Origin of the sequence: Parafrankia colletiae, from assembly GCF_001854655.1 — a bacterium.
GTDB lineage: Bacteria > Actinomycetota > Actinomycetes > Frankiales > Frankiaceae > Parafrankia > Parafrankia colletiae.
Map to the genome: position 1 here is coordinate 1 of NZ_MBLM01000156.1, position 52,359 is coordinate 52,359.

The window sequence follows — 52,359 nt, forward strand, 5'->3', positions numbered from 1 at the left end:
TCGGCGTTGGCGCGCTGACCGCTCCGGTGGCGAAGTCATTGGTGGCCGACGGCCCGTCGCACCGGTAAAGGCGGCTGTTGTCGATCATGTTGTCGATGGGGGTTGACAACCCTATTTCAAAGACAGTTGACTTCTTCAAAATGGTGCAATCTTCGCGTATCACGGAACGAAACGGCCAAATCGGAAAAGTCGTGCACGAAGGGGAACCGCCTGGAGACGTCGCGAAGTGGTCAGGCTGTTACACAGAGGGTGTGGTGCGCGTCTTCGGGTAGCGCCGTCGGGTACTCCAGCCGGTGGGCCCACCGCCTCGCGGAGCGACCGAGGGTTCTTGCTGGTGAGCAGCCGGTGATGGCTGACCTGCGCAGATGCGCGCGGACGTGGCGCCGAGCTCTCGTGCCGGGCGGCTGTCGCATGTCCCGTCGGATCGACGTCCGTGTGCCTGGTCCAGGTGCCCGGACTGCCGGATCAGCCGAGCTGTGCGCCGGGTGCACCTGCTGGGGGGAGGGATGTCACCTCACCAGCGGAACGGAGCCAGGCGACAACGGCCAGCACCCGCCGGTTGTTGTCGCCCGAAATCGGCATCGCGAGTTTCGAGAACACGCTCGCCACATGGTTCTCGACCATTTTCGGCGCCAGATGGAGTTTCGCCGCGATTTCCGCGTTCGAACGACCCTCGGCCATTTCGCGCAGGACGGCACGTTCCCGTCCGGTGAGCCGGTCGAGGGCCTCGGCGCGGCGGCGGTGCGCCAGCAGACCGGCGATGATGTCCTCATCCACGACGAGGCGGCCGGCGGCGATGCGGTGCAGCCCGTCGAGCAGGCCGTTGAGGTCCGTGACCCGGTCCTTGAGCAGGTAGCCCATGCCGCCTCGGCCGTCGCCGAGCAGTCGGACGGCGTAGTGGACGTCCGCGTAGGTGGAGAGGACCAGGACCCCCACCGCCGGGTACTGCACACGGATCCGCTCGGCGGAGACGAGGCCCTCGTCGGTGAACGTCGGCGGCATCCGCATGTCCAGGATGACGACATCCGGCGGATCGTCGGCGAGCCGCGCGAGGATGGGCGTCGGCTCGGCGGCCTGCGCCGTCACCTGCACCCCGGCCGCGGTCAGCAGCACGCCCCACCCAGACAGACCCAGAAATGGGTGTACGCGAACGAGGAGACCGCGGCGCTCGGGCCGTGCTCCCAGGTCGCGGTCCAGGTCACCGCCCACATCAGTCCACCCGGCACGAACGCCCAGCTCACGCTGCCGAGGGCGTCCTCGTCGAGGAGCAGCAGGCCGGTGAGGACGAAGGTGACGGCGACCAGCACGTTCAGCGAGGCGGGAAACGGGGTGACCAACCCCAGGCCGGCTCACCGCACAAGAGTGACACACCGGTCGGTCGCGTCTGAGGGTTACCCCCCGGGTGGGCAGGGTGGTAAGTACCCCGAAACGGTGGAGGTGTCCCGGAAGCGGCGAACCGTCGCCGCGGGAAATTATGAAACCGGCCCTCCCGCCGGCTCCGCCGCGCACGGGCAGGTGCCCAGGAACGTCGGGAGCCGGACGCTACCGGGGGGCGGYCGGCCCCCGGCACCCGTTGTGTCGCCGTCAGATCGGCCTTGAGTACGGATGAGGCCAACCAGTAGCTTCTACGAGTGACTACTCCGACGGCTGAAGCCGCCGGCTTCTCAGGCCGCTTGCGCGGCCTGACGGGCCAGTCCGGCCCGGAGGATGTTGACGGCCGCGTTCACGTCAGCGTGCGCTGTGTACCCACACGCCACACAGGCGAACACGGCCTGGGTTCTGCGGTTGTCGGCGTGGCAGTGCCCGCACACCGCGCAGGTGCGGGACGTGTTGGCGGGTGGTACCTCGACAACCGTCCGTCCGGCACTTTCAGCCTTGGCGTGCAGTACAGCGAGGAACACCCCCCATCCCGCATCCAGAATCGACCTGTTCAGTCCCGTCTTGGCGGCCTGCCCGTTGGGCAGGAACGCCCCCGGCCGGTCGGGGGCGGGTCTCGGGGCGGCCCTGCGGGTCATGTTCCCGACCCGCAGGGCTTCCACGGCGATCAGGTCGTGCTCGCGGACCAGCCCGAGGGCGGTCTTGTGGGCGAGGTCGAGCCGCTGCCGGCGCACCGTGCCGTGCAGCGCGGCGACCCGCGCCACCGCCTTCCGTCTCCGCGCCGACCCCCGCTTCTTCCGCGCCAGCTTCCGCTGCGCGCGGGCAAGCCGGCCGGCCACCACGGCGAGGTAGCGGGGGTTACCGATGTGCCGGCCGTCGGAGGTAGTCGCCAGCGACACCACCCCCAGATCCACCCCGACCACCGCGCCGGCGACCGGCAGCGGCGCGGCGGGCACGTCGTCACAGGACAGGAGTACATACCAGCGGCAGCCCTCCCGCTTGACGCTGATCGTCTTGACGGTGCCGAGTACCGGCCGGTGCTGGTTGACCTTGACGTGGCCGACGCCCTGGAGCCGTACCCGGGTCTGGGTGGGGTGGTCGGGCTGGGAGTCCCAGCGGCAGCCGTCCCCGTCCTTCGGCCAGGTCACCGTGTCGAACCAGCCCACACCCCTGAACCGCGGATAGCCCGGCTTCTCCCCGGCTTTCACGCGGCGGAAGAAGGCGGCCATCGCTGTGTCCAGCCGGCGCAAGGTGGCCTGCTGGGAGGAGAACGACCAGCGCGCCTGATCCGGGTCGTCCGCGCGGATCTCTTTGAGCTGAGCGGACTGGTCGCCATAGCGAACCGTTGTCCGGGACGGGTGCCGGTAGGCGTCACGGCGYTCCTGAAGCGCCGCGTTGTACAGCGCCCGGTGGCTACTGAGCATCGCCGTGAACGCGGCTGCCTGCTTGACGGTCGGGCGGAGCTGGAACTTGAACGTCCGTCTCACGGCCGCTCCTTGTGTCATGGACGCTCGTACCGGGTGTCGATGTACCGGCGCACCACTGTCGGCGGAGACCGCGCCGACAGTGGCGACGAAGTACGACCACGACCACAGGGTCGACAGCCGGGACCGCAGGTGCGGGAACTCGGCGCGCAGGACCCGGCTGGTGAATCCCTTGAGCTGGTTGGCGACGTACGACGGGGAGTGCTTCGGATGAGCATTGACGAACAGATGCACGTGATCCGGCATGACCTCCAGCGCGCCGACGCCCCAGCCGTGTTCGGTGCATTTCTGTCGGATCAGCTCGTCGCGCCGGTCGCGGACCGGGCCGGTGAGCACGGGCCGGCGGTACTTCGGGCACCACACGACGTGATATCCGAGGTCGTGGACGCCGCCCGCGCCCACCGTCACCTGCCGAACCATGATCCGATCATGCCGGTGCCGCACATCCATCAGGGTTGCGGTCCGTACCCGATTCCCCTCACGCCTGAAGGCGTCAGTCCCCTCGGGACTCTCTGATGGAGAGTGTGGGTGTCGCGGAGCTTGCGTCGACCCTGCGTCTGTCCGTGATGCGGTTGTCCCGGCGGATGCGCCAGGAGCGTTCCAGCACGTTGACGCCCACCCAGGTTGCGACCCTTGCCACGCTCGCCCGGCATGGGCCGATGACCCTCGGTGAGATCGCCGCCCACGAGCGCGTGCAGCCGCCGTCGATGACGCGGGTGATCACCACGCTGGCCGAGGCCGGCCTGGTCCGCCGCGGCCAGCATCCCTCCGACGGGCGTCAGGTGATCGCCGAGGTCACGGAGGAGGGCCGCGACCTGCTCACCGCCGACCGCCGCCGCCGGGACGAGTGGCTGGCCGAGCGCCTCGCCGACCTGCCCCCGCAGGACGCCGACGCGCTGCGCGCGGCGGCACCCATCCTCGACCGACTCGCCGGCCTCTGACCCGCAGGCCCGGCGGCCCAGCGCTAGAGCTCGACCCAGCCGCCGCGCTGCCGGGATGCCGTGGCCGCCACCTGCAGGCGGGTGGCGGTGAGCAGGTCGTGGAAGGTGGCGCCACGGACCAGCGCGGGATCGTTCAGCTCCGCGGCGCGCACGACGTCATAGGTCGCCTCGACCAGGCCGGGCCGTTCGGCGGGGACCGTCGGCATCCACAGGTCGCGGACGCCCGTCCGGTCCTGGCGTCGCACCCGCCGGCCCTGGACGACCATGCGCCCCGCGTCGCCGCAGACGGTGACGACCGCGGTGGCRAGCTCGCCGCTCATCCGCTCGTTGATGAGGATCGTCGTGCCGTTCGCGGCGAGCAGGGCCAGGGTCACCGGCGCCTCCGGGGTGAGCGCGGCAGCCGGCATGCTGCCCGGATCCGCGCACACGGCAAGGATCTCGCCGCACCAGCGCAGCGCCAGGTCGATGGTTTCCGCCCGGCCCAGCGGGCCGGCCGGCGCACCGACGACAGTGATCTGGCTGAGCCGTCCCAGCGAGTGGACGGACGCCTGCACATGCCACGCCGCCGGCCAGGCCCGCCCGTCGAGGGCGACGACGTGGGCCAGATCCGCGTCCTCGGCGATGTCGGCGACGGCGCGCAGCGACTCCGCCTCGGCCGTGGCCGGCCTGGCCAGCAGCACGTGCAGGCCCGCCTCGGCCGCCCGGCGAGCCACGAAGTCGGACGCCGGTGGGGCCATCTCGACGCAGATCGCCTCGATGTCGTCCGAGAGCAGCGCGATCAGGTCGCTGTAGGCCCGCGGAGCATGCGCCTCGGCCGCCCAGGCCAGCGACTCCAGTGGCTCCGGGGCGAGCAGGCCCACGACGTCGACACCGGCGTCGCGCAGGACGTCCGCCGTGGTGAGCTCCGAACCGTCGGTGGCCAGGGCCATCGCGACCGGAAGATCGGGCTCGTCGCGCCGCGCGGCGCGACGGTCGGAGCGCCACGCCCGGGAAAGGCCGGGATCGCGGGGCGCCACCAGTTCGGGGACCGTCGTCACAGCTCCGATAGTGCTCCTGAAGGCCACCCGCGGGTGGGCGGTCGGGCCGATACCGTCGTCAGACCACCCACTCGAACCAGCCCGCTGTGACCAGACCTCCTCACGCCGAACGGGGGTGCCGTTCCGGGTGGGCCGGGCCAGGTGTGCCCACGCCGCCACGGCGCGGTATGAGTGTTCGTGATGAGGTTCTTCGTCGCGCTGCTGCCGCCCGCGGACGTCGTCCGCGACCTGGCCGCCGCGATCGCCGCACTCCCGGGAGACAGCCGTCCGGAAGAGGCCGTCGCGGCGCTGCGCTGGACGAGCCCGGACCGCTGGCATGTGACCCTGGCGTTCCTGGGGACCGTCGATCCCGGGGTGCGGGCGGGGCTTGCCGAGCGGCTGGGCCGCGTCGCGCACCGGCACCCGCCGGTCGAGCTGCGGGTCGACGGCGCCGGGCAGTTCGGCCAGCGGGTGCTGTGGGCGCGGGTCGCCGGTGATCTCAGGCCGCTGGCCACGGGCGTGCGGCGGGCCGCCATCCGGGCGGGTGCGGCCGACGGAGACGACCGCCCGCTGCGGGCCCACCTGACGTTGGCCCGGGTGCGGCCCGGCGCGGACGTCGGGCTGCGTGAGCTGGCCGGTGCGGTCGACCAGACCCTCGGCCGGGCGGCCGTGCCGCTGTCATGGACCGCCCGGGCGATGACGCTGATGAGCAGTTCCGGTGGTTCGGCGCCGGTCTACAGCATCGAGGGCGAATGGGATCTGCGGGGCTCGTCCGCCGGCCGGTAGCGGTAACCGACCCGACGGACCGTCTCGATGCTGTCCCGGTGCCGCCGGCCGAGCTTGCGCCGAAGCCGGGTGATCATGACATCGACCGTGCGGGGCGCGGACGCGCCCATGGAGCCGGGGTTCTGCCCCCACACCTCCCTGAGCAGCTGCTCGCGACTGTGGACCCGTCCCGGGTTGCGCACGAGGTAGTCGAGGACCTCGAACTCCAGGTAGGTCAGGTCGATCGGCTGGCCGTCGACGAGGACCTGCCAGGCCAGCCGGTCGACGTCCACGGCGCTGTCTACGGGTGTTCTCTCGACGAAGCCGGCGTGGGCTGCCACGGTCGCCTCCAGGCGGATCAGGGCGGGCACTGCGGATGTCGGGGCACTGCGGATGTCGGGGGCGATGTCGAGGGCGCGGTGGATGTCGGGGGCGCGGCGGCGGCCTACGAGCAGCCGGTGACGTCGTCGCTGGTCGTCCGGACGGATCCGGTCCAGCGCAGGTCCGGCAGGTTGACGACGATCGCGTCCTGGGTGCTCCGGGCGATCACCACGAGCGCCTCGTTGTCGGGGTCCGGGTTCTCCTCGCGGTGCGGCACCCACGGCGGGACGAAGATGTAGTCACCCGGGGTGGTCCGGATGCGGATCTCCCGCGGCGGGCCGCCGTCCTCACCGTCGGTGATGTCCTCCGGGAAGACGAACTCGGGATTGCCGCTCACCACGTAGATCGCGGTCTCGGACCCGCCGTGGTGGTGGTTGGCCGAGGCGGTCGCCGGCGCCACGTGTGTCTGCCCCATCCAGAGCTTCGACGACCCGACCGTCCGTGCGCTGACCGCCGCCAGCCGGCGCATGCCCGAGCTCTGGGCGGTCTCGGCGTCGAGGGCCCAGGGCGCCACGTGGTGCAGGCGCCGGTGGAAGGCGTCGATGTCGGCCGGGGAGGGGGCGAGGTCCTCCGCGGTGCTGACGTGCAGTTCGCTCACGGGTCGGCTCCGGGCTCGGGTCGGTCGGGGACGTTCCGCGGCGGTGGCGCCGCAGCCGGAGTGTGGCGTGGATCCGGGCCGGGCCCGCCCTCGCAGCCCTGGCCCGCTGCCGCCGAAGGGCGGGGACCCGCGGTGGCGGGAGCCGGTGCCTCAGGCGCCGGGATGCGGTGGCCGGGAGGCGGTGGTGGTGCGGTGGCGCGGAGCCGGGCCGGTGACCGGGCGGGCCAGCACGCCGCCGGCGTGGTCAGAAGGCCGGACAGGCCGCGGAGGCAACCCTCAGCAGGTCGATATGCCCCCGCGTGACGAGGTATGCCGGCTTCAACACGGGACCAACGGAAACACGCCTGACGATCCCGCGCCAACCAAACTCTTATGTGATCTGACTCACTTTATCACTTCTTGACTGAACAAAGGCCTGCTCCGCACAGTTTTGGACGTGGCCGCTTCCCTACTTCCCAGCAGTCGGGAGCTGCCGTCTCCTCGCTCGTTGTTCGCCTCCCGCCCGCTGCTCACGCGTCGGCGGTGCGTCGACTACGGCCGTGCCACCCGCAGCCGCTGTAGTCGCTGTAGCCGCTGACCGAGCTTTCTGAAGCGGGCCGGGTCGAGAGTCCGGGCCGCGGGTCTCGTCACGCGTTCCTGTCCGTTCCGCGTTTCCCCGCCTGTTCCGTCCGCCCGTGCCTCCGCCGCCCACTGCCCGCACCTCCCGCGCACCCACCTCCCGCGCCTCCGCTGACTCGCGCCTCCGTCTGTTCCGTTCGTCCCGCCGTTCCTGACAGTGGCCTGCCGGCCTGCCGCCGGGCCATGTCCCGTCATGCCTGCATGCCGGGACATCGGATGCGGCGTCCCGCCCGCCATCGGCGGCGGCGCGGGGGATGTCCGGCTCCGCCGGGGCCAGGGGGTGGGTTCGCGGCCCCGGCGCGGTCGGTCGGTGGCACGCCGCGGCCCGGAACGGGACACCCGCCATGGCTCGTGGCCGCATCCGCGGCCAGACCAGGTCGGACGCCGCTACGCGACGTCCGACCAGACTGGAAGGCCATCCATGACCCAGTCATCACCGCTCGCGCTGATATCGTCACCATCCACATCTGCATCCCACGTGCCTTCGCCCGTCGTTCTGTCAGCGCCGGGTGAGCTGCCGCGCCTGGTGGTGATCAGCGGCAACCCGAGGACGGGGTCGCGGACCCTCGGCGTCGCGCGTGACCTCGCCGAGCGCATCGCGGACGATCTTCCCGTAGCCGGCATCGAGATCATCGACCTGGCGCCGCTGGCCCGGCGGCTGTTCGACAACGACAGCCAGGTCGCCGCCGCGGCCCGCACCACGGCCGCCGCGGACCTGCTGATCGTCGCCTCCCCGGTCTACAAGGGCAGCTACACCGGCCTGCTCAAGGTCTTCCTCGATCTGCTGCCGGGCGGGGCGCTGCGCGGCGTCACCGCTGTCCCGCTGGTGGTGTCGGCGGCGCCGGACCACTCCTTCGCCGGCGATCTCTACCTGCGCCCGGTGCTCGTCGAGCTCGGCGCCACTGTCCCCGCGCGATCCTTCGCGGTGGTCGAGGACCAGCTCCTCGACCTGGACATCGTCGTCGACTCCTGGGTGGTCTCCCACGGCGACGTCCTGCGGGCCGGCGTCCTCGGGAACGCGGGTGCCCGCCAGCGTGCAGGCGCCGCTCCCCGCGGCCTCGGCGCGGTGGGCCCGACGGACCACTTCCCGCGCGTCGCGGCTGATCACATCACTCACGCGGTGGCGGACGCCGTCGTGCCAGCCGGGCAGCGGTCCGCCGCGCCCGGCGGGCCGCGGGCCGTCCTGCGTACGGACCTGGCGGAGGCAGCACTGTGACTCTCGACACCCTTGGGGTGGAAGCCTTCGACGCGCGCGGCGCGACAGTGGCCGACCACCGCGGCGCGGCAGTGATCGTTGACCGGCGAGAAACGGCGGCGGCGGACATCCGGAGCGCGGCGGTGGTCGAGCCGGCCGCCCTGCGGAGAGCGTTCCGCCGGCACGCCGCGGGGGTCACCGTCGTGACGATGGCCGGACCGCGGGGGCCCGTCGGATTCACCGCGACGTCCGTCGCCTCGCTGTCGGCAGATCCGCCGCTGCTGTCGCTGTCCCTGTCTGCGACCTCGTCATGCGCGCCGGCCCTGCTGGCGGCGCCGAGCCTGGTGGTCCACCTGTTGTCCGATGGTCAGGAGGGGCTGGCTGCCCGCTTCGCCACCTCGGGTATCGACCGGTTCGCCGAGCCGACCCGCTGGCGACCGCTGCCCACCGGCGAGCCGCTGCTTGTCGACGCGTCGGTGTGGCTTCGGACGCGGATCCTCTCCCGGCTGAGTGCCGGAGACCACCACCTGGTGATCGCCGAGGTCGTCGAGACGCAGGTCGAGTCGGACGCGGAGGCCTCCACAGCGCCTCTCGTCTACCACAACGGCAGTTACGGGACGGTGACGCCTCGCGCTTCCGGCTGACGGCTGTCGCCGCCGGACCCCGGCTTCGAACCGCCCAGGTCCGGTTGAACACCGCTGTGGTCCGCGTTATTTTCTACTTAACCCGTCGAGAAATGCGGGTATATTCTTGGCTTCTGCATGACCGTGGGTCGGGAGGAGGGGCCGGCAGTGGCGCTGCCCGACTTCGTCGTGGTCGGAGCTCCCGATGCCGGCACGCGGGTACTCCACGCGGCGCTCGCCCGTCATCCCGGGCTGGCGATGTCGGAGCCGGCCGAACCCGGCTTCTTCCTCGCCCCCGGCGAACGGCCGCCGCACCCGGGCGGCGCCGAACCCGATGTGCCGGTCTGGTGCCGGGCGGACTACGAGGCGCTCTTCCCCAACAGCGGCCTGCGGCCCCGGGGCGAGAGCACCCCGTACTACCTGGCGGACTTCCCGGCCCAGCGGCGCATGCACGAGCTGCTGCCCTACCTGCGCATGGTCGTCGTCCTCCGCGACCCGGTCGAGCGCGCCTACGCGAACTGGCTGGCACAGCGCAGCGCCGGCCTCGAACAGCTGCCGACCCTGGCGGCGGCGCTGGAGGCCGAGGAGGCACGCCGCGCCGCGGGGTGGAAGCGCCGGTGGCGGTACGCGGAGCACGGCCGGTACGGCAGCCAGCTGCGGCGCCTCCACACCCTGTTCCCACCCGGCCAGGTGCTGCTTGTGCGCTACCGGGACCTTGTCGCCAGGCCCGCAGCCGCGCTGCGTGACATCTGCGCCTTCGTCCGCGCGGTCGACCCGGCGTCCACCGGCGCGGGTCTGGCCGCACCAGGCTGCACGTTCGTCCCGGCGGTGCTCGGGCCCGACGGCGTCCGGGCGCGCGAGGTGAGCTCGGAGGACGCCGATCCCCTGGCCCCGGCGCTGGCCGTGCTGCACCGGCGCCTGGACCCGGGGCCACCGCTCCCGCCCGGTCTGCGCGAGCAGGTCCTCGACCGCTTTGCCGACGACATCATGCTGCTCGCCGAGGTCACGAGGCAGTCGTACGACGAGTGGCTCGACCGCGGGGACCTTCCGCTCGGCACCAGCAGCTGACCGCCCGTCGAACCCGCCCGCCGAACCCACTCGTTGATCCCGCCCGTCGGGACCGTGGGCGGGGTAGCGTCGCCAGTGATGAGCACACCCCTGCCGGACGCGGCCAGCCCGCGCCCCGAGGAGCTGCGCCCACTGCCGTATGACGGCGTCCGCTCGGTCGCCGTCGGCACCGTGGTGTGGCTGGTCGCCCTGCTGGTGATGCTGCCCTTCACCGACGACCTGCGCGCGGACGGCCGGCTCTGGTGGATCGCGACGGCAGCGGTCGGCTTCGGGCTCGGGCTGCCGGGTCTGTGGGTGGTGGTGCGCCGCCGACGGCGCCTGCGCGAAGCCGGCGAACCGCCCGGCGCCGCCTGATCCCGCCTGCCGTCGTTGCCGACGGCCGATGCCTCGTCACCGGTCGTCGAGGTCGTCCTCGGCCTGGCGCAGCTGGGCGCCATCGGGGTCACGCAGGGCCGCGGCGAGGCCGTGCCGCCGTTCCCACTGGCCCGCCTGCCAGGCCAGTGCCCGGGCGAGCGCGTCCGTGCCGGACTGGGCATCGACATGGATCTCGCCACCGATGCCGCCGACCACCCGCCAGGACACCCGGGTTCGCTGCCCGCCAGGGCTGCTGATCCACAGCTGCGAGTGCACGCGGTAGGTCGCCGTCAGCGGCCTGGCGGCTCCGGGCACGGCTGCCAGATCCGTGTCGGCGCCAGTGTCGGACGCGCCGCCGGATCCGTCCGCGGCGGTCTGATCGAGCACGACCCGCTGATCGAGCACGACCCGGCTCCCGGTGACCATCACCGTCCGGGTCACCGGGTCGCCGTCGAGCACGCGGAACTCGTCCAGGTCGGACGCCAGCCGCAGCCCGAGTACATGTGCGGCCTCGGCGGCCCGGTCCAGCGGGATCCGCAGGATCGGGTGGTCCGCGTCGAACGCGGCCAGCAGGTCGGGGGCATCGATCACCGCGACCTCGCCGGAACGGAACACCCCGGTGGGGGTGCGCACGGTCAGCGGCGGGTCCAGCAGCGGGCCCGCACCCCCCGGTTCGGACCCCAGCAGCCCGGCGGCACTGACCGCCGCCATGTAGAGGGTCCGCGCCGCGGGCCAGCCGATCTCGCGGTCGGCATCGCCCAGACGGTCGAGGAGGTCGACCACGGCCTCCGGGTCGGTGAGGACGTCATCCAGGGTGAGACGGCAGCCGAGCCGGCGCAGGAACTCCTCGTCCACTCCGGGCAACGGCGCAGCCGGCGCGAACAGCCCGGTGAGGAGAGGGTCCGCGCCAGGCAGGACCAGTTCCCGCGGCGGGAGCCAGGTGTCCGAACCGTCGCCTGTCGGCAGCAGGGCGTGCCGTGCCAGCCACCAGCGGGTGTAGGACGGTTCGGGGCCGAGCACGACCCCCCGCAGCGGTGGGCGCGCCAGTTCGGCGAGTGCGTCGGGCCAGGCGTCGGGGTCGACGAGCTCGAGGTCACGGACGGCCGCGAACCGCCCGAGCAGCAGCGGTGCGCCCGGAACGGCTGGCGCGCCCTGGATCGGCGGAGCCCCTGGGCGGCCCGTGGCCCGTTCGGAGGACTCGTAGACCTCCTCCACCCAGGTGTCGCTGTCATCCAGCTCGAGCAGGACCGGCTCGTCGGGGTCGAGGGTGACATCCCTCGCGCGGAGCACGCCGAACGTACGCAGGACGCCGACGGCTTCCAGGACCTCGCCCGGCCAGGCCTCGCCGTAGCGGGGGGCGAGGGTCCCGAACGGGGCATCGTCGGCCAACAGCAGGTCGAGCTGCCCGTCCGCGACGACCAGTTCGGCGGCCGGAGCGAAACCACCACCTAGTTCGGGGAGCAGCAGCCCTGACAGCCACGACGGGACACGCACCTGCCCGGGCCCGGAGCCTTCCGGCTCCACGCCGGGGCCGTCCGGCTCCGCGTCGTCGTCAGCGCCGTCAGCGGTGTCATGGACGCCCGCCGTGAGCGCGCCGCGGACCAGCGCCAGCACGCCGTCGGCCAGTGCGTGGAGCTCGTCCGGATCGTCGTCGGGGTCCGATCGGGTGACGGCCTCCCGCACCGCGGGGTCCCGCAGGACCCCGGCCGGGGTGCCGTCCGCCGCACCCAGGGTGCGTAGCGCGTCGCGCGCGGCATCCGTGCAGGCATCGGGATGGACGACGCGCAGCGGCAGGCCCGAGTGGGCGAGGGCGACGACGTCCAGCTCGGGGGTGGGAAGCAGTGCGCCGCGTGGCCCGGTCACCATCCGGCTGGGGGGTGTCGTCGTCGCGTCCGGCGAGGCCTCCCCGCTCCCTGATCCTGGGGTGATCCGGCCGGGGCCGGTGCCGGCCGGGCCGGGCTCCCCGAAGGCCGAGGCACGCTTGAGATCGTCGAGGTCGGGCACGTCCACCACCGGGATGGGCAGTGCGCCGAGTGCGTCCCGATCCGGTGCGGTGAGCAGCAGCGGGTACAGGCCCGCCCACCATGACGGCGCCCGGTGCACGCCGCGGAGCACCTCCACGACCCCGCTGGTGTCCAGACGCCGGACTCCGAGCAGGTCGAGCGCCGGTCGCCGCCGGCGGACCGCGAACTCGGCCGGCAGCAGGCCGTCGACGACGACCTCCTCGTCATCGCCGGCTCCGTCGTCCCGGGTGGCTCCGTCGTCCCGGGCGGCGTCGGCGTCCGGGACGACGGCACCGGCGCGCAGCAGGGCGGTGACGGTGTCGGTGGCGGGTCCCAGGTCCAGGACGACGCAGTCCCGGCCCACCCGCCCGCCGGGCAGGAACGGGGCCTCCGGCAGGAGCGCGAGCAGGCAGTCACGGAGCCGGCCGTCCACCTCGCCACGCGGCAGGCCGGTGGGGACGAGATCCAGAGCCGCGAGCGGATCCGGGCCGGGGTCCGAACCGGCGGTGCCGAGATGAACCGCGAGCGCGGCCACGGCCGCGGCGAGGCGGTCCGTGAGCCAGTCCCGCAGCGGGCCGGGGACGGTGTGCCGGCGGGAGGGGTCCAGCGGCAGATCGACGCTGATCAGCGCGGGGATGCCGACCGCCTCGTCGGTGGGCTGGGGGGCGCGGACGACCTGTGGGGCACCGGCGGGCCAGCCGCCGTCCGGAACCATCGCCCGGGCCGTGTACCCCGTGCGCCCCCGCTCCTCGACAGGGCGGTCCGCGAGCAGCTCGGCGGGGATGCCACCGCGGAGCACGCACCCGCGCCACCGCGTGCCGTCCACGATGGCTACCTCGAGGTCGGATCCGTCCGGGCCCGGACGGGTGGGTTCCCAGGTGCAGCGGTGGACGCGGGTGGTGCCGTCCATCTCGATGACGATCTCCTCGAGGCCACGCAGGACCAGCGGGAGAGTGGGATCGAAGGCGGCGATCAGGGCGCGGGCTGTCGCCTGCGCGGCCTCGTCCCGCAGCGGCAGCCGGACCACGGTGTCGTACCCGGCGGGCCCGTCCGGGACGTCGATGAGATCGGCGACCTCGGCGACCTCGGTGAGATCGAAGGGCAGACGCAGCACGGGCACCGCCCCCGCCCGCCGGTCGAGCTCCCCGTGCAGCGCGGTCGCGTCCGTTCCACGGACCAGCTCGGCGGTGCGGTTTCGTGACCAGCCGACGCCCCGCCAGGCGTCCGGGCCACCGTCGATCCGGGTGGATCTGGACAGGATCGACGGCGTGTCCGTCACCGCGAGCACGGCGGCGAAGCCGGCACCGAACCGCCCGACGGCCTCGACGTCGCGCTTGGCCGAGGCTCGCAGAGTCGACAGCGCCTCGACCCCGGCCGCGGTCAGCGGCGCGCCGGTGTTCGCCACCTCCAGCAGCCCGGAGGTCAGGCTGACGCGGACCCTGGCGGGCATCCCGGCGGCGGTGGCCGCGTCGACCGCGTTCTGGATGAGCTCGACCAGCAGGCGGTCCCGGTAGGCGCCGAGGGCAGCGTCCTCCTCGGCGTTCGCATCCTCCCGGAAGCGGCTGGGGGACGCGGTCCACGCCTCGAGGACGCGTGCGCGCAGCGTCGCGGTACCGAACGGGGTCACAACCACGGGCCCATCCTGGTCTGTGGCCGGCGGGCCGCGCCGGGAGGGGTGCCTACCATCGGCGCCGGGCAGGCGAGCGCCGGCAGGCGGCATGAATGCGGGAGGGGTGGTCCGATGGCCGGCGGTGGTCGGGGAACGGGACGAGGGGACGGGGACCGGCGCGGCCCGGCCGGGCGGAGCCGCTCCACGGGGCGGGGCGGGGCAGGCGGACGACGACTGACAGGCGGCCGGGTGYGGTCGGTGGGCGCCGATCCGGACCTCGCCCGCACGCTCGCCGAGCAGTGGACGGCCGTCGCCGACCATGTGGACCTGCTGTCCGACGACCAGGTCGCCGGGCCGGCGGCAACCCCCGGGCTGACCATGACCGACCTGATCATCCAGGCCACCAGCCGCGTGCTCGCGCTCGACCGGGCGGTACGCGGACTACCGGCGGCTCCTCCCCAGGATGGCGATCCCGAAGCCGGGCGGCAGCCCGCGGATCCTGCCGGCGGGCGGCCCGCCGGGATCCGGGCCGAGTTCCGGAACGCGGTCGCAGCCGCGACCGCCGGCCTGACTGGCACTGCCGGCCCGGCCAGCTCCGCCGGTCCGACCGACTCGGACCCCGGGCCGGAGCCGGAGCCGGGGTCGGGGTCGGGGGACGTCAGGGCCGGCGCGGTCGCGGAGGCGGTGGTGCTCGGCCTGGGGCTGGGAGCGACGCCGGTCCGCGCCGCGTTGCGCACGACAGTCCGCCTGATCACGGCGCTGCTCGCGCAGCGCGCCCCGGGGCGCGCGGTGGAGCTGCGGGTGCCGCCCTTCGCGGCGGTGCAGATCGTCGAGGGCCCGCGGCACACGCGGGGCACCCCGCCGAACGTGGTCGAGGTCGAGCCGTCGGCTTTCGTCCTGGTCGCGACGGGCCGCCTCGGCTGGGAGGAGGCGGTGGCCGACGGCCGCATCCGGGCCAGCGGGGAACGGGCCGATCTTCGCTCGCTGCTGCCACTGAGCCCACCGCTGCCGCAGCTGCCCGAGTAACCAGCGGAGCCACCGCCGGAGCCGCGCCCGAGGCGGCGGCCAGGCCCGTGGGCGCGCGCCGGAACGGCCCGCGCCTCGTCATCCGGGCGTCGGTGGGTTTCTTCGACCGGCGGGACCACGTTGGCTTTTGTCGTGCTTTCGCTGTGATTTCCTCGTGGGTCGGGGTCGGGGATCGTGCTCGACCGGCTGATCGGCGTCACCGCTGCTAGCGTTGGTTATGTGGGGAGTCGAGGGCGGGCGTGAACGTCGGGTGGTCCGAGACGCTTCTCGTGGCTGTCTGTTGATGTGAGCGTTGTCATGTGCGCCCGGGGTAGTACGACATCCGCCGTGAACCCGACCCGTTCCTCCCGACATCTCGGTCACCCTGACCTCATCTAGGAGACCTGGTGCCACACGTCGCAGACAGCGACGACTCCGCAGCCTGTCCGGAGTCGACCTCGGCCCACCCGCCCGAGTTGCGCGGCGGCTCCCGCCGCGGCGGTCCGGGGCGTGTCGGCCCGCTGCCGCCCGAGCTTCTCGACGACGATCCGGGCCCGCGCGACGCCTGTGGCGTGTTCGGTGTGTGGGCTCCGGGCGAGGACGTGGCAAACCTCACCTACTACGGCCTTTACGCACTTCAGCACCGCGGCCAGGAAGCCGCCGGCATCGCCGTCGGCGACGGGCGCACGGTTGTCGTCTTCAAGGAGCTGGGCCTGGTGGCCCAGGTCTTCGACGAGATCACGTTGTCGAGTCTTTCGGGGCATGTCGCCGTCGGCCACACCCGGTATTCGACGACCGGCTCGTCCACCTGGGAGAACGCACAGCCGTCATACCGGACGGCCGGGTTCGGCGGGCCGATCGCCCTCGGCCACAACGGGAACCTGACGAACATCGTCGAGCTTGCCAGCTCGCTCCACGAGCGCGCGGGCGGTCTCGGGGCGACCACCGACTCGGATCTGATCACGGCGATGCTGGCGGAGCATCCGGGACCCACTCTCGTCGATGCCGCGCTCGCGGTCCTGCCCCGGCTGCAGGGGGCGTTCTCGCTGGCTTTCGCCGACGCGTCGACGCTGTACGCGGCGCGCGACCCGCACGGCATCCACCCGCTGGTCCTGGGGCAGCTCGAGGATCGGCCGGAGGGTGCCTGGATCGTCGCCAGCGAGACGGCCGCGCTGGACATCGTGGGCGCCCGGTTCGTCCGCGAGATCGAGCCCGGCGAACTGGTGATCATCGACGCCGCGGGCCCGCGCTCACTGCGGTTCGCCGAGGCGGATCGGCATGTCTGCCTGTTCGAGTACGTCTACCTCGCCCGGCCCGACACGACGATCGGCGGCCGGTCGGTGCACGCGACCAGGGTCGAGGTGGGGCGGCGGCTGGCGCGGGAGGCACCCGCCGAGGCCGACCTGGTGATCCCGGTGCCGCAGTCCGGGGTGCCGGCGGCGGTCGGGTTCGCCGAGGCGTCCGGCATCCCCTTCGGGGAGGGACTGGTCAAGAACTCCTATGTGGGACGGACGTTCATCCAGCCGTCGCAGACCATCCGCCAGCGGGGGATCCGGCTCAAGCTCAACCCGCTGCGGGACGTCATCGAAGGCCGGCGTCTTGTCGTCGTGGACGACTCGATCGTGCGCGGCAACACCCAGCGGGCGCTGATCCGGATGCTGCGCGAGGCAGGGGCGACCGAGGTACACGTGCGCATCTCCTCGCCGCCGGTGCGGTGGCCCTGTTTCTACGGCATCGACTTCGCCACCCGGTCCGAGCTGATCGCCAGCGGCAGCGGTGTGGAGGAGATCCGCGAGTCGCTCGGCGCGGACTCGCTGGCCTATGTCTCGCTCGAGGAGCTGATCGAGGCCTCCGAGCAGCCCGCCGACGCGCTGTGCCGGGCCTGCTTCGACGGCATCTACCCTGTTCCGCTGGCCGATGCGGACAAGCTGGGCAAGCACCGGCTTGAGTCGTTCGGCCCGGCGACCACGGAAGAGGTCATCGCCCAGGCGGTGCGGGCACGGGTGACACTCGGCATGAACGGGGCCGACCCGTCACCGGACAGCCACGACGCCGACATCGAGCCGGTGCCGCTCGTGCCGACCCGGACAACCGGAGGTTCCCTGTGACCGGCGCCGTCACCGATGGCGCCGGCGGTTCGGCGCGCTCGGTCTCCTACCGGGACGCCGGGGTCGACGTCGAGGCCGGTGACCGGGCCGTGCAGCTGATGCGCCAGCACGTCGCTCGGGCGACCCGCCCTGAGGTGGTCGGCTCGCTCGGCGGGTTCGCGGGCCTGTTCGCGCTGGACGTCGCCCGGTACCGTCGCCCGCTGCTGGCATCGTCCACGGACGGCGTCGGCACGAAGATCGCCGTTGCCAGGGCGATGGACACCCACGACACGGTGGGCATCGACCTGGTCGCCATGGTGGTCGACGACCTGGTGGTGTGCGGTGCGGAGCCGCTGTTCCTGCTCGACTACATCGCCTGCGGCTCCCTCGAACCCGGCCGGATCGCCTCGATCGTCTCCGGAATCGCCTCCGGCTGCGAACAGGCAGGCTGTGCGCTGGTGGGGGGTGAGACCGCCGAGCACCCCGGCCTTATGGGAAGCGACGACTACGACCTGGCCGCGACGGGGGTCGGGGTCGTCGAGGCCGACGCCGTGCTCGGGCCGGAGCTGGTCCGGCAGGGGGACGTGGTGGTCGCGATGGCGTCATCCGGTCTCCACTCCAACGGCTTCTCGCTGGTACGGCACATCCTGTTCGGTCCGGTTGAGCCTGGCCAGCCCGGAGGCGTCTCCGTTGCGGGCCGGGCGCTTCTGGCCGGGTACGAGGAAGCCCTGGGCGGCACTGTCGGGCAGGCGCTGCTCGCGCCRACCCGGATCTACGCCCGGGACTGTCTTGCCGTGAACGCGGCCGCGGAGGTGCATGCCTTCGCCCACATCACCGGTGGCGGGCTCGCGGCGAACCTGGCCCGGGTGATCCCACCCGGCGCCGTCGCCACGGTGGAACGCTCCACCTGGCGCCCGCCCGCCGTGTTCGGCTTCCTCGCCGAGCGTGGCGGCGTCAGCGAAGCCGACATGGAGGCCACGTTCAACCAGGGCGTTGGAATGGTCGCAGTGGTCGCCGCCGACGACGCGGCGGCTGTGGTGCGTCTGTTGACGGATCGGGGGGTGGCCGCCTGGATCGCGGGCGGCATCGAGGCCCAGCCCGATGGTGGGAAGCCGCAGAGCGGTTCGGCGCGTCTCGTCGGCGCCTACCGCTGACAGGGAACACCGCACGCGGCCCGGGAGGCCGGCCTGTCGGGATCGGCGGGACACGGTCTCTCGCGTCACGTGCCGCCCCGCCGCTGTGCGGGCGCCGCGCGCGCGCGGATCCGGACCGCCCCCCGCAACCCATGGTGAATGGTCGCAGGTCATTGCCGTGGGAGCCTCCTCGGCCGGAAGGATCCTGACCTTCGGAACTCTAGACCGCGACACCGACAGTTCCGCCCAGATCAGTTTCGAGGCCCGGCGTGCCCGTACAAGACGGGCGTACCGGACTCGACCTCCGACACCCATGGCCACCTGAAGCCAGGCGGCCATGGCCTGCCCACCCGGTGTCACCCGGAAGGGCGGCATCGGCCGGGGCGGCCCCGGACTCAGCGGGATGAGCGGTGCTCGTCCTCATCGTCCAGGTATGAGTCGTAACCGTATTCGTCATCCGAGTACGGTTCGTCGCTCTCGATCTCCCGCGATGGTGTACCCGCGCCCAGATCCGCCTTCAACCGGTCGAGATCCATACTGGGCGAGTTGTACTTGAGCTCGCGGGCGACTTTCGTCTGCTTGGCCTTCGCTCGGCCGCGCCCCATGGCTCGACCCCCTCGAACATGACGACGGGGACCCGCCCCGGTGCTCTCACTGTCTCGTGCTTCCCGAGACTACAGGGATCGCAGCCCACTCGGCACGCCAACCCGACAGTTACCTGTCGTCGGACAACAGAAAGAAGATCGTCGGAGGCTCCAGGGCGCCCCCGGGACCCCCTGACAGCGGGCACGCCGGCCTTCGGCGAGGCCATGGATGTGCTCATCGTCACGCTCTCCTGATCGCGGCGGGGCGCCCGGCGCGGCGCCGGTGGCCGTCGGGCGCCCCGCCCGGTCACGGGAGCTGCCGGTCGGGGACGAGGATGCCCCGCAGACGGCCGATATCGGCCATCCGGCGCCGCGCGAACCGGCCCGCGGCGACCTCCGGTGTGACGTCCTCCGCCTCCGCCAGCCGGAGGACGTCCCCGGTCGTGTCGAAGATCCGGCCGGCGCGTGCCCTGGCCCGTTCCGGGGAGTACCCCTCGATCTCGTCGGCGACCTGGATGAGGCCGCCCGCGTTGACCACGAAGTCCGGCGCGTACAGCACGCCCGCGTCGGCGAGCACCTTGGCGACCCCGGGGTCGGCGAGCTGGTTGTTGGCGCCGCCGCAGACGATCCCCGCCCGCATCTGCGGCACGACGTCGTGGGCCAGCACGCCGCCCAGCGCGCAGGGGGCGTAGATGTCGACGTCCGCCCGGATCAGCTCCCCGGGGTCGGCGACCGCCCGGACCTCGGGATGCCGCGCCAGGACGCGCCGTACGGCGGYCGGATCGGTGTCGCCGACCAGGACTGCCGCCCCGGCGTCCACCAGGTGCTCCACGAGGCGCTGACCGACCTTGCCGACCCCGCTGACGGCGACCCGGCGGCCGGTCAGCTCCGGCGTCCCCCATCGGTGCCGGGCGCAGGCGCGCATGCCCTGGAAGACGCCGTAGGCGGTGAGCACGCCCGAGTCTCCCGAGCCGCCGTGGGCGGGCGACCGGCCTGTTGCCCAGCGGGTCTCACGGGCCACCACGTCCATGTCCTCGACGTAGGTGCCCACGTCGCAGGCGGTGATGTACCGGCCGCCGAGGGAGGCGACGAACCGCCCGTAGGCCCGTAGCAGCGCCTCGCTCTTGTCGCGCGACGGGTCGCCGAGGATGACCGCCTTCCCGCCGCCGAGATCCAGGCCGGCGCAGGCGGCCTTGTAGGCCATCGCACGGGAGAGCGCGAGGGCGTCGGCGAGTGCGGACGCCTCGTCCGGATAGGCGTGGAACCGGGTGCCGCCGAGCGCCGGCCCGAGCGCGGTCGAGTAGACCGCGATGATGGCGCGCAGGCCACTGGCCTGATCGGAGCAGAACATCACCTGCTCGTGCTCCGCGCCGGCGCCGAACACCGATGAGGCCACCGTGGGCGTGTCGACCTCCGATGACATGGCTGCCTCTCCTCTCCGGGGGCGGGGCGGGGCGGTGCGGGCCGCGGAGGGGCGCGGGCAGGGCGCGGACCGCGGGCTCCGTCAGCCGTTCCCGGCCGAACATACGGGCCTCCCGCTTCGCCTCCCGCCGCACGGGCGCGCAGTGCGCGCCCGCGGGGCCACCCCCGTTCGCGCCAGGGCAGTGGCCTTTCGGTGGGTGGGCGGCACCCGGCCGGAAACGGTCCACCGGGGCCGGCTCGGCGAGATGCCGGACCTCTCACCGCCGTCCGGCCCGCCCCGCCCCTGGTCCGTGCCAGGATCGGAGTCATGCCAGCATCCAGGGGCATGTCAGCACCCGTACCGGTGCCCTGCCGGCGGGCACCCGGTCCGGTGGCCGCCGTGCCGGCAGCCACTCCCGCCCATGCCGGGTTCTAGGGTGCCCGTCGTCTCGCCCGCGGCGTACCTGCGGATCTACGAGCCACTGGCGGCGTTCCCGCCCTCCGACCGGGTGCGGTGGCAGCGCTACGCCGCGTCCGGCCMGCCCTCGAGCCGTGCGGGTGYCCGGCGCGAACGGGTGGTGGCGCTGGTGGCCACCGTCCGGCCGTCGCTTGATGTCGCCGACGAGTCCGCGTTCATCCAGTGGGTGGACGGACTGATGTTCGTCTGCCCGTGGTCGACGCAGCTGCGTGTGTGGCAGGCGGCCAGGGAGTTCCGTGGGCAGATGCCGGAGCGGGTCGCCGAGGCGTTCCTGCCGCGCCGGCTGGTGGACCCGGCCGAGGTCGAGCTCGATCGGTGGAAGGCGCGCCGGCCCGAGATCAAGCTGCATGTCCAGACCTGTACCTGGATGGTGCCGCCGACCTGGTTCGTGCTGTTCGACCCGGCCGAGCGTGCACTGATCACCGGCGACAACGCCGACCGTTCCATGATCTACCGGACGACGATGAGCCTCGCCCGCCGCCGGGTCGGCCGCGCGGTGGAGGCGATGGAGACCCTCCGGTCGGGGACCGCGAACGTCCCCGCGATCGAGGGCGTCGCCGAGCTGGCCCGTTGGCTGGGGTCCTTCCATCCGCAGAGCAGGGTTGAACTGGACTACGACGGACTAGTTGACCTGCTCGACGACGACATGCTTCGGCGGGACACCTCGGTCGAGGACATCGTCGAAGCGGTCAGCGCGTTACGCCGAGGGCGAACAGACCTTGCGGTCGAGGCGTACGAACGCGTGCTGATCAGGTGGAGACCCCTGCAGTCACGGGAATCCGCCAGCTGATCGGCGCCTCCTGTTAGCGCAGCGTTGCACTCCGCTTCGGACGAGCTGTGACTAGTCAGCAGATGGTCCTGACGTGCCATGTCCGAAATGCCCCCGAAGGATGCACGATCTGTATGGGACGGAGCGACGCTCTGTGACGGGAGGCCAACGCAAATGACGACGAGAACGCCGGATGCCGAGCCGCTGCTGACGCCCGCCGAAGTTGCCACGATGTTTCGGGTGGACCCGAAGACCGTGACCAGGTGGGCGAAGGCCGGGAAGCTGACCTCGATCCGGACTCTGGGCGGGCACCGCCGGTACCGCGAGGCCGAGGTGCGGGCCCTGCTGAAGGGGGTTCCGAGCATCGGTAGCGACATCTGAGACCGGCGCCGACTCGGCGCTGATGGAGGCGTCCTGGTAGGTCCAGGCGTTCGGTGGCGGCCCGGYCGGGCTTCGAGCCCCACGGCCGGAACTGCCACCTGAGCGGACGTCCCATAGCGATATTTTCCACCGCTCCGGGAGGGCGGTGGTGGTTCGTGTGTCGAAACCGACGGGCAGCAGCCACGCTGTCCGTCGGTTTCGTACGTTTTCGGCGCACGTGTAAGGATTGACGCGTGATCTTGCGTCGCGCGGCGGCGCCGATGAGGCTGTCCGCCATGGCAGGGGGACCGGGCGCGACAGGACGGGGTTCGACGGGACAGGGCTCGACGAGGCTGGCGGGAATGCTCCTGCCGCTGTTCCTGGCGGCGGCGGTTCTCTGCGGCGCCTGCGACGGCGGCCGCGGCGGATCGGCCGAGCCTCCGGGCGGTCTGAGAGCCGTGCCCGCGCCGGTGGCTGCGACCACCGGCGGTGAGGTCCGCGGGGTTGTCGCCGGTGATGTCGTCTCCTTCTACGGCATCCCCTACGCGGCCGCTCCGGTCGGGAACCTGCGCTGGCGGGCCCCGGTGCCGCCGGCGCCGTGGCAGGGAGTCCGCGACGGGTCGGTGCGGGGCCATCCGTGCCCGCAGACCGACGCCCTGGCGGCCGCCGCCAGCGAGGACTGCCTGTTCGTCAACGTGACCGCGCCGACGGCCGCGGTCGCCGCGGCGGGCGTTACGAGCACTGGCGGCAGCACCGGAGCCAGCGCCACCGCCAGCGTGACCGCTCGCACCGGGGAGGTCCGGCGGCCGGTGCTGGTGTGGATCCACGGTGGCGGCTTCGCGGCCGGCTCGGCCAACGAGGTCGACATGTCGGCACTCGCGGCCGGCGGGCCCGCGGTGCTCGTCGGGGTGAACTACCGGCTCGGGGCGCTCGGCCAGCTCGCGCTGCCGGCGCTGACCACCGAATCGGGCGGTGACGCCGGCTCCTACGCGGTCGCGGACATCATCGCTGCGCTGCGCTGGGTCCGGGACAACGCCGCTGCCTTCGGCGGTGACCCGGGAAACATCACGATCTTCGGTGAGTCGGCCGGTTCGGTGAACGTCTGTGCGGTGCTGGCCGCGCCGTCCGCACGCGGACTGGTCCAACGGGCGGTCATGCAGAGCGGTCCGTGCCTGTGGCCGTTTCCCGCGATGGCGGCGGCCGAGCGCACCGGCGAGGCGTTCGCCGCCCAACTGGGCTGTACCGACCCGGCCACCGTGCTCGGCTGCCTGCGGGCCACCCCGGTGGAGCGGGTGCTCGACATGGGCGGCCAGGCGGACGTCCTCACCTCGCCCAGGTGGGCTCCGGTGACCGGGAGCCTGACCCTGCCCCGGCCCCCCGCAGAGGCGATCGCCGAGGGCGCGGCGGACCGCGTACCGGTCATCGTGGGGACCGTTCGGGACGAGGGACGTGCCTTCACCGCCAACTTCGACCCGGGTCAGGAACTGACCGCCGAACGCTTCACCCAGATCGTCCGGGAACAGATGCCGGACAAGGCGGACGCCGTCCTCGCGGCCTACCCGCTCGGCGCGGTGCCGCCCCGCGAGCGCCTCGCCCAGGTGATCACGGACCGGCTCTTCGCCTGCCCGACCGCCCGCTCGGCGGACCTGTTCACCCGGACCGGCTCGCGGGTGTACGGGTACGAGTTCGACGTCCCCGGCCTGACGCCGGTCATCGCCGGCGTGAACCCGGGGGCCACGCACACCGCGGAGCTGCCCTACCTGTTCCCGGCCGGATCATCCGGATCGCCGACGTCGTCCGGTCCCGCGGGGTTCGCCGCGGGACCGTCGGCAGGGCCGTCGCTGACCCCGGACCAGCGCGACCTGTCGGCCGCAATGATCGACTACTGGACCCGGTTCGCGGCAGCCGGTGATCCGAACGCGGCCTCCTCCACCGGCCCGCTGCCGGCCTGGCCCTCCTGGCCGGTGACGCGAACCCCGACCTCACCCGACCGGCTGGTGCTCCAACCGGGCACGATCGAAGCAGGTGCCGGCTACGCCGCGGCACACCACTGCGAGATCTGGGGCTGAGCCCGCTGACGGCCGACCCGCACGGCCGGCCGGCCGTCCAGCGACCGCCGACTGCTGGCCGGTCCCGCTGCCGGGACAGCCCTCCTCGGAGTCGGCGGTYGGGGCGGTATGCGAAACAATCAGCCGATGTCGGTAGACAGCCAGGGCGCGGCCACCGCCGGCATCGGAAAGAAAGATCGCCAGGAGTTCCTGTGGCGGCTGACAGACGCGGACATCATCACCAGCCGTGATGGGGGACGTCGCCTCCGGGCCAGGGTGCCAGAGCGTACGGCAGGAGCCCTGGCGAACAATGTGGTCTGGCTGGCCGGGGAGACGGTCGCCGTGGCGCTGGTCCTCGTGCTCGCGCTGGTGGTGGGTGAGATCGACCCGGTATCGCTGATCGGGGCCCAGGTGTTCGTCCTCATGGCGCGAGCCGGGGCGGAGTTCCGCCAACAGGTGCGGTTGGCGCACCATGGGATGGTCGTTGACGGCGTCGTCGTGAGCCTGTCCAGGCTCGGCTTCCTGGATCCTGACTGGAAACCCGTCAAGGTGCGTTTCGTTACCGCACAGGGTTCGACGCGATCCTGYCGGATGGTCGTGCGACGAGCGGCGGTGGGGAAGCGGGTGACGGTCCGCCATGACCCCTGGTGGCCATGGCGGACGGCCTGGGGACCGTCTGGAGGGGCACTGGTCTTCCTGGCCGTCGCCCGGCTCGTCGGTGGCTTTCTCGCCTACTTCCTGTTGATGCTCGCAGGGATGGTCGCTCTCAGGGCGATGCTCTGAGACGTGCCGCGCACCTGAGGCCCGGGGACATCGCGGCGACACCTGATGTCAGCTGCTGCGGGACGCGCCGGGGTAGGTGCCGAAGGACCACAGGTTGCCCTCGGGATCCCGGGCGGCGAAGTCGCGTGACCCGTAGTCGGTGTCGTGGAGCTCGACGGTGATCCGGGCGCCCGCGGCGCGGGCCCGGGCACACAGCCCGTCCGGATCGGCGGTGACGACGTAGGCGCCGAAGGTTCCCGGGCCCAGCGCGAACGGGTCATCGGCACCGCCGCGGACAGTGCCCAGCATGATCCCCCCGCCCTCCGGCCAGGCGAGCTCGGCATGGTCAACACGGGCGGGGGATTCCGGCGACGCGGCGGTCTCGCCGTAGCAGACGACCTCTTCGAAGCCGAAGGCCGCGGCGAGGAAGTCGATCAGCGCCCGGGCGTCGCGGGCCCGCAGGCAGGGCCAGACCTGGGGCGGGGGTGCGGAGTCGCTCATGATTGTTTCGGGTCCCCTCGCGTCGATCAGGGCGATCGCAGTCCGATCCGGTGCGATCGGCTGTGATCAGCGGGGCCTGGTCGACCCCGGCCCGTCCAATACTTCGTCGTAGCCGTAGCTGCCGGCTTGGACGTTTCGGAACTCCTCGGCGAGCCAGCCGCTCGGGGTGCAGCCGGCGAGCGCGCGGAACTCGCGGGCGAGATGCGCCTGGTCGAAGTACCCGCACGCCGCCGCCAGATCGGCCAGGGTCGGCGACGGTCGCGGGCCACACCCGGGGCTGCTCCGCGCGCCCCGTCCGGCCGCCTGTCCGGCCGCCCAGCCGGCCAGCACCCGCCTGGCCCGGTCGAACCGGATCACCCGTCCGGCGGCCTTCGGGGACAGTCCGATCTCGGCCTGGAAACGGGAGCCCAGATGGCGGGTGCTCCAGCCGACCTCGGCGGCCAGCGCGGACACGGCGACGCCGCCGCCGTGGTGGCGCAGCAGGCTCCAGGCACGCCGGATCTCGGGCCGCACCTCCCGGTCGATCCGCCGGTCGGACCAGGCGAGGCCGGTGAGTTCCGCGTCGAGAACAGCGAACCGCTCCGGCCAGCCCGGCGCCTCCCGCAGGCGTCCCGACAGCCGGCGGCCGGCGCTGCCCAGGACGTCCTCGGCCGGGAGGTCGTGCGAGGCCAGCGCACCGGCGGGCAGCCCGAGCAGCGCGCGGGCGCCGAGTGGCCGCAGGGCCAGCTGGACGCCGGACTGGGCTCCCTGGTGACTGATCAGTGCGGGTGCCGTGTGCAGACCGGCCACCAGGGAGTCGAAGCGCCGGGCTGTGCCTGCGGGCGGCGCCGGTTCCGTCGGCCTGGGCGGTGTGAGCAGGACCAGCGGGTCGTCCAGAGTGAAGATCAGGGTCAGAGCGGGTGAGGGCAGGCCGCGGTGGGCCGCGGGGGGCAGGCCGCGCTGGCGGTACCCGCTGTACCAGGCCACGTAGGGGCGCAGTGCCGCTGCCGGCGCGATCCGGACGTGCTCGTCCACCTGCTCCACCGTCTCAGTGTCGACGTCCGACGTGGAGTTTGTCCGGTGCGCCACGCGACGGGGACGGCCCGGGTGGGAGGTACGCAAGACTGGTCGGATGGAGCTGTCCGCCGAGGAGCAGGCGATCGTTGCCACCGTTCGCGACTTCGTCGACCGGGAGGTGCGGCCGGTCGTCCGGGAGCTGGAGCATGCGAACACCTATCCCGAGCGGCTCATCGGGCAGATGAAGGAGCTCGGCGTGTTCGGGCTGGCGGTGCCCGAGCCGTACGGGTTCGGGAAGGTCTCCACCCCCTGCTACGCCATGGTCACCGAGGAGCTGGCGCGTGGCTGGATGAGCCTGGCCGGGGCGATGGGCGGCCACAGCGTCGTCGCGAAGCTGATCTCGACCTTCGGCACCGAGGAACAGCGGCGGCGCTACCTGCCGCGGATGGCCACCGGGGAGCTGCGGGCCACCATGGCCCTGACCGAACCGGGCGGTGGGTCCGATCTGCAGGCCATGCGGACGGTGGCCCGTCCCGACGCCGGCGGCTACCTGATCAACGGCACCAAGACCTGGATCACGAACGCGCGCAGGTCCGGTCTGGTGGCGCTGCTGTGCCGCACCGACCCGGACGCGACACCCCCACACCGGGGGATGAGCATCCTGCTGGTCGAGAAGGTCGAGGGCTTCACCGTCTCCCGGGACCTCCCCAAACTGGGCTACAAGGGTGTGGAGAGCTGCGAACTGGTCTTCGACGACGCCAGGGTGCCCGCCGACGCCCTGCTCGGCGGGGCGGAGGGCCGCGGGTTCCCGCAGATGATGACCGGGCTGGAGATCGGGCGGATCCAGGTCGCCGCCCGGGCGACCGGCGTCGCGCGGGCGGCGTTCGACGACGCGCTGCGCTACGCCCAGGAGCGGGAGAGCTTCGGCCAGCCGATCTGGCGGCACCAGTCCATCGGCAACTACCTGGCGGACATGGGCACCCGGATCACCGCCGCCCGGCAGCTGCTGCTGTACGCCGCCCGCCGCCACGACAGCGGCGAGCGCTGCGACATGGAGGCGGGCATGGCGAAGCTGTTCGCGTCCGAGACCGCGATGGAGGTCGCGCTGAACGCCGTGCGGATCCACGGCGGCTACGGCTACTCGACCGAGTTCGACGTCGAGCGCTACTTCCGGGACGCGCCCCTGATGATCGTCGGTGAGGGTACCAACGAGATCCAGCGCAACGTCATCGTCAGCCAGCTCGTCCGCCGCGGCGGCCTGGACGGCTGAGCCCCGGATCGGCCCCGCCCGCCGCCGCGGGGAGCGATGTGCGGATCGTCACGGTCAGCCCCGGGACAGGCCGGCCAGCGAGGACGCCAGGTGCGCTCCTGTGGCAACGTGGTTTCTCCAAGGCGGAAACAGGCTTCACAGCCCGAGTGGACGGATCAGGCCGCGAGCCCGGGCGAAGCTGGTGCTGCAACGCGAGATGAGGGACTGCCGTGCGGGAAGCAGTGATCGTGGAGGCGGTGCGCACGCCGATCGGCAAGCGCAACGGGTCCCTGGCGGGTGTGCACCCGGTGGACCTCGCCGCGATGGCGCTCAACGAGCTGATCAGTCGGACCGGGATCGACCCCGTGCTCGTCGACGACGTCCAGTGGGGGTGTGTCGGCCAGGTCGGTGACCAGTCCAGCAACGTCGGCCGGTACGCGGTGCTCGCCGCCGGATGGCCCGAGTCCGTGCCGGCGGTCACGGTGAACCGGGCCTGCGGCTCCAGCCAGCAGGCGCTCGACCAGGCCGTGTTCGCGGTCATGGCCGGTGCACAGGATCTGGTCGTGGCCGGCGGGGTCGAGTCGATGAGCCGGGTGCCGCTCGGCGCGACCCGTCAGTCGGGTGAGCCGTACGGGCCGGCGGCCAAGGCCCGCTACGACGGCTTCGAGTTCAACCAGATCGTCGGCGCGGAGCTGATCGCCGAGCGCTGGGGCTTCACCCGCCGGCAGCTGGACGAGTACGCCTCGCTCAGCCACGAGCGGGCCGCGGCGGCGATCGACAGCGGGGCCTTCGAACAGCAGACGTTCGCGGTGCCGACCGAGTCCGGGCCGTTCACCGTCGACGAGGGCCTGCGCCGGGGCACCACACCGGAGAAGCTCGCCGGGCTCAAGCCGGTCGCGAAGGAGAACGGCATGATTCACGCCGGCAACTCCTCCCAGATCTCCGACGGTGCCTCCGCGGTGCTGGTCACCACCCCCGAGCGGGCCCGTGAGCTGGGCCTGCGCCCGATCGTGCGCTACCACAGCGCCGTCGTCGTCGGCTCGGACCCGGTGCTGATGCTCACCGGGCCCATTCCGGCGACGCAGAAGGTGCTCGCCCGCGCCGGCCTGTCCATCGGCGACATCGGCGCCTTCGAGGTCAACGAGGCGTTCTCCTCGGTCACCCTGGCCTGGCTCGCCGAGCTCGGCGCGGACATCAAGGTGGTCAACCCCCTCGGTGGCGCGATCGCGGTCGGGCACCCGCTCGGCGCCTCCGGCACGATTCTGATGACCCGGCTCGCCCACCACATGCGCGACAATGGCATTCGCTACGGCCTGCAGACCATGTGCGAGGGCGGTGGCACCGCGAACGCGGCGATCGTCGAGCTCGTCGCTGAGTGATCCCCGCCCCGCGGATCCCTGACCCGATTCGCCGGAGCGGAGCTGAACCCTGTGACATCACTGCCCGACCCGTCCGTTCCAGCCGCTGGTCCGCCCGTTCCTGATCTGCCCGTCCCGCCTTTTCCGAGCGCCCCGTCCTTTCCGGACGTGCCACATGTCCCGTCCGCTGCCGCCGGCCTTTACGAGGTCGTCGGGCGGCGGCGGGACGTCCGCGGGCAGTTCACCGGCGAGCCGATCGCGGCGGGCACGCTGCGCCGGGTGCTGGCCGCGGCGCACGCCGCGCCCAGCGTCGGGCTGACCCAGCCGTGGGACTTCGTCCTGGTCGAAAGCCGGGAGACGAAGGCGGCCATGCACGCGCACGTCAGCCGCGAGCGGGAGATCTTCGCCGACACGCTCACCGGTGAGCGGGCGGCGCGGTTCGCCGGCATAAAGATTGACGGAATACTCGAGTCCACCCTCTCCCTCGTGGTCACCTACGACCCGGCGCGCGGGGCCCCGGCCGTCCTCGGCCGGAACACGATCGCGGACGCCGGGCTGTACTCGGTGTGCCTGGCCATCGAGAACCTGTGGTTGGCCGCCACCGCCGAGGATCTCGGCGTCGGTTGGGTGTCCTTCTACCGCGAGGAATTCGTCCGGGGTCTGCTCGGGATACCCGACAGTGTGCGTCCGGTCGCCTGGCTGTGCCTCGGGCCGGTGAGCCACCTGGAGATCACACCGGATCTGGAACGCCACGGCTGGGCGGCCCGGCGGTCGCTGGACACCGTCGTCCACCACGAGCGCTGGTAGCGCCACCGGAACGCGGGACGGCCCGGCGGAACCGGAAAGGGCCGGCCGGGAACCAGTGGCCGGGCGGATGGTCCCGGGCGGCGCCCGGCCGGCCCGCCGCCGCGGGTATCGGCAGGAAAAAGTTTTCCGGGCAGAGTTCCAAAGAATTATCCTGAAGACGGGTCCGCAGAATTCATGTGGACACGCGGGATGCTTTTCTTCGTTACCTCGCGTTTACCGCCGGAAGCGTCGGCGTGACAAACGCCCGCCAATAATCTATGCGGGTTCGCCGGAGCTCGATCCCATTTTGGTCGGCGCGCGGCTGAAGTGCGCCGGCCGCCGGTCACGGATCCGCCGTGGCCGGCGAGCCGGAGCAGTTTTCGGCTGATTGGAGACGATTCTGCCATGCCATTCGTGATCACCTCCGCGTGCATCGACGTGAAGGACGGCGGCTGCCTCAGCGGCGGCTGCCCCGCCGACTGCATTTACACCGGCGGGCGCAAGATGTACATCAACCCCGACGAGTGCACCGAGTGCGGGGCATGCGCGGTGGCGTGTCCGGTCGGAGCGGCGATGCTCGACGAGATGGTGCCCGCGGCGGAGAAGGAGTTCATCAAGAACGAGGAGCTCTTCTTCACGGAGGTCCTCCCCGGGCGGGACGAGCCGCTGGGCGAGGAGCCGGGCGGCGCGGCGAAGACCGGAAAGATCAACGCTGACACGGAGTTCATCGCCAACTTCAAGAAGTAGGCCCCGCCCGCGCGACGTGACGTCGGTCCGGCGGGCCTCCGGCCTGTCCGGCCCGTCCGGCCCGTCCGGTCCGTGCGGCTCAGCGGAGCAGCTCGTCCGCCGCGCGGGCGACGCCGGCCATGCCCCGGCGGGCGGCCCGTTCGGCGATGTCGCGCAGTTCGGCCGGGTCGACGGGATCGCCGCTCTGCCTGGCGAGCTGGGCGGCGACCAGCCGGGTGCGCAGGAGCGCACCGACCCCGTGCGAGCGGGCAGCGGCTTCCATCGCGGTCCGCAGGTGCGCCCGCGCGGCCGGGAGGTCGCCATCCAGCGCGGCGAGCCGGGCCAGGCCCAGCGCGACCGGGCCGGCCGTACCGCACTGGCCCAGATTGGCGATGTTGTGCGCGATCGGCGCCAGCCGTGCGGTCAGTGACCCGACGTGCTCCCGCAGGCCCCGGTCGGCGACCGTGTGGGCCAGCATCGTCAGGGCCGCATGGGTGGTCCAGACCACCGGTTCGACCTGCCTGACCGCCGCGGCGATCAGCTCGTCGGCATCCGCGTCGTTCCTGGCGGCGGCGAGCACCGCCACCACCCACGGCGCGTTGACGGCATTGGGCGCCTTGTCGTCCGGCTCGTGCAGCCGGCCCTGCTCCCAGCGCAGCGTCAGCCGGGCGAAATCGTAGACGCCGCTCTGGTACAGCTCGGTCTCACGGTGCAGGGCGAAGGCCTGGTCGTAGATCCGCTCGGCGCCGTCCAGGTCGTCGTCCTGCCACAGTGCCAGCGAGCCCTGCGCCCAGCGGAACTGCACCCGGCTGGCCGGCAGTCGGAGCAGGTCGCTGCCGAGCGCGCCGAGACGCGCGTGCTCGGCGGCCGCCGGGTCGCCCAGAGCGGACTTCGCCAGGTGGAGCAGACCATGTGTGATCACACCGTCAATCTGCGCGGCGGCATGCGGGACGTCCGCCAGCCGGGCGAGCAGTTCGATCGATTCGGTGGCCCGCGCAGCGATGCCGGAGAAGGTGAGAGCCCGGCCGAGCAGGGCGTCCGCCAGGCATTCGTCGTCGCCGAGCCGTTCGGCCAGCTCGATCGCGCGGCGGCTGAGCCGGTCGGGGACAGTGCCGTCCGGGTCGTAGGTGCTGCCGACCGCGAGCGCGGCCAGGATCCGCACGTGCGCGGCCGGGTCGGCGGCGACGAGGGTCTCCAGGCCGGCCAGGCGGGCCAGCAGCGGAGCCGAGTCGTGGCCGTGGGCCGGCCAGGGCCAGCAGCCGGTGGTCCGCAGCAGCGCGGCGGCGAGACGGCCGGCGGAGTCGAGCCGCCCGCGCCGCACCGCGTCCAGCAGGCCCGCGTCGACCACGTCGAGCAGGGTCTGGCCCCGGCCGTCGCGCGCCAGCGCGCTCACCCGGGCCACCAGCAGCTCGTCGCGGTCGACGTCCAGGTCGCGGTGGCTCTGGTCGAGAACTGCCAGCGCCTGCCCCCACCAGTGCGCCGCCGCCTCCGACTGCCAGCGCTGCTCGGCGTCGAGTGCGGCCGCCCGGCAGGCGTCGAGGGCGTCGGTGGCCTCGGCCAGTGGCCAGGCGGCCACCAGGTGCGCGGCCCGCCTGGCCTGGGTCTCGCCGCCGTCCCCCGACGCCAGCGCCTCGGCGATCCGCAGGTGCAGGCGCTGGCGGCGCAGGCTGGAGATCCCGGCGACCACCTCGTCGCGCAGCAGCGCGTGCGCGAACATGTACCGGCCGGTGCCGGCGGCCTGGACGATCACATGTTCGTCGGAGGCCTCGTCCAGCATGTCGGCGAGCGCGTCGTGGTCGAGCCGGGTCACCGCGCGGAGCAGGCCGATGTCCAGGGTGTCGCCGATCAGCGCGGCGGCGCGCAGGACCTGCAGCACCGCCGGGTCGAGGCCGGCGAGCCGCTGGCCGAGCACCGAGCGCACCGCGACCGGGACCTCTCCACCGGCGCGTTCCTGCTCGGGAAGCCGGGCGTACTCGCAGACGAAGAACGGGTTCCCACCGGTCCGCTCGGCAAGCTCGGCGGCCGCGGCCGCGCCGATGTCCTGCCCGCTGACCCGGCGGACCAGCTCCTCCACCTCCCCCTCGCTCAGCGGAGGGACGGCGAGGCGCCGCGACCCGTGCCCGCGGGCGGTGGCGGCGAGCAGCCGGTCCAGCGCGGGCCGGCCGCTGACGTCCCGCGCGGTGGCGACCACGGCCAGCCCGGGGTGCGGGCCGGCGGCCGCGAGATGGGTGAGCAGCCGCAGCGACGCCTGGTCAGCCCAGTGGACGTCCTCGGCGACAAGCAGCAAAGGGCGGTGCCGGGCCGCGGCGGACAGCGCGGTCAGCACCCGGTCGTAGACACCGAACCGGGCGGCGTCGGCGTCCAGGCCGGTCGGCGGGGTCAGAATGGCGTCCGGGTCCAGGCCGAGATCGCGCAGCAGCTGGCGGACCGGCCACCACGGCGGGACAGCCTCGTCGTCGGGGCATCCGGTCCGCGCGACGGCTCCGCCGGACCGCGCCCAGAGGACGGCGGCCTCCTGCGCCAGCCGGCTCTTGCCTATCCCCGCCGGGCCGGTCAGGACCACCCAGCGTCCGTCGCCGGTGAGCGCCTCGTCCAGAACGGACTCCAGGACGGCGATCTCATGGACGCGGCCGACCAGGTCACCGCGCTGGCAGCCGGGCCCGGACCGGGCCGGGAACCCACCGTCGGTCGTCGCCACCGGGCCGTCGGCCGGGTCGCCGTCGGCCGGGCCACCGGTTGTCGCGGTGCCAGCCTCACCCGCGGTGCTCGCGGTTCCGACTCCGCCGAGGGCACCGGCACTGGCACCGGCCGGGTCCGAGGTGCTGGCCCGGCCGGGCCAGGAATCAAGACCGGCATCCTGGCGAAGGACGGCGCCCTGCAGGTCGCGCAGCGCCGGGCTGACCTCCAGGCCCAGCTCCTCGTCCAGGCGGCGGGCGTGTTCGCGGAACACCTCGAGCGCCTCGGCGGGACGTCCCGCCCGGTACAGCGAGATCATGTGCAGCCGGCAGGCACCCTCCGCCAGGGGGGTGTCGGCCAGCAGCTGGCGGGAGCGCAGCACCGCGGTGGTGACCCGGCTCAGGCCGAGCAGGCCGATGACCGCGTTCTGCTCGCACTGCACCCACCGCTCGGCCGCCGCCGCCGCGGCACCCCGCACCCACGGCTCGTCACTGAACTCGGCGAGCAGCGGGCCCCGGCGCAGCGCCGCGGCGCGGTCGGCGGCGGCCAGCGTGCCCGGCCAGTCGCCGGCGTCCGCGGCGGCCTGGGTCTCGTCACAGGCCCGTTCGAACAACCGCAGGTCGAGGTCCTCCAGGCTGATGTCCGCCAGGTAGCCGGGGGTACGCCGCACGATCGGCGAGGTGGCCCGATCGCCGTCCCGGAGCAGGCGCCGCAGGTTGGAGATGTGCGCCTGCAGGCTGGACACCATGCTCGGGGGATGTTCGTCCCCCCAGACCGCGTCGGCCAGGCGGTCCACGGAGACGACCCGGCCGGCGTTCAGCAGCAGGGCGGCGAGGACCGCCCGCTGCTTGGGACCCCCGAACTGGACTGGCCCACCCTCCCGGATGACCTCGATCGGCCCGAACAGGTGGTAGAACGGCACGCCCTCATGATGCCGTCACCTCGTCTGGCGGGCTGCCCGAGCCGCCGTCGACGTCAGGACTGGACCAGACCGGCTGCGGCGCGCACCGGGTCGGCGGCCACCATGCGGGCGTTCGGGTCGTAACTCGCGGTGAGGGTCGCCAGCCGGGCGAGGGTCGCGGCGTCGTACTTGAGCGCGACGATCGCCGGGTCGGTGCTCGCGCCGAGGTTCGGCGTCGAGATTCCGCCGGACCACGGGTCGAGCGCCGCCATCACCGCCGCCGCGTGCCCCGTCGTCGCCTCGACGATCGGCGGGGCGGCGATGCCAATGGTCAGCGCCGCGTAGGCGGCGTCCCGGTGGCAGATGGCGCTCGGCTCGCGCGGGGCGCGGGCCAGCGCACCACCGAGCAGCCGCAGTTCGACGATCACCTGCGGGCAGTCGGCCTCCGGACCGGCCAGCGCGAGCAGCGTGTCGACCGCGTCCTGCGGCAGCTCCCGCAGCAGCACCGAACGTTCGTGGACGGGCATCGGGTCCACCGGGTCCGCGTGGATCATGCCGAGGGCGTTGAACGGGAGCACCCCCAGCCCGCCGAGGATCGGCGGCGCCAGCGTGCTGATCGGCTCGGCCGCCCGCGCTCCGTCCGCCGGGTCACCAACCCAGGCGAACCGGACCGCGACGGTGCACCGCCCGGCCAACGGCGGCGGCACCGCCGGCATCGCCGGCAGCCGCAGCACCGCCAGCGAGGTCGTCGCCTGCTCGGGCAGCGACGCCGACCACACCCGCCACGCCGAGATCACCCGCTCCGCGTCGGCACCGTCGAAGTAGAGGCAGCCGCCGTAGATCTCGGCGACGTCCAGCAGCTCGAACTCGACCGCGGTGACGATGCCCAGCGCGCCCTTCCCACCGCGCAGCGCCCAGAACAGCGAGGTGTTCTCCGTCGCGGTGGCCCGGCGCAGCTCGCCGTCGCCGGTGACGACCTCGAAAGCGGTCACCAGATCGCTGCCGAAGCCGTACGTGCGCGCCACCGGTGACAGCCCGCCGCCGGTCAGGTAGCCGACGACGCCGACATGCGGCGCCGAACCGGCCAGAGCCCCGAGCCCGTGTGCCGCAGCGGCGTCGAGGACCTGCTGCCAGCGCACCCCGGCACCGACCCGGGCCCGCCGCGTCACCGGATTGATCACGAGCTCCTGCAGGCGCCCGGTGTGCACGAGCAGGCTGCGCCGGTCGTGCGCGAGTGCGCCGTGCCCGGTCGAACGCACCTCGAGGGCAAGATCGTGGACGTCGGCGAAGCGCACGGCGCTCACGACGTCGGAGGCGGTCGCCGCAGCGACGACCGCCACCGGCGTGGAGGGGACCGCCACGTTCCACGGGGTCACGGCCTGGCCGTAGCCGGGGGTTCCGGGCAGCAGCACCTCACCGCGGACGCGGCCGGTGAGGTCTGCCAGCGCCGCCTCCAGCACGGCAGCCGAGGGAGCCGGCGGAGCCGAGGCCGAGGCCGCCTGGGCGCGGGGGCCCGGGGCGAGGGGCAGGTCGTGGGACGAGGAATCGGGCACGAGGGTGGACATGACGCCTCCGTCTGGCGATCGGTGTCGAGCGGGACGGAGATCAGCGTGTGACGGGCAGCTTGGGCTTTCCTTGCGACGGCGCGCTCCGCGCCTGCGCCGCGCGCCCGGCCCGCTTGGAGCGCGCTGGCGACCTGCGTGGGTCAGCGGGCGGTCATCCGCAGCGCGCCGTCCATGCGGATGGTCTCGCCGTTCAGATAGTCGTGGTCGGCGATCATGAGAACCAGCCGGGCGTATTCGGTGGGCTCGGCCAGCCGTCGCGGGAAGGTCACGGTCTGGGCGAGCCCAGCCCGCACCTCGTCCGAGAAACCGGCCATCATCGGTGTGTCGACAATGCCCGGTGCAATGGTCATGACCCGGATTCCGAACTGGGCGAGATCCCGGGCGGCGGTTATGGTCATTCCCGCCACCCCGGCCTTCGAGGCGGCATACGCGATCTGGCCGATCTGCGCCTCGAAGGCGGCGATGGACGCCGTGTTCACCACCAGCCCCCGCTGGCCGTGCTCGTCCGCGTCGAGCTGGCTCATGGCCTCGGCGGCCAGCCGCAGCACGTTGAACGTGCCCAGCAGGTTGACCATCAGCACGGTCCGGAACAGGTCCAGGTCGTGCGGGCCGCGGCGGGACAGGATGCGCGCCGACGGGGCGATGCCCGCACAGTTCACCGCGAGTCGTAGCGGGCGGCCCTCGCCCGTGATCCGCTCGATCGCAGCGCTGACCTGCGCCTCGTCCGTGACGTCGGTCGGGATCAGGTGGACGCCGTCGGCGGGGTTGGCGCCCGCGACCGCCTTGTCGAGGTCCAGTCCGTACACGGTGACACCGCGCCCGGCGAGTGCTGCGGCCGTGGCGGCGCCCAGCCCGGAGGCAGCTCCGGTGACGATTGCCGCGGTGTGATCGAGCTGCATGACAGGGCTCCTCGAAAACGATCGATGACGCATCGGCGGGCGGCCGGATACTACGACACCGCCGCCCGGAACGGCCATGATCGCACCGGTGAGCGCAGGCATCGGCCAGAAGAAGTGGGCATCGGCCGGAAGAGGTGGGAGCCGGCCGGAAACGTGAATGCGATGGCGTGTGACGCCCTTCCGAGAGCCCCCGCGCAACCAGCGGAAGCAGAAATCCTCGGGTGGAATCCCGGGGCTGTTCCGTGGATTACCACACGACCTGCCGTGGCTGTCCCTCCGGCTGACGTCCGCCCTGCGACGTCCGTCCCCAGGCGTGTGCCGGCGGCCGCACCCGGCCGGCCGCCACCCCGCCGGCCGCCGGCCGCCGCTGCTCCGGGCCGGCGCGTGGTCGTGGGGTTCGACGTTGATCGACAGCTTAATTTTGACGTCGATGTCAATAAGTGTTAGCGTGCGGATGCATCGGAGATGATGTGCGGGGTGGGTGCGTGTCCGCCCCGTGGAGGCCTCACCGCGGGAGTCAGGCGACTACCTCGCGGTGTCGAGCTGGTGGGGTTCCGGCCAGCGTACGGAGGTAGTCATGCCCAGGACAGATGTCGACTTCCCTGTCTTCGACGCGGATAACCACATGTACGAGACAGTGGACGCCTTCACGAAGTTCCTGCCGAAGGAACACGAAGGCCTGATCAAGTATGTGCAGGTGAACGGTCGCGACAAGATTGCGGTGCGCGGGGTGATCTCCGAGTACATCCCGAACCCGACCTTCAACGTCGTCGCGCGGCCGGGTGCCTGGGAGGACTACTTCAAGAACGGCAACCCGGAGGGCAAGTCCACCCGGGAGCTGATGGGTAAGCCGATCCGCTCGCCCGAGGCGTTCTTCGCCCCGGAGCCCCGCCTCAAGCTGATGAACGAGCTGGGTATCGACCGGGCCCTGATGTGGCCGACGCTGGCGAGCCTGCTCGAGGACCGGCTGCGTGAGGACCCGAAGGCCACCCACGTGGTCGTCCACGCGCTGAACCAGTGGATGCACGAGCAGTGGAGCTTCAACTACGAGGGCCGGATCTTCGCGACGCCGGTGATCACGCTGCCGATCGTCAGCGAGGCCATCAAGGAGCTGGAGTGGGTGGTCGAGCGCGGAGCGAAGATCATCCTGATCCGTCCTGCGCCGGTGCCCGGCTACGAGGGTTTCCGCTCGTTCGCGCTGCCCGAGTTCGATCCCTTYTGGCAGAAGGTCGTCGAGGCTGACATCACCGTCGGCCTGCACTCCTCCGATGACGGTCTGACCCGCTACTACAACATGTGGGAGGGCCGGCCGGACGGTGAGCACCTGCCGTTCGCCTCGCCGACCGCCTTCAAAGACATCATGAACAAGCAGCACCGCGGCATCTTCGACACCGTCACCTCGCTGATCGGGCACGGACTCCTCTCGCGTTTCCCGGCCCTGCGGGTCCTGCCCGTCGAGAACGGCTCCGGCTGGGTGCGTCCCTTCGTGGAGGCCGCCGGTGAGTCCTACGCGAAGAGCCCGAAGCTCTACGACGAGGACCCGATCGAGGTTCTGAAGCGCAACATCTGGATCCACCCGTTCTTCGAGGAGAACCCGCTCGGCCTCATCGACATCGTGGGTGTGGACCGGGTCGTGTTCGGCTCCGACTTCCCGCACGCCGAGGGCATGTCCGACCCCGTGTCCTACGTGGACGAACTGGTGAGTCTGCCCAAGGTCGACGTCGCCAAGGTGATGGGCGGCAACCTCGCGCAGGCGCTGAAGCTCCCCGCCACCGTCTGAGTTGTTCCGGCGGGGTACCGGTGACCAGAGGTCACCGGTACCCCGCTCGGTGTTTCCGGGTGTCTGTCTGACACCATGCTGAACCCCTGCCGTCGTGTCCGGACAACGGAGTCCGCCATGGCGGCAGCTGCTTTTTCGGGCGACACGCGGCGCAACGCTCCAGGCCGGGTTTCCCTGCTGAACCAAAGATCCGCCGATTACTCTCCGTGGCCGACTGTCGATTTCAGGGACCACGGGAGCAACGAGTGCTTTTTCGCAGGATGCTCATGTCGCTGGCCGCGGGTGGGCTGTTCTTCGCCACCTCGGCCACGACCGCGGCGGACGCCGCAGAACTGCCCAGGATCCAGCCGTTCGACCAGTGCTCGACGGCGGACCTGCAGAACGACCCCCGACTCGGCCCGGCGAAACTGCCGTTCTTCGGTGAGGTCGGCGAGGAACTCGACGACTACGAGCGCACCGGGAAGCACTCGGCGGCGCAGTTCATCGGCACATGGTGGGATCCGTCCGCCCGGCCCTCGCCGTTCCTGTCCATTGCCGGGAACTGGGTCTTCCCGCCGCAGAACGGCTACTACCTCAACGACGACGGGACGCCGGTGCGGACGGTGACGACGCTGCGTCCTGGCCAGCAGATCGACCGGTTCGGCCTGCCCCGCGGCAGCTTCCTCTCCCCGCGCGGCACTGACTACGACGAGCGTTCCCTGCCTCCGTCGAACCTGGACGACGCCACCGACCCGGGCGGCTGCAACTACCGCATCTATCAGGTGGCGAAAGAGTTCCAGGTGTTCAGCGGGCCGATCCGCCCATGGTTCGACCAGCCCGGTAACGGCCAGCAGTACCAGGTCGTCTGCGCGCTCGTCCCGGGGTCGGCGGCGTCACCGCTGTGCAACCCCTCGTCGGGCAACCTGCAGGTCCAGTACCTACTCGACAACAACTACCTCGTCGAGATCCCGGTGGACAACCGCACGGTCTGACCGAACCGCGCTGACTCGGGCAGCGCTGACTCGCGCAGCGCAGACGCGCCGGCCTGGGTGAGAGGTGCCCACGGCCGGCGCACGGGGCTGGCCGRTGGAAGGAAACGCGGTCACCTCAGCAGTGATTGGCGAGGCGGGCCGCTCGGGGTGGCCGTGAGCGCGTAGAGCAACGGAATGCGAGGGGCGTCCGGTGGTAGCCGCCACCAGCCGTCATTCCCGCGGACCATGCGCTTCCAGCGCGGCCAGGGCAGCGCCTCGGACTCCCGCAGGCCGGTCACGACAAGGCCCGCGCCGACCAGCGCGCCGATCACCTCGCCGATCCCGTGCATCCACTCGTAGGCGACCGTCGCGCTCGCCAGCGCAGGCCCGTCGGTATAGGTGAAGGTGGCGTCGCGCTCGATCGGGCCCCGGCCGGCCAGGTAGTCGTGGCGCAGCACCAGCTCCTCACCCGTTCCCGGCGCCGGCTTGGGACCGAGCGCGTTGAACAGGGGATGGAACTCCACCAGGTACAGCCGGCCGCCGGGGCGCAGCAACCGTGCGACCTCGGTGGCCCACCGGGGCAGATCCGGCAGGTAACACAGCGCGCCCTTGCCGGTGTAGACGACGTCGAAACTGCTGTCACCGAGCGCGTCAGCCGCGGCGTACACATCCGACTGGACGTAGCGGATGTCGACGCCGGCCCGCACCGCGATGGCCTGTGCCTGCGCGATCGATTCCCGGGAGAAGTCCAGACCCGTGGTGCGGGCCCCCCGGTGCGCGAAAGCGAGGGTYTCCGTACCGAGATGGCACTGCAGATGTACGACGTCCCGGCCCGCCARCTCGCCGAGATCCTCCCATTCGAACGGGGCGAACCAGTCGAGCGGATCGCGGGTGCCGTCCAGACCGTAGAAGGCGCTTGYGGCGTGCACCGGAGTGCGGGCGTTCCAGTTGGCCTCGTTCGCCCGCATCATYCGACGCGTTTCGGTGTCGAACTCCCGTCCCATGGTCGACAAGGTAGTGCGCAGGTCTCCACGCCGCTCACCGTCTGGCGCGCCAGGACTGGCTGCGGTGGTGGTCGGGGGTGAAGCCGTGCTCCACCCCCCACAGCACCGCCTGGGTGYGGCTCGCCACGCCGATCTTGCGGTAGAGAGCCCTGATGTAGGACTTCACCGTGTTCGGGCTGAGGCAGCTGATCTGCGCCACCTCGGCGTTGCTGTGGCCCTGGGTGATCAGCGCGAGGACCTCGGCCTCCCGCTCGGTGAGGCCTTCGTTGCGCCCGGGCCAGTCCAGGCCGGTCATCACCCGCGAGCGCGGCGGCGGGCTGACGACGATCTGCCCCGCGTGCACGGCCTCCAGCGCGGTGACGAGCTCACGGGCGGGCAGCGTCTTCGACAGGTAGCCGCTCGCGCCGCGCGCCAGGGCGCCCTCCACCAGGCCGTCGTGGAAGTTCCAGGTGTAGATGACGAGCCGGCCCGCGTGCCGGTTGGCGACGATGTCCGCGATCTCGTCCCCGCCTGCCTCCGGCTGGGCGAACGAGTCGTACAGCACGACGTCGACGTCGGTGACGACGGGCCGGTTCGCGTCGATCTCGACGACGCGCACGCGGTCCTCGTACGGCGCGAGGATGCGGGCGATGCCGGCCAGCACCACCTCGTAGTCGTCCACGAGTGCCACGGTGAGTGGCCTGGGTGCCCCGTCTGCCATGGTTAGCGGCCTACCATCGGCGGCAGGTGCCGGAAACCACCCCCAGGGGTGTGGCGTGCCCCCTTTCCCGAGGGATTAAGTGTTCCTGCACCCGGGCAGGAGGCATGACGGCTGCCGGGCCTCGGCCAGCTTCCGTCATGACTGTCGTCCGACGGAGAGGGAGCGGCCGGAGAGGGACAGGAAGGCATCAGGTATGTCGGGTGGCCCCACTGACCTGCTTTCCGCGGGAGTTCCCGTCACCCTCGAGAACTGTGATCGGGAGCCCATTCACATTCCTGGCAGCATCCAGCCGCACGGTGTTCTGCTGGCGCTGGTGGAACCCGGCCTGACCGTGGTGCACGTCTCGGCGAACTGCGGCGCCGTCCTCGGCGTGGAGCCGGAGCGGGCGGTCGGCGCCCCGCTGGACACGCTCGTGGGCTCCGGGCCGGCCGAACTGCTGCGCAGGACCTTGGCGAGTTCGTTCGACCTGCGGGAAGCCGGCCCGACCGACCTGGTGCTCACCGTCCGCGGTGTGGACGTCGTCTGCGACGCGGTCCTGCACCGGGTCGACGGGATGGTCGTCGTCGAGCTGGTACCGACGGTGAGCCGTCGCCCGCTGACGTTCGCCGACACCTACCAGCGCACCCGCACCGCGGTGCTGCGCCTCGACCGGACGACCTCGCTGGCCGAGCTGTACGAGGTGGCGGCCGAGGAGGTACGCCGGCTGACCGGCTTCGACCGGGTGATGGTGTACCGGTTCGACGCGGAGTGGAACGGTGAGGTCGTCGCCGAGGCCCGCCGCGAGGACCTGAACAGCTTCCTGGGGCTGCACTACCCGGCGTCCGACATCCCGGCCCAGGCCCGGGCGCTGTACGAGCGGTCGTGGCTGCGGCTCATCCCGGACACGTCCTACCGGCCGGTGCCGCTCGTGCCCGCGGTGAGCCCACGCACGGGACGTCCGCTGGACATGGGCGACGCGTGGCTGCGCAGCGTCTCGCCGATCCACCTCGAGTATCTGGGCAACATGGGCGTGACCGCGTCGATGTCGGTCTCCCTGCTGCGCTCCGGCCGCCTGTGGGGGATGCTCGCGTGCCACCACTACTCGGGCCCGCACGAGCCGCCCTACGAGGTATGCGCCGCCACGGAGTTTCTCGGGCATGTCCTGTCGCTTCGGCTGGTCGCCCGCGAGGACGGCCAGCAGCTCGAGCAGCTGGTCAGCGCACGGTTGGCGCTCGATCGCCTGGCTCTCGCCCTGGAGCAGGAGGAGATCGAGGCCCGGCTGGCCGCCACGCTGGTCGGTGGCGAGCCCGACCTGCGCGCGCTCGTCCCCGCCGGCGGGGTGGCGGCGCAGATCGGCGGGGTCTGGCGCACCGCGGGGCAGGTGCCGCCACGGGACGTGCTGCGCGACATGCTCGCCGAGCTGGACGACGGCGACGGGCTGGTCGTCGAGGATGCCGTGGCGCTGCGCCACGACCGGTTCGAGCCGTACCGGGACACCGCGTGTGGCGTCCTCGGCGTGCGGCTCTCGCCCGACGAGATGGTGGTCTGGGTGCGGCCGGAAACAGTCCAGACGGTCGACTGGGGCGGCGACCCGCACAACAAACAGCTGCACACGCAGGAAGGGGACGGCGTCCGGCTCAGCCCGCGGCGTTCGTTCGAGCGGTGGCGGGAGACGGTGCGGCTGCGGTCRCGTCCGTGGACCGAAACGCAGGTCAGAGTCGCCTCCGATCTCCGGCGTGAGCTGACCCGGATCATGTACGACCGAGCCCGCCGGTCGGCCCGGCTCACCGAGACCGTCCAGCAGAGCCTGCTGCCGCAGGCCCTCCCCGACATCCCCGGGTTCGATCTGGCCGCGCTCTATCGCCCCGCCCCCGGCGRCAGGGTCGGCGGTGACTGGTACGACGCCTTCACACTGCCCGGCGGCACCATCGCCCTGGTGATCGGCGATGTCGCCGGCCACGGGATCACAGCTGCGGGAACCATGGGGCAGCTGCGCAACGCGCTGCGCGCCTACCTCGTCGACTCCGCGTTCGACGGCGTCGCCCCGTCTGACGGCGACTCCGGGAGGCACGTGGCCTGGGAGGCACTCCGCCGCCTCGACCGGCTGACGGGCGCACTGCTGCCGGAGGCCCTCGCCACCGCGGTGGTCGTCCTCCTCGACACCACCACCGCCACTGCCCAGGTCGCCTCGTCCGGTCACCCGCTGCCGCTCCACGTCCCGGCGGTCGGCGAACCTCGGCTGCTCGAGGTGCCGATCGCGCCGCCGCTGGGAGCATGGGCATTCGCCACCCGCCACGAGGCGGTCGACACCCCGCCCACCACCGACGTCGCCCTGTGCCCTGGCGACACCCTGGTTCTCTGTTCGGACGGCCTCGTCGAACRCCGCAGTGAGGCACCGGACACCGGGCTGGCCCGTCTTCTCCGCCTTACGGTGGACAACGCCRCCACGTCCAGCCCTTCGGAACTGGCCGCGACCCTGTTCGAAGCCTGCCGTGATCCGGATGGTACCGACGACACCACCGTGGTCGTCCTGCGTCGCAGGCCCTGAACCACGGGCCCGTCGCGCCTGGGTCCCAGACCCTGAACCACGGGCTGTCGCGCCTGACTCCCCGGCCCCGGGCCGGCGGGCCGGCCCGACCGTCGATCCGGCAGCGACCGGAATTCGGCCCGCGTCGACCATGGCCTCGCTACGCTGGGAGGGTGGAGACAGGCGCGGCGGCGGGCGTAAGCGCGGCGGACATYGGCGCGGCGACGGAGATCCACGAGGAGCCCGGGGCGGGCGGTCCGACCGCCTCCCGCGGTGACAACGACATCATGTCCTGCCTGCGCCGCTCCACGGCAGCCGTGCACGAGCGGGTGGAGGCGGGCCTGGGGCTGGCGGACCCGGACATCCCGGCTGGCCGTTACCGCGATCTGATGATCTCCTTCTATCGCCTCCACACGGCGTTGGAACCTCGGCTCGAAGCCCTGTTCGGGGAGTTCGAAGATCCACTGCTGGACTGGCCGGGGCGTCGCAAGCTCGGCCGGCTGACCCGCGACCTGAGCACGCTCGGCATCGCCCCCGAGGGGCTGACCGTGCTCCCGGCCGCGCTCATACCGGCGGGGAACGACCTCACCTTCGGATTCGGCGCGCTGTACGTCACCGAAGGGGCGACCCTCGGCGGCCAGTTGATCGCGCGCAATCTGAGCACCCGCGCGGACCTGGCCGACGCGACCTCCTACTTCACCCCGTACGGGGACCAGGCCGGCCGCCGCTGGCGGGACCTGCGCGTTGTCCTGCGCCGATGGGTGGGCACGGACCGTGAACGGGCTGACGCGGTTGTCGAGGCGGCGCTCGGCACCTTCCTCGCCTTCGAAGCCGCTCTGCACTGACCGGACGTCCCGGGAACTGACCGGACGTCCCGGGAACTGACCGGACGCCCCGGAGGCCGAGGGTGCCGCCGGCCCTGGGGGGTACTGACAGGCGCTCCCACGACGGCGGGCGGCAGCTCTAGCGTGGCGTCATGCCTTCCGCGCCGACCTTGAACCTCGGTGCAGGAGCAGTGATCGGGTAGGCCGAGTCGCATGTCGGCCTGCGGCGTCACAGGGCACTACGGGCTGCTGCCCGCGGGAACCGGAGGCCCCACCGGCTCCGCGACGGCGACGCCCTGGTCGGCCGGAAGCATGCCGTCTGCCGTCTGCCGTCTGCCGTCTGTCGTCCTCGTCAACGTTGTCGAAGGATTCACCATGGACTATGCCAACCTTGGAACCTCCGGGCTGAAGGTCAGCCGCATCGCRCTCGGCTGCATGAGTTTCGGCCGGCCGGGTACGGGCCGCGACTGGACGCTGGACGCCGATTCCGCCACATCGATCTTCAAGCAGGCGATCGAGCTCGGTATCAATTTCTGGGATACCGCCAACACCTACGGCAGGGGAAGCTCTGAGGAGATCACGGGCGACGCCGTGAAGCGGTACACAAGCCGCGACCAGGTCGTGATCGCGACGAAGCTGTTCGCACCGATGGGGACCGGCCCGGGTGGCCGGGGCCTCTCGCGCCGTGCGGTCTTCGAGCAGCTCGACGCATCGCTCCGACGGCTCGGCACCGACTGGATCGACCTCTACCAGATCCACCGGTTCGATCGGCTCACCCCCGTCGAGGAGACGATGGAGGCCCTGCACGACGCCGTCAAATCGGGGAAGGTCCGCTATCTGGGTGCTTCTTCGATGTGGGCCTGGCAGTTCTCCAAGATGCAGTACACCGCACAGCTGCACGGCTGGACGAAGTTCATTTCCATGCAGGACCAGTACAACCTCGTCGCCCGGGAGGAGGAACGTGAGATGTTCCCCCTGTTGGCCGACCAGGGCGTCGGCAGCCTGCCGTGGTCGCCGCTCGCCGCCGGCCTGGTGACCCGGCCGTGGGGGAATGTGAGCACGGCCCGCGGAACACTGAACCCGACGGCCGACTCGTCCGGCACCCCGCTGTTCCTCGACAGCGACCGCGGCACGATCGATGCGGTCCAGCGCATCGCCGAGTCGAGGGGAGTCTCGATGGCCCAGGTGGCGATGGCATGGGTGCTGCGCAACCCTGTCGTGACCGCCCCGATCGTCGGTGCGACCAAGCCGCACCATCTCTCCGACGCCGTCGCGGCTCTCGACCTCGTTCTCAGCGACGACGAGGTCACCGCCCTGGAGGAGCACTACACCCCGCGCAAGCCGACCTACTACGGCTCGGAGTCGGGGTACTGAGCCGGTGACAGGATCCCGACCTCGAGACAAGGAGCTCATGCCATGTCGACCTGGTTGATCACAGGCTGTTCCTCCGGCCTGGGGCGCGCGCTCGCGCAGGCCCTTCTCGACCACGGCCACAACGTCGCCGCCACAGCCCGGGACGTCACCCGGGTGGCAGATCTCGCCGAGGCCCATCCCGAGCGTGTGCTTGCCCTGGCGCTCGACGTCACCGATGGCGCGGCTGTCGCGCGCGCCGTCCAGCAGACCGAGCAGCGGTTCGGCGGGCTCGACGTGCTCGTCAACAACGCGGGCTACGGATACCGGGCCGCCGTCGAGGAGGGCGACGACGACGACGTCCACCAGCTGTTCGCCACCAACTTCTTCGGCGTGGTGTCGATGACCAGGGCGGTGCTTCCGGGTATGCGCGCGCGCCGGCGCGGTGCGATCGTCAACATCTCGTCGATCGGCGCGCGTATCTGCCCGGCGGGATCGGGCTATTACTCGGCGACCAAGGGAGCGCTCGAGGGTCTGACCGGCTCGCTGCGCAGGGAGCTCGAGCCGCTCGGCCTCCACGCGATGATCGTCGAGCCTGGCGCTTTCCGTACCGACTTCTCGGGACGCTCGCTCCGGCAGGCCGAGACGCCGATCGGTGACTACGCCGACACGGCCGGGCGCCGCCGCAAGGAGAACGACACGACGCACGGCACCGAGCCGGGTGACCCGGCGAAGGCGGCCGAGGCGATCATCATGGCCGTCGAGTCGGCGTCGCCGCCCGCCCTGCTCGTACTCGGCCAGGACGCCGTGACTCTCTTCCGCGACACGCTTGAGGCGCAGCTCGCGGAGTTGGCGGAGTGGGAGAAGACCAGCGTCGCGACTGCTGTCGACGCCTAGCCGAATCGGCTGCACATCCGAGGGCGAGCACATCCGAGGGCGACGCAGCGCGGGCCAGGTCACGAGGGYCCGGTCGCCGTCGCCCACCCGGCCGCAGGCCTGCGGCCCGACCTCCGACCCGACCGGGTGTCCCGACCGGGTCGGAGGTGCCCGGCCGAGCCGATCAGGCTCGGCCGGTTGTGTGTTGCGTGCTGGCAGTTCGCTGGCCATGATGCGTTGACCCCTCCGTGGTCTCTCGCTAAAGTACTTACATACGCTAAATAGTTCGTATATAAGAACAGGCGACGTCGTGGCGACAGACTGGCAGTGATCCCCGGCCACGCCCGCGTAGGCCGTCGAACGACGGATTCGCCTCCAGGGCTCCCGTGCCAGGGTGCCCGTGCCCGGGCACGCGGTCGGGCACGAATGGCCGATCACGGTTTCCGCGCCGCTGCTGATCCCCCGGTTGGCGCCGAGGGCGAGCTGATGACCGCCGCGCCTCCGCTCGCTTTGTATTCCCGAATGTTCTGTCATGCCTGCGGCCCGTGTCACCTCCGGTGCGGTTTTGCGAAGGAGAGAAGGACGTGCCCAGAAACCTGTCCGCCGAACCGTCGATGAGAACCCCGGTGCTCGATCCCGCCCGAGGCGGCGGGTCCGACCGCCGCTTCCCACTGTCGCTCCCACCCGCGACAACGCAGCTTCATCTGCCGGCACAGGAAGTGTGATGTAGTGCAGAGAGAAGTCATCGCGAGGGAGGGCAGGAGAGGCTTATGTGGCGTGGCCCTCCTCGTCGCCGCAACGATACTGATGCATCTGGTCCACTCGCCGGCGCCGTACCTTCTCGGTGGTCTGATCGGCGGGGCCACGTTCACACTCGCGTTCCGGGCACCATGGCGGTTTCCACAGCCGGCACGGCATTTTGGTATGGCGCTGATCGGGGTCAGCGCGGGCGCTCTGATCGACTCCGCCGTGATCCGGCAGCTGGTGAGTCAGCCCGTCGAGGTGCTCGGGGGYGTCGCAGTCACCCTCATCTTCAGTATGCTGACGGGCCTGGTTCTCGTGTTGTCGCCAAAGGTGAACCTGGCCACGGCGGTCTTCTCCTCGATGGCGGGCGCTGCCTCCGGAGTCTCGGCCATGGCCAAGGAGCTGGATGCCGACGACGCGATTGTCTCGGCCGTCCAGTACGCGCGCGTGGTGCTTGTCGTGGTTTCGCTGTCGGCGGTTGCGCCGATCCTCGACCGGTCGGGAAGTCTCGTTCCGGCGAGCCTCGAGCCGGCCGCCGACCCCGTCCTGTGGCAGAGCCTGCTGTTCACGGCTCTGTGTCTGGGGGTCGGTCTGCTTCTCGCGCAGGTCCTCACCTTCAGCGGCTCGCGGTTGGTCATCCCGATGCTGATCGCCATGGCGATCGCGCTGATGACCTCCGCTCCGCTTGAGGTTCCGGAGCCGCTGCTCAATCTCGGTTACACCATCACAGGGCTAGCCGTCGGTTTCTCCTTCACCGCCGCCACGATCCGCCTGTTGATACGGCTCTTCCCGTTGGTGACGGTGCAGTTGGTTGCGAGCGTCGGGGGCTGTGCCCTGATCGGGATCGTGTTTGYCCGCATGGTCGGAATTCCGGATCTCGCCGGATACCTGGCAATGACCCCGGGCGGTCTCCCGGCGGTGACGGCTGTCGCGGTCCAGTCCGGCTCGGAGGTCGGGCTGGTCATCACGATGCAGCTCGTACGGGTGTTCGCCGCCATTCTGAGCGCATCGCTCATCGGCACCCTGGTTCGACGTCACAGCCGGCTGGCGGATACCTGACCATCCGGCGATCGCAGCCCGCTGCCGCCCAGCCTGATCCCCTATGCGTACCACGTTCCTTATATGCGAACGCTGGGCTAGGCTGCACGAGACCCGGCCAGGGTTGTTGTCGCGGCCCCCAGGAGGATGCCATGATCTTTCCTACCGTCAGACACGTGACATCCTCCGTCCGTGTCTTCGCCGGCGAGGACGCGCTGGCTGCCCTGCCGCGTGAGTTCGACCGTGCGGGGCTCCGGCGGGCGGTCGTGTTCTGCGGGGGCTCGATGCGCCGCCACGCCGAAGCGGTGGCGAAGGTCGAGTCAGTGCTCGGTGACCGGCTCGCCGGATGGTTCGACGAGGTCCGCGAACACAGTCCGCTGCCCGCGGTCGAACGCGCGCGCGAGGTCCTGGAGACGACCGCGGCGGACGCCGTGGTGGCGCTGGGCGGCGGATCCGCCATCGTGACTGCCCGCGCCGCGAGCATCCTGCTGGCGGAGAAGGCCGACGCTCGCGATCTCTGCACCCGGCGTGTCGACGGCCGCCTGGTCAGCCCGAAGCTGAACGCACCGAAGCTGCCGCAGTGGATCATTCCCAGCACTCCGACCACGGCCTACGCCAAGGCGGGCAGCGCGGTGCGTGACCCGGAAACCGGGGAGCGACTGGCCCTGTTCGACCCCAAGACCCGTGCCACGGGCCTGTTCATGGATCCGGTGATCGCCGGTACCGCGCCGGTGTCGCTGGTGCGGTCGTCCGCGTTGAACGCCTTCGCCATGGCTGTCGAAGGGCTGCAGTCGCACACGGACGATCCACTCGCCGACGCCGAGCTGGCGCATGCTCTCCGCCTGTCACGGGAGTGGCTGCCACGCCTCGACACCGCCGCGGACGGCGAGCCACGCCTACGCCTCATGCTCGCCGCGTTCCTTGCGGGCAGCGGCAGCGACCACACCGGCGCCGGCCTGGCCCAGGCCCTCTCACATGCGGTAGGCCCGCGCTCCACGGCGGCGAACGGGACGGTGGAGGCGATGCTCCTGCCGCTCACGATGCGCTTCAACGCCGAGGTGACGAAGCAGCGCCTCCCCCAGATCGTGGACGTCCTCGGCGGCGGGAGCCGGCCCCACGACGATGCGGCGGCGGCGATCGGTGCCGTCGAGCAACTGCTCACGGACGCCGGTGTGCCCCGCCGCCTTCGCGACGTCGGGATCGGCCGCGAGATCCTGCCGGAGATCGTCGGCCATGCCATGGACGACTGGGCCATCACCCGTGTCCCGCGCCCGGCGACCAGGGAGGACCTCGTGTCGCTTCTCGAGAGTGCCTGGTGAGGGTGGTTGCCCACACGCCGGTGTCGCTCCGGAAGAGGCTGCGCGAGTCTGACACCTCTGTTGACGCTCAGGTCGAGGTAGGTTAGTTTCGTAAGTACGAACGAAAGTTCGTAAATATGCATGACGTAAATATGCATGAACAGGGACTGTGTAGAGGGACTGTGTGCAGAAGGGCTGTTAAACGCGGCCCGTGCACGCAAGGACGTCGTCGCGACGGCATTGCCGCGGCGGCATGGATGAGGATGCCTGGCGACGACCCGGTCCTCCGGTGACCGGGGTCGTCCTCAGCGACCTGACGAGGTCCGTAACCGCGCAGGCACAGGCGTGACGCGGTCAGCGGCGATGGTCGAGCGCACCTCACGCGACACGATCGTCGTCGTCCTGCGCGGCGGCGAACAGAGGAGGCACGCGGGATGTCACGAGACCATCGGGCGCCGTTCGCGATCCCGGGCCACCGGCGGATCCGTGCGGAGCTGCCGCGACCCGGCGAGGTGGGCGAGGTCGACCGCCCCGCGCGCACGGTCGAGGCCCACGAGTCGCTCCCGGCTCCGGTAGCCCCATGACGGACCTGGTCACCATCGACTGCCAGGAGAACGTGGCGGTGGTGGAGATGCACCGGCCGCCGAACAACTTCTTCGACGAGGCCAGTCTCCGTGGGGTGGCGCAGGCCCTGCTGCGCGTCGACGCCATGCCCGAGGTCCGTTGCGTGGTGCTCTGCTCGGAGGGGCGTCACTTCTGCGCGGGTGCCGATCTCCGCGACGTCGACGCGGACGGGCTGCGCCGGGTCTATCGCGAGGCGTTCACCATCTTCACCGCGCGCAAGCCCGTCATCGCCGCCGTGCAGGGCGCCGCGATCGGCGGCGGTCTCGGGCTGGCGCTGGCTGCCGACTTCCGGGTCGCCGGCGAGAACGCGCGGTTCAGCGCGAACTTCGCCCGGCTGGGCTTCCACCACGGTTTCGGTCTTTCGGTCACCCTGCCGACGGTCGTGGGGAACCAGAAGGCACGCGATCTGCTGTACACGGGGCGTTCGGTGCAGGCGACCGAGGCGCTCGCGATCGGGTTGTGTGACCGTGTCACGGCAGGCGAGCCGCGGGACGAGGCGCTGGCGTGGGCTCGCGAGATCGCCCAGTCCGCGCCGCTGTCCCTGCTGTCGATCAGGTCGACCCTTCGGCGTGACCTCGTCTCGCAGGTCTCGGCGGCTCTCGACCTGGAGGCTGCCGCACAGGCGGTGCTGCTCGGGACGGCCGACTTCCAGGAGGGAATCCAGGCGTCAATCGGCAAGCGTGCGCCGATCTTCGTCGGGGCCTGAGCGGGTGGCCGGCCGAGGGTGGGGTTAAATACTGGCCATGACCGATGTTCCGGCCCCGAAGCCCGAGGGTGCCCCACAGAACCACCGGACGATCGACCGGGTTACTCGCATCCTCGAAGAAGTCGTCTACAACCCCGGTATGACTTTTGTCGAGCTGGTGCGGGCGCTGGACGCTCCGAAAAGTTCTGTTCATGGATTCGTCCGAGGGCTTCTCGCGGCAGGGTGGGTCTACGAGGAAGGCCATCGGTTCTATCTTGGCCCGGCACTCTACGGTCTGACCCTGGCCAGCGGCGGATTCCGTGCCGGAATGGTGACGGACGCCGATGTCGCATCGCTCTACGAGGCAGCGGGTGTCACGGTTTTTGTCGGCGTCCAGGCCGGGGACCACCTGATTTACGTGTCGGAGTTCGGTGCGGACAGGCTGGCGGGCTTCGCGGCACGTAACAACATTCGCCGCACCATGCTGGGGACGGCCGGTGGCAAGGCGATTCTCGCGGCGCTTCCCGCCGCGCAGCGGGATGCGTTCCTGCGTCGACGGAAGCCGGAGGAAGCCGCACTCGTGGACCAGTTCCTCGTCGAGTACGAGGACATCAGGAGGACGCGGATCGCCCAGAACACCCAGCATTCTGGTACGCGCTCCGCCCTCGCGACGGTCGTATCGGGCCAGTCAGGCGAACCGGTCGCCGAGGTCACCCTCGTGGGGCCCAGCACGGAAATTCTGCCTCGGAAGGAACGACTGGCGGAGATGCTGCTCGAGCACGTCGACTCGTGGCGGCGCCGAGCTCCCCTTTCGCGTTAGCAGGACAGGGCGGCCCGGTCGCGCGGGCGTCCCGGCCCGCTTCTTTTCTCGACGAGACGTTCAGCGGTGAATTTCTGAAGAAGACGACCGGTTTCCGGTGGCGATCCGGGGGTCGCACCGTGCGTTACCGGAGTCGCCTCCGCGACCGGTCGACAGACGAATCGGGAGTATCTGTGTCTGCCCATGCTCGCTCCGCTCGTGCTCGCCGGTCGTGTCTGGCGGTTCCGGCTTCCAATCCGAAGATGCTGGGTAAGGCGCAGGGCCTTCCCGCTGACCAGATCTTCTGTGATCTTGAGGACTCGGTGGYGCCGGGGGCGAAGGAGTCGGCGCGTGGGAACGTGGTGTCGGTGTTGAACGAGGGTGACTGGGCGGGTAAGACGCGGGTGGTGCGGGTCAATGACCTGACGACGAAGTGGACGTATCGGGATGTCGTGACGGTGGTGGAGGGTGCGGGGGCGAACCTGGACTGTGTGATGTTGCCGAAGGTGCAGACGGCGGCGCAGGTGCAGTGGCTGGATCTGTTGTTGACGCAGATCGAGGAGGTGATGGGTCTCGAGGTGGGGCGGATCGGTATCGAGGCTCAGATCGAGAACGCGTTGGGGTTGTCGAACGTGAAGGAGATCGCGTTCGCGAGTCCGCGGATCGAGACGATCATCTTTGGTCCGGCGGATTTCATGGCGTCGATGAACATGCCGTCGCTGGTGGTGGGTGCGTTGAGCCCGGACTATCCGGGGGATCCGTTCCACTACGTGCTGTTCAAGATTTTGGAGGCGGCGCGGGCGCGGGGTGTGCAGGCGATTGATGGTCCGTTCCTGCAGATTCGGGATGTGGAGGCGTTCCGGGG

General features: G+C 71.6%; 45 protein-coding genes and 1 pseudogene. 28 read left to right on the forward strand and 18 right to left on the reverse strand.

Annotated elements, in window-relative coordinates:
* Nucleotides 1-465: 465 nt before the first annotated feature.
* The 4 genes and pseudogenes from CC117_RS28665 to tnpA all read right to left on the reverse strand — a co-directional run bounded on the left by CC117_RS28665 (nucleotide 466) and on the right by tnpA (nucleotide 3,281).
* On the reverse strand, nucleotides 466-1,113 hold the full coding sequence (locus CC117_RS28665) for a LuxR C-terminal-related transcriptional regulator (RefSeq protein ID WP_071089827.1): 648 nt from the start codon (nucleotides 1,111-1,113) through the stop codon (nucleotides 466-468).
* Nucleotides 1,104-1,337 carry a hypothetical protein gene (locus CC117_RS28670; protein WP_071089830.1) on the reverse strand — a complete coding sequence of 78 codons (234 nt, stop codon included), beginning with the start codon at nucleotides 1,335-1,337 and terminating at the stop codon, nucleotides 1,104-1,106. Before CC117_RS28670 ends, CC117_RS28665 begins: the two co-directional genes overlap by 10 nt.
* A 327-nt stretch (nucleotides 1,338-1,664) precedes the next feature.
* Nucleotides 1,665-2,864, reverse strand: coding sequence for an RNA-guided endonuclease InsQ/TnpB family protein (locus tag CC117_RS28675; RefSeq protein ID WP_116287925.1), 1,200 nt, complete (start codon nucleotides 2,862-2,864; stop codon nucleotides 1,665-1,667).
* A gap of 14 nt (nucleotides 2,865-2,878) precedes the next feature.
* A pseudogene (gene tnpA, locus CC117_RS36775) lies at nucleotides 2,879-3,281 on the reverse strand (IS200/IS605 family transposase).
* A 95-nt stretch (nucleotides 3,282-3,376) separates the two neighbouring features.
* On the opposite strand from tnpA, the gene CC117_RS28680 reads away from it, so the two are divergent.
* Nucleotides 3,377-3,802, forward strand: coding sequence for a MarR family winged helix-turn-helix transcriptional regulator (locus CC117_RS28680; protein WP_071089832.1), 426 nt, complete (start codon nucleotides 3,377-3,379; stop codon nucleotides 3,800-3,802).
* 23 nt (nucleotides 3,803-3,825) lie between these two features.
* Here the strand turns inward: CC117_RS28680 and CC117_RS28685 are convergent, their stop codons facing one another.
* Complete coding sequence (locus CC117_RS28685; RefSeq protein ID WP_071089836.1) at nucleotides 3,826-4,839, reverse strand: Gfo/Idh/MocA family oxidoreductase; 1,014 nt, start codon at nucleotides 4,837-4,839, stop codon at nucleotides 3,826-3,828.
* A 180-nt stretch (nucleotides 4,840-5,019) separates the two neighbouring features.
* Here CC117_RS28685 and thpR point away from each other — a divergent pair, with 180 nt between their 5' ends.
* On the forward strand, nucleotides 5,020-5,604 hold the full coding sequence (gene thpR, locus CC117_RS28690) for an RNA 2',3'-cyclic phosphodiesterase (protein ID WP_071089922.1): 585 nt from the start codon (nucleotides 5,020-5,022) through the stop codon (nucleotides 5,602-5,604).
* Here the strand turns inward: thpR and CC117_RS28695 are convergent.
* From CC117_RS28695 to CC117_RS40715, 3 genes are all read right to left on the reverse strand, one after another.
* The gene (locus CC117_RS28695; protein ID WP_071089925.1) at nucleotides 5,553-5,924 is read right to left on the reverse strand and encodes a winged helix-turn-helix domain-containing protein; all 372 of its coding nucleotides are present in this window, start codon (nucleotides 5,922-5,924) and stop codon (nucleotides 5,553-5,555) included. The two genes, thpR and CC117_RS28695, sit on opposite strands and share 52 nt — an antisense overlap.
* Nucleotides 5,925-6,028: 104 nt before the next feature.
* Nucleotides 6,029-6,562, reverse strand: coding sequence for a cupin domain-containing protein (locus tag CC117_RS28700; protein WP_071089839.1), 534 nt, complete (start codon nucleotides 6,560-6,562; stop codon nucleotides 6,029-6,031).
* 244 nt (nucleotides 6,563-6,806) lie between these two features.
* The gene (locus CC117_RS40715) at nucleotides 6,807-6,887 is read right to left on the reverse strand and encodes a putative leader peptide (RefSeq protein WP_407673604.1); all 81 of its coding nucleotides are present in this window, start codon (nucleotides 6,885-6,887) and stop codon (nucleotides 6,807-6,809) included.
* Nucleotides 6,888-7,658: 771 nt separating this feature from the next.
* Between CC117_RS40715 and CC117_RS28705 the strand changes: the two genes are divergently transcribed.
* The 4 genes from CC117_RS28705 (at nucleotide 7,659) to CC117_RS28720 (ending at nucleotide 10,420) form a co-directional block, all read left to right on the forward strand.
* The gene (locus CC117_RS28705) at nucleotides 7,659-8,396 is read left to right on the forward strand and encodes an NADPH-dependent FMN reductase (protein ID WP_241830516.1); all 738 of its coding nucleotides are present in this window, start codon (nucleotides 7,659-7,661) and stop codon (nucleotides 8,394-8,396) included.
* A 71-nt stretch (nucleotides 8,397-8,467) separates the two neighbouring features.
* On the forward strand, nucleotides 8,468-9,019 hold the full coding sequence (locus CC117_RS28710; protein ID WP_407673605.1) for a flavin reductase family protein: 552 nt from the start codon (nucleotides 8,468-8,470) through the stop codon (nucleotides 9,017-9,019).
* A 147-nt stretch (nucleotides 9,020-9,166) separates the two neighbouring features.
* Complete coding sequence (locus CC117_RS28715) at nucleotides 9,167-10,066, forward strand: sulfotransferase family protein (RefSeq protein ID WP_071089845.1); 900 nt, start codon at nucleotides 9,167-9,169, stop codon at nucleotides 10,064-10,066.
* 78 nt (nucleotides 10,067-10,144) lie between these two features.
* Nucleotides 10,145-10,420: a DUF2530 domain-containing protein gene (locus CC117_RS28720; RefSeq protein ID WP_071089847.1), complete on the forward strand. Its 276-nt coding sequence runs from the start codon at nucleotides 10,145-10,147 to the stop codon at nucleotides 10,418-10,420.
* A gap of 36 nt (nucleotides 10,421-10,456) precedes the next feature.
* Here the strand turns inward: CC117_RS28720 and CC117_RS28725 are convergent, their stop codons facing one another.
* Nucleotides 10,457-14,050 carry a sacsin N-terminal ATP-binding-like domain-containing protein gene (locus tag CC117_RS28725; RefSeq protein ID WP_071089928.1) on the reverse strand — a complete coding sequence of 1,198 codons (3,594 nt, stop codon included), beginning with the start codon at nucleotides 14,048-14,050 and terminating at the stop codon, nucleotides 10,457-10,459.
* 240 nt (nucleotides 14,051-14,290) lie between these two features.
* On the opposite strand from CC117_RS28725, the gene CC117_RS28730 reads away from it, so the two are divergent.
* The 3 genes from CC117_RS28730 to purM all read left to right on the forward strand — a co-directional run bounded on the left by CC117_RS28730 (nucleotide 14,291) and on the right by purM (nucleotide 18,278).
* Nucleotides 14,291-15,058, forward strand: coding sequence for a sterol carrier family protein (locus CC117_RS28730; RefSeq protein WP_241830517.1), 768 nt, complete (start codon nucleotides 14,291-14,293; stop codon nucleotides 15,056-15,058).
* Between the two features lie 386 nt (nucleotides 15,059-15,444).
* Nucleotides 15,445-17,145, forward strand: a complete 1,701-nt coding sequence (gene purF, locus CC117_RS28735; protein WP_071089850.1) for an amidophosphoribosyltransferase — start codon at nucleotides 15,445-15,447, stop codon at nucleotides 17,143-17,145.
* Nucleotides 17,142-18,278, forward strand: coding sequence for a phosphoribosylformylglycinamidine cyclo-ligase (gene purM, locus CC117_RS28740; RefSeq protein WP_071089853.1), 1,137 nt, complete (start codon nucleotides 17,142-17,144; stop codon nucleotides 18,276-18,278). The genes purF and purM overlap by 4 nt, the downstream gene beginning before the upstream one ends.
* Nucleotides 18,279-18,652: 374 nt before the next feature.
* Here purM and CC117_RS28745 read toward each other — a convergent pair whose 3' ends face one another.
* Both CC117_RS28745 and CC117_RS28750 read right to left on the reverse strand, forming a co-directional pair.
* Entirely contained in the window at nucleotides 18,653-18,862 is a 210-nt protein-coding gene (locus CC117_RS28745; RefSeq protein ID WP_071089856.1) for a DUF3073 domain-containing protein, read from the reverse strand.
* A gap of 286 nt (nucleotides 18,863-19,148) precedes the next feature.
* Complete coding sequence (locus CC117_RS28750; RefSeq protein WP_071089859.1) at nucleotides 19,149-20,264, reverse strand: Leu/Phe/Val dehydrogenase; 1,116 nt, start codon at nucleotides 20,262-20,264, stop codon at nucleotides 19,149-19,151.
* A 415-nt stretch (nucleotides 20,265-20,679) separates the two neighbouring features.
* Between CC117_RS28750 and CC117_RS28755 the strand changes: the two genes are divergently transcribed.
* The 4 genes from CC117_RS28755 (at nucleotide 20,680) to CC117_RS28770 (ending at nucleotide 24,680) form a co-directional block, all read left to right on the forward strand.
* Nucleotides 20,680-21,510: a hypothetical protein gene (locus tag CC117_RS28755; protein WP_071089860.1), complete on the forward strand. Its 831-nt coding sequence runs from the start codon at nucleotides 20,680-20,682 to the stop codon at nucleotides 21,508-21,510.
* 153 nt (nucleotides 21,511-21,663) lie between these two features.
* Nucleotides 21,664-21,870: a developmental transcriptional regulator BldC gene (bldC, locus tag CC117_RS28760; protein WP_006540950.1), complete on the forward strand. Its 207-nt coding sequence runs from the start codon at nucleotides 21,664-21,666 to the stop codon at nucleotides 21,868-21,870.
* Nucleotides 21,871-22,103: 233 nt separating this feature from the next.
* Nucleotides 22,104-23,918, forward strand: coding sequence for a carboxylesterase/lipase family protein (locus CC117_RS28765; protein ID WP_241830518.1), 1,815 nt, complete (start codon nucleotides 22,104-22,106; stop codon nucleotides 23,916-23,918).
* Between the two features lie 126 nt (nucleotides 23,919-24,044).
* Complete coding sequence (locus CC117_RS28770) at nucleotides 24,045-24,680, forward strand: DUF3592 domain-containing protein (protein WP_131803153.1); 636 nt, start codon at nucleotides 24,045-24,047, stop codon at nucleotides 24,678-24,680.
* A 48-nt stretch (nucleotides 24,681-24,728) separates the two neighbouring features.
* Here CC117_RS28770 and CC117_RS28775 read toward each other — a convergent pair whose 3' ends face one another.
* Nucleotides 24,729-25,160 carry a VOC family protein gene (locus tag CC117_RS28775; protein WP_071089868.1) on the reverse strand — a complete coding sequence of 144 codons (432 nt, stop codon included), beginning with the start codon at nucleotides 25,158-25,160 and terminating at the stop codon, nucleotides 24,729-24,731.
* 66 nt (nucleotides 25,161-25,226) lie between these two features.
* A complete protein-coding gene (locus tag CC117_RS28780) occupies nucleotides 25,227-26,183 on the reverse strand; it encodes an AraC family transcriptional regulator (protein ID WP_071089871.1) in 957 nt (318 codons plus the stop codon).
* An 88-nt stretch (nucleotides 26,184-26,271) separates the two neighbouring features.
* Between CC117_RS28780 and CC117_RS28785 the strand changes: the two genes are divergently transcribed.
* From CC117_RS28785 to CC117_RS28800, 4 genes are all read left to right on the forward strand, one after another.
* Nucleotides 26,272-27,426, forward strand: coding sequence for an acyl-CoA dehydrogenase family protein (locus CC117_RS28785; RefSeq protein WP_071089874.1), 1,155 nt, complete (start codon nucleotides 26,272-26,274; stop codon nucleotides 27,424-27,426).
* Between the two features lie 209 nt (nucleotides 27,427-27,635).
* Nucleotides 27,636-28,784, forward strand: coding sequence for a thiolase family protein (locus CC117_RS28790; RefSeq protein WP_071089877.1), 1,149 nt, complete (start codon nucleotides 27,636-27,638; stop codon nucleotides 28,782-28,784).
* Nucleotides 28,785-28,931: 147 nt separating this feature from the next.
* Entirely contained in the window at nucleotides 28,932-29,570 is a 639-nt protein-coding gene (bluB, locus tag CC117_RS28795) for a 5,6-dimethylbenzimidazole synthase (protein ID WP_071089880.1), read from the forward strand.
* 384 nt (nucleotides 29,571-29,954) lie between these two features.
* Nucleotides 29,955-30,296, forward strand: coding sequence for an indolepyruvate ferredoxin oxidoreductase subunit alpha (locus CC117_RS28800; RefSeq protein WP_018636811.1), 342 nt, complete (start codon nucleotides 29,955-29,957; stop codon nucleotides 30,294-30,296).
* 79 nt (nucleotides 30,297-30,375) lie between these two features.
* Here the strand turns inward: CC117_RS28800 and CC117_RS28805 are convergent, their stop codons facing one another.
* The 3 genes from CC117_RS28805 to CC117_RS28815 form a co-directional block, all read right to left on the reverse strand.
* Complete coding sequence (locus CC117_RS28805) at nucleotides 30,376-33,873, reverse strand: BTAD domain-containing putative transcriptional regulator (RefSeq protein ID WP_071089883.1); 3,498 nt, start codon at nucleotides 33,871-33,873, stop codon at nucleotides 30,376-30,378.
* A gap of 53 nt (nucleotides 33,874-33,926) precedes the next feature.
* A complete protein-coding gene (locus CC117_RS28810; protein WP_071089886.1) occupies nucleotides 33,927-35,417 on the reverse strand; it encodes an FAD-binding oxidoreductase in 1,491 nt (496 codons plus the stop codon).
* Nucleotides 35,418-35,557: 140 nt separating this feature from the next.
* Nucleotides 35,558-36,316 carry an SDR family NAD(P)-dependent oxidoreductase gene (locus CC117_RS28815; RefSeq protein ID WP_071089889.1) on the reverse strand — a complete coding sequence of 253 codons (759 nt, stop codon included), beginning with the start codon at nucleotides 36,314-36,316 and terminating at the stop codon, nucleotides 35,558-35,560.
* Between the two features lie 577 nt (nucleotides 36,317-36,893).
* On the opposite strand from CC117_RS28815, the gene CC117_RS28820 reads away from it, so the two are divergent.
* Nucleotides 36,894-38,096: an amidohydrolase family protein gene (locus CC117_RS28820; protein WP_071089934.1), complete on the forward strand. Its 1,203-nt coding sequence runs from the start codon at nucleotides 36,894-36,896 to the stop codon at nucleotides 38,094-38,096.
* A 245-nt stretch (nucleotides 38,097-38,341) separates the two neighbouring features.
* Complete coding sequence (locus tag CC117_RS28825) at nucleotides 38,342-39,067, forward strand: TNT domain-containing protein (RefSeq protein WP_071089891.1); 726 nt, start codon at nucleotides 38,342-38,344, stop codon at nucleotides 39,065-39,067.
* A 110-nt stretch (nucleotides 39,068-39,177) separates the two neighbouring features.
* Here the strand turns inward: CC117_RS28825 and CC117_RS28830 are convergent, their stop codons facing one another.
* On the reverse strand, nucleotides 39,178-40,017 hold the full coding sequence (locus tag CC117_RS28830; RefSeq protein ID WP_198542021.1) for a class I SAM-dependent methyltransferase: 840 nt from the start codon (nucleotides 40,015-40,017) through the stop codon (nucleotides 39,178-39,180).
* A gap of 67 nt (nucleotides 40,018-40,084) precedes the next feature.
* Complete coding sequence (locus CC117_RS28835; protein ID WP_071089898.1) at nucleotides 40,085-40,750, reverse strand: LuxR C-terminal-related transcriptional regulator; 666 nt, start codon at nucleotides 40,748-40,750, stop codon at nucleotides 40,085-40,087.
* 193 nt (nucleotides 40,751-40,943) lie between these two features.
* Here CC117_RS28835 and CC117_RS28840 point away from each other — a divergent pair, with 193 nt between their 5' ends.
* The 9 genes from CC117_RS28840 to CC117_RS28880 form a co-directional block, all read left to right on the forward strand.
* Nucleotides 40,944-43,277, forward strand: a complete 2,334-nt coding sequence (locus tag CC117_RS28840) for a SpoIIE family protein phosphatase (RefSeq protein WP_071089902.1) — start codon at nucleotides 40,944-40,946, stop codon at nucleotides 43,275-43,277.
* A 152-nt stretch (nucleotides 43,278-43,429) separates the two neighbouring features.
* A complete protein-coding gene (locus tag CC117_RS28845) occupies nucleotides 43,430-44,101 on the forward strand; it encodes a biliverdin-producing heme oxygenase (RefSeq protein WP_241830521.1) in 672 nt (223 codons plus the stop codon).
* Between the two features lie 354 nt (nucleotides 44,102-44,455).
* Nucleotides 44,456-45,454: an aldo/keto reductase gene (locus CC117_RS28850; RefSeq protein ID WP_071089940.1), complete on the forward strand. Its 999-nt coding sequence runs from the start codon at nucleotides 44,456-44,458 to the stop codon at nucleotides 45,452-45,454.
* Between the two features lie 42 nt (nucleotides 45,455-45,496).
* Nucleotides 45,497-46,327 (forward strand): oxidoreductase, encoded by an 831-nt coding sequence (locus CC117_RS28855; RefSeq protein WP_071089905.1) that lies wholly within the window; start codon nucleotides 45,497-45,499, stop codon nucleotides 46,325-46,327.
* Nucleotides 46,328-47,083: 756 nt separating this feature from the next.
* Nucleotides 47,084-48,109, forward strand: coding sequence for an AbrB family transcriptional regulator (locus CC117_RS28860; protein ID WP_071089908.1), 1,026 nt, complete (start codon nucleotides 47,084-47,086; stop codon nucleotides 48,107-48,109).
* 131 nt (nucleotides 48,110-48,240) lie between these two features.
* Nucleotides 48,241-49,407: an iron-containing alcohol dehydrogenase family protein gene (locus tag CC117_RS28865; protein ID WP_071089911.1), complete on the forward strand. Its 1,167-nt coding sequence runs from the start codon at nucleotides 48,241-48,243 to the stop codon at nucleotides 49,405-49,407.
* A gap of 559 nt (nucleotides 49,408-49,966) precedes the next feature.
* Nucleotides 49,967-50,716, forward strand: coding sequence for an enoyl-CoA hydratase/isomerase family protein (locus CC117_RS28870; RefSeq protein WP_071089914.1), 750 nt, complete (start codon nucleotides 49,967-49,969; stop codon nucleotides 50,714-50,716).
* A gap of 37 nt (nucleotides 50,717-50,753) precedes the next feature.
* Complete coding sequence (locus tag CC117_RS28875; RefSeq protein ID WP_071089917.1) at nucleotides 50,754-51,515, forward strand: IclR family transcriptional regulator; 762 nt, start codon at nucleotides 50,754-50,756, stop codon at nucleotides 51,513-51,515.
* A gap of 242 nt (nucleotides 51,516-51,757) precedes the next feature.
* Nucleotides 51,758-52,359 (forward strand): HpcH/HpaI aldolase/citrate lyase family protein (locus tag CC117_RS28880; RefSeq protein WP_241830523.1); only part of this gene is annotated, 602 nt, incomplete at its 3' end.

Excerpts from the sequence above, each read along its gene's own strand:
- CC117_RS28680 (WP_071089832.1), top strand. The coding sequence starts at position 3,377 with ATGGAGAGTGTGGGTGTCGCGGAGCTTGCGTCGACCCTGCGTCTGTCC.
- thpR (WP_071089922.1), top strand. The coding sequence starts at position 5,020 with ATGAGGTTCTTCGTCGCGCTGCTGCCGCCCGCGGACGTCGTCCGCGAC.
- CC117_RS28720 (WP_071089847.1), top strand. The coding sequence starts at position 10,145 with ATGAGCACACCCCTGCCGGACGCGGCCAGCCCGCGCCCCGAGGAGCTG.
- CC117_RS28745 (WP_071089856.1), bottom strand. The coding sequence starts at position 18,862 with ATGGGGCGCGGCCGAGCGAAGGCCAAGCAGACGAAAGTCGCCCGCGAG.
- bldC (WP_006540950.1), top strand. The coding sequence starts at position 21,664 with ATGACGACGAGAACGCCGGATGCCGAGCCGCTGCTGACGCCCGCCGAA.
- CC117_RS28775 (WP_071089868.1), bottom strand. The coding sequence starts at position 25,160 with ATGAGCGACTCCGCACCCCCGCCCCAGGTCTGGCCCTGCCTGCGGGCC.
- CC117_RS28785 (WP_071089874.1), top strand. The coding sequence starts at position 26,272 with ATGGAGCTGTCCGCCGAGGAGCAGGCGATCGTTGCCACCGTTCGCGAC.
- CC117_RS28800 (WP_018636811.1), top strand. The coding sequence starts at position 29,955 with ATGCCATTCGTGATCACCTCCGCGTGCATCGACGTGAAGGACGGCGGC.
- CC117_RS28810 (WP_071089886.1), bottom strand. The coding sequence starts at position 35,417 with ATGTCCACCCTCGTGCCCGATTCCTCGTCCCACGACCTGCCCCTCGCC.
- CC117_RS28815 (WP_071089889.1), bottom strand. The coding sequence starts at position 36,316 with ATGCAGCTCGATCACACCGCGGCAATCGTCACCGGAGCTGCCTCCGGG.
- CC117_RS28855 (WP_071089905.1), top strand. The coding sequence starts at position 45,497 with ATGTCGACCTGGTTGATCACAGGCTGTTCCTCCGGCCTGGGGCGCGCG.
- CC117_RS28865 (WP_071089911.1), top strand. The coding sequence starts at position 48,241 with ATGATCTTTCCTACCGTCAGACACGTGACATCCTCCGTCCGTGTCTTC.
- CC117_RS28870 (WP_071089914.1), top strand. The coding sequence starts at position 49,967 with ATGACGGACCTGGTCACCATCGACTGCCAGGAGAACGTGGCGGTGGTG.
- CC117_RS28875 (WP_071089917.1), top strand. The coding sequence starts at position 50,754 with ATGACCGATGTTCCGGCCCCGAAGCCCGAGGGTGCCCCACAGAACCAC.